The 57,671-nt window shown below is 28.3% G+C and carries 53 protein-coding genes and 1 other annotated feature (1 of these 54 running past the window's edge); of the genes, 2 read left to right on the top strand and 51 right to left on the bottom strand.

Going from position 1 to position 57,671, the window contains the following annotated elements; genetic code table 11:
• From KQI77_RS12525 to KQI77_RS12340, 38 genes are all read right to left on the bottom strand, one after another.
• Nucleotides 1–313, bottom strand: the 5' portion of a protein-coding gene (locus tag KQI77_RS12525; protein WP_216390774.1) for a glycerophosphodiester phosphodiesterase family protein. It extends 2,375 nt beyond the left edge of the window; the window shows 313 of its 2,688 coding nt (coding positions 1–313); the start codon lies at nucleotides 311–313; its stop codon lies beyond the left edge, outside the window.
• Between the two features lie 199 nt (nucleotides 314–512).
• Nucleotides 513–950, bottom strand: a complete 438-nt coding sequence (locus KQI77_RS12520; protein WP_216390773.1) for an Rrf2 family transcriptional regulator — start codon at nucleotides 948–950, stop codon at nucleotides 513–515.
• A gap of 276 nt (nucleotides 951–1,226) precedes the next feature.
• Nucleotides 1,227–2,843 (bottom strand): aryl-sulfate sulfotransferase, encoded by a 1,617-nt coding sequence (locus KQI77_RS12515; protein WP_253289461.1) that lies wholly within the window; start codon nucleotides 2,841–2,843, stop codon nucleotides 1,227–1,229.
• 96 nt (nucleotides 2,844–2,939) lie between these two features.
• Nucleotides 2,940–4,376, bottom strand: a complete 1,437-nt coding sequence (locus KQI77_RS12510; RefSeq protein WP_216390772.1) for a ribonuclease E/G — start codon at nucleotides 4,374–4,376, stop codon at nucleotides 2,940–2,942.
• Between the two features lie 12 nt (nucleotides 4,377–4,388).
• The gene (locus tag KQI77_RS12505; protein ID WP_216390801.1) at nucleotides 4,389–5,090 is read right to left on the bottom strand and encodes a TIGR03936 family radical SAM-associated protein; all 702 of its coding nucleotides are present in this window, start codon (nucleotides 5,088–5,090) and stop codon (nucleotides 4,389–4,391) included.
• Entirely contained in the window at nucleotides 5,065–6,933 is a 1,869-nt protein-coding gene (locus KQI77_RS12500) for a TIGR03960 family B12-binding radical SAM protein (protein WP_216390771.1), read from the bottom strand. The genes KQI77_RS12505 and KQI77_RS12500 overlap by 26 nt, the downstream gene beginning before the upstream one ends.
• 192 nt (nucleotides 6,934–7,125) lie before the next feature.
• Nucleotides 7,126–9,279, bottom strand: coding sequence for a peptidase domain-containing ABC transporter (locus KQI77_RS12495; protein WP_216390770.1), 2,154 nt, complete (start codon nucleotides 9,277–9,279; stop codon nucleotides 7,126–7,128).
• A 42-nt stretch (nucleotides 9,280–9,321) separates the two neighbouring features.
• On the bottom strand, nucleotides 9,322–11,088 hold the full coding sequence (locus KQI77_RS12490) for a radical SAM protein (RefSeq protein WP_216390769.1): 1,767 nt from the start codon (nucleotides 11,086–11,088) through the stop codon (nucleotides 9,322–9,324).
• 9 nt (nucleotides 11,089–11,097) lie between these two features.
• Complete coding sequence (locus KQI77_RS12485) at nucleotides 11,098–12,156, bottom strand: radical SAM protein (protein ID WP_216390768.1); 1,059 nt, start codon at nucleotides 12,154–12,156, stop codon at nucleotides 11,098–11,100.
• A gap of 32 nt (nucleotides 12,157–12,188) precedes the next feature.
• Nucleotides 12,189–13,265 carry a radical SAM protein gene (locus KQI77_RS12480; RefSeq protein ID WP_216390767.1) on the bottom strand — a complete coding sequence of 359 codons (1,077 nt, stop codon included), beginning with the start codon at nucleotides 13,263–13,265 and terminating at the stop codon, nucleotides 12,189–12,191.
• Nucleotides 13,258–14,475: a radical SAM protein gene (locus KQI77_RS12475; protein WP_216390766.1), complete on the bottom strand. Its 1,218-nt coding sequence runs from the start codon at nucleotides 14,473–14,475 to the stop codon at nucleotides 13,258–13,260. The genes KQI77_RS12480 and KQI77_RS12475 overlap by 8 nt, the downstream gene beginning before the upstream one ends.
• A 120-nt stretch (nucleotides 14,476–14,595) precedes the next feature.
• On the bottom strand, nucleotides 14,596–14,742 hold the full coding sequence (locus tag KQI77_RS12470) for a hypothetical protein (RefSeq protein WP_216390765.1): 147 nt from the start codon (nucleotides 14,740–14,742) through the stop codon (nucleotides 14,596–14,598).
• Between the two features lie 40 nt (nucleotides 14,743–14,782).
• Nucleotides 14,783–14,929 carry a hypothetical protein gene (locus KQI77_RS12465; protein ID WP_216390765.1) on the bottom strand — a complete coding sequence of 49 codons (147 nt, stop codon included), beginning with the start codon at nucleotides 14,927–14,929 and terminating at the stop codon, nucleotides 14,783–14,785.
• A 259-nt stretch (nucleotides 14,930–15,188) separates the two neighbouring features.
• Nucleotides 15,189–15,422, bottom strand: a complete 234-nt coding sequence (locus tag KQI77_RS12460) for a hypothetical protein (RefSeq protein ID WP_216390764.1) — start codon at nucleotides 15,420–15,422, stop codon at nucleotides 15,189–15,191.
• Nucleotides 15,423–15,461: 39 nt separating this feature from the next.
• Nucleotides 15,462–16,325, bottom strand: coding sequence for a site-2 protease family protein (locus tag KQI77_RS12455; protein ID WP_216390763.1), 864 nt, complete (start codon nucleotides 16,323–16,325; stop codon nucleotides 15,462–15,464).
• 3 nt (nucleotides 16,326–16,328) lie between these two features.
• Nucleotides 16,329–17,063 carry a M23 family metallopeptidase gene (locus KQI77_RS12450; RefSeq protein ID WP_216390762.1) on the bottom strand — a complete coding sequence of 245 codons (735 nt, stop codon included), beginning with the start codon at nucleotides 17,061–17,063 and terminating at the stop codon, nucleotides 16,329–16,331.
• A gap of 127 nt (nucleotides 17,064–17,190) precedes the next feature.
• Nucleotides 17,191–18,342 (bottom strand): FtsW/RodA/SpoVE family cell cycle protein, encoded by a 1,152-nt coding sequence (locus tag KQI77_RS12445; RefSeq protein WP_216390761.1) that lies wholly within the window; start codon nucleotides 18,340–18,342, stop codon nucleotides 17,191–17,193.
• Nucleotides 18,343–18,490: 148 nt separating this feature from the next.
• The gene (gene minE, locus KQI77_RS12440) at nucleotides 18,491–18,757 is read right to left on the bottom strand and encodes a cell division topological specificity factor MinE (protein WP_216390760.1); all 267 of its coding nucleotides are present in this window, start codon (nucleotides 18,755–18,757) and stop codon (nucleotides 18,491–18,493) included.
• A 14-nt stretch (nucleotides 18,758–18,771) separates the two neighbouring features.
• Nucleotides 18,772–19,569 carry a septum site-determining protein MinD gene (gene minD, locus KQI77_RS12435; protein ID WP_216390759.1) on the bottom strand — a complete coding sequence of 266 codons (798 nt, stop codon included), beginning with the start codon at nucleotides 19,567–19,569 and terminating at the stop codon, nucleotides 18,772–18,774.
• Between the two features lie 23 nt (nucleotides 19,570–19,592).
• Nucleotides 19,593–20,240, bottom strand: coding sequence for a septum site-determining protein MinC (gene minC / locus KQI77_RS12430; protein ID WP_216390758.1), 648 nt, complete (start codon nucleotides 20,238–20,240; stop codon nucleotides 19,593–19,595).
• Between the two features lie 163 nt (nucleotides 20,241–20,403).
• Nucleotides 20,404–23,238 carry a penicillin-binding transpeptidase domain-containing protein gene (locus tag KQI77_RS12425; protein ID WP_216390757.1) on the bottom strand — a complete coding sequence of 945 codons (2,835 nt, stop codon included), beginning with the start codon at nucleotides 23,236–23,238 and terminating at the stop codon, nucleotides 20,404–20,406.
• 29 nt (nucleotides 23,239–23,267) lie between these two features.
• A complete protein-coding gene (gene mreD, locus KQI77_RS12420; protein ID WP_216390756.1) occupies nucleotides 23,268–23,768 on the bottom strand; it encodes a rod shape-determining protein MreD in 501 nt (166 codons plus the stop codon).
• A 10-nt stretch (nucleotides 23,769–23,778) separates the two neighbouring features.
• On the bottom strand, nucleotides 23,779–24,624 hold the full coding sequence (gene mreC / locus KQI77_RS12415; protein WP_216390755.1) for a rod shape-determining protein MreC: 846 nt from the start codon (nucleotides 24,622–24,624) through the stop codon (nucleotides 23,779–23,781).
• Between the two features lie 2 nt (nucleotides 24,625–24,626).
• The gene (locus KQI77_RS12410; protein WP_216390754.1) at nucleotides 24,627–25,646 is read right to left on the bottom strand and encodes a rod shape-determining protein; all 1,020 of its coding nucleotides are present in this window, start codon (nucleotides 25,644–25,646) and stop codon (nucleotides 24,627–24,629) included.
• A gap of 45 nt (nucleotides 25,647–25,691) precedes the next feature.
• A complete protein-coding gene (locus KQI77_RS12405) occupies nucleotides 25,692–26,264 on the bottom strand; it encodes a Maf-like protein (protein ID WP_216390753.1) in 573 nt (190 codons plus the stop codon).
• 191 nt (nucleotides 26,265–26,455) lie between these two features.
• The gene (locus tag KQI77_RS12400) at nucleotides 26,456–27,067 is read right to left on the bottom strand and encodes a hypothetical protein (RefSeq protein ID WP_216390752.1); all 612 of its coding nucleotides are present in this window, start codon (nucleotides 27,065–27,067) and stop codon (nucleotides 26,456–26,458) included.
• Between the two features lie 214 nt (nucleotides 27,068–27,281).
• Nucleotides 27,282–28,031 (bottom strand): triose-phosphate isomerase, encoded by a 750-nt coding sequence (gene tpiA, locus KQI77_RS12395; RefSeq protein WP_216390751.1) that lies wholly within the window; start codon nucleotides 28,029–28,031, stop codon nucleotides 27,282–27,284.
• 20 nt (nucleotides 28,032–28,051) lie between these two features.
• Nucleotides 28,052–29,245 (bottom strand): phosphoglycerate kinase, encoded by a 1,194-nt coding sequence (gene pgk / locus KQI77_RS12390; RefSeq protein ID WP_216390750.1) that lies wholly within the window; start codon nucleotides 29,243–29,245, stop codon nucleotides 28,052–28,054.
• Nucleotides 29,246–29,386: 141 nt separating this feature from the next.
• Nucleotides 29,387–30,403 carry a type I glyceraldehyde-3-phosphate dehydrogenase gene (gene gap / locus KQI77_RS12385; RefSeq protein WP_216390749.1) on the bottom strand — a complete coding sequence of 339 codons (1,017 nt, stop codon included), beginning with the start codon at nucleotides 30,401–30,403 and terminating at the stop codon, nucleotides 29,387–29,389.
• 67 nt (nucleotides 30,404–30,470) lie between these two features.
• A complete protein-coding gene (locus tag KQI77_RS12380; RefSeq protein WP_253289459.1) occupies nucleotides 30,471–31,508 on the bottom strand; it encodes a sugar-binding transcriptional regulator in 1,038 nt (345 codons plus the stop codon).
• A 266-nt stretch (nucleotides 31,509–31,774) separates the two neighbouring features.
• Entirely contained in the window at nucleotides 31,775–32,617 is an 843-nt protein-coding gene (locus tag KQI77_RS12375; protein WP_216390748.1) for a DegV family protein, read from the bottom strand.
• 20 nt (nucleotides 32,618–32,637) lie between these two features.
• The gene (locus KQI77_RS12370; protein ID WP_216390747.1) at nucleotides 32,638–33,099 is read right to left on the bottom strand and encodes a tRNA (cytidine(34)-2'-O)-methyltransferase; all 462 of its coding nucleotides are present in this window, start codon (nucleotides 33,097–33,099) and stop codon (nucleotides 32,638–32,640) included.
• 99 nt (nucleotides 33,100–33,198) lie between these two features.
• Nucleotides 33,199–34,659, bottom strand: coding sequence for a VanW family protein (locus tag KQI77_RS12365; RefSeq protein ID WP_216390746.1), 1,461 nt, complete (start codon nucleotides 34,657–34,659; stop codon nucleotides 33,199–33,201).
• Nucleotides 34,660–34,824: 165 nt separating this feature from the next.
• Nucleotides 34,825–35,766: a glycoside hydrolase family 25 protein gene (locus KQI77_RS12360; RefSeq protein ID WP_216390745.1), complete on the bottom strand. Its 942-nt coding sequence runs from the start codon at nucleotides 35,764–35,766 to the stop codon at nucleotides 34,825–34,827.
• 69 nt (nucleotides 35,767–35,835) lie between these two features.
• On the bottom strand, nucleotides 35,836–37,326 hold the full coding sequence (locus tag KQI77_RS12355) for a cell wall metabolism sensor histidine kinase WalK (protein ID WP_253289458.1): 1,491 nt from the start codon (nucleotides 37,324–37,326) through the stop codon (nucleotides 35,836–35,838).
• Nucleotides 37,316–38,020, bottom strand: coding sequence for a response regulator transcription factor (locus tag KQI77_RS12350; RefSeq protein WP_216390744.1), 705 nt, complete (start codon nucleotides 38,018–38,020; stop codon nucleotides 37,316–37,318). The genes KQI77_RS12355 and KQI77_RS12350 overlap by 11 nt, the downstream gene beginning before the upstream one ends.
• 182 nt (nucleotides 38,021–38,202) lie before the next feature.
• On the bottom strand, nucleotides 38,203–40,497 hold the full coding sequence (gene gshAB, locus KQI77_RS12345; protein ID WP_216390743.1) for a bifunctional glutamate--cysteine ligase GshA/glutathione synthetase GshB: 2,295 nt from the start codon (nucleotides 40,495–40,497) through the stop codon (nucleotides 38,203–38,205).
• A gap of 116 nt (nucleotides 40,498–40,613) precedes the next feature.
• The gene (locus KQI77_RS12340; protein WP_216390742.1) at nucleotides 40,614–41,540 is read right to left on the bottom strand and encodes a D-alanine--D-alanine ligase; all 927 of its coding nucleotides are present in this window, start codon (nucleotides 41,538–41,540) and stop codon (nucleotides 40,614–40,616) included.
• A gap of 199 nt (nucleotides 41,541–41,739) precedes the next feature.
• Between KQI77_RS12340 and KQI77_RS12335 the strand changes: the two genes are divergently transcribed.
• The gene (locus KQI77_RS12335; RefSeq protein ID WP_216390741.1) at nucleotides 41,740–42,837 is read left to right on the top strand and encodes an SLC13 family permease; all 1,098 of its coding nucleotides are present in this window, start codon (nucleotides 41,740–41,742) and stop codon (nucleotides 42,835–42,837) included.
• Nucleotides 42,838–42,873: 36 nt separating this feature from the next.
• Here the strand turns inward: KQI77_RS12335 and KQI77_RS12330 are convergent, their stop codons facing one another.
• From KQI77_RS12330 to KQI77_RS12295, 8 genes are all read right to left on the bottom strand, one after another.
• Nucleotides 42,874–43,677: a type I phosphomannose isomerase catalytic subunit gene (locus tag KQI77_RS12330; RefSeq protein ID WP_216390740.1), complete on the bottom strand. Its 804-nt coding sequence runs from the start codon at nucleotides 43,675–43,677 to the stop codon at nucleotides 42,874–42,876.
• Between the two features lie 81 nt (nucleotides 43,678–43,758).
• Nucleotides 43,759–44,463: a GntR family transcriptional regulator gene (locus tag KQI77_RS12325; RefSeq protein ID WP_216390739.1), complete on the bottom strand. Its 705-nt coding sequence runs from the start codon at nucleotides 44,461–44,463 to the stop codon at nucleotides 43,759–43,761.
• Between the two features lie 231 nt (nucleotides 44,464–44,694).
• Nucleotides 44,695–45,315 carry an endonuclease III gene (gene nth, locus KQI77_RS12320; RefSeq protein ID WP_216390738.1) on the bottom strand — a complete coding sequence of 207 codons (621 nt, stop codon included), beginning with the start codon at nucleotides 45,313–45,315 and terminating at the stop codon, nucleotides 44,695–44,697.
• Nucleotides 45,316–45,317: 2 nt separating this feature from the next.
• Nucleotides 45,318–46,022, bottom strand: coding sequence for a 1-acyl-sn-glycerol-3-phosphate acyltransferase (locus KQI77_RS12315; RefSeq protein ID WP_216390737.1), 705 nt, complete (start codon nucleotides 46,020–46,022; stop codon nucleotides 45,318–45,320).
• A 182-nt stretch (nucleotides 46,023–46,204) separates the two neighbouring features.
• Entirely contained in the window at nucleotides 46,205–46,843 is a 639-nt protein-coding gene (locus tag KQI77_RS12310; protein WP_216390736.1) for a CatB-related O-acetyltransferase, read from the bottom strand.
• A 341-nt stretch (nucleotides 46,844–47,184) separates the two neighbouring features.
• A complete protein-coding gene (epsC, locus tag KQI77_RS12305) occupies nucleotides 47,185–47,778 on the bottom strand; it encodes a serine O-acetyltransferase EpsC (protein ID WP_216390735.1) in 594 nt (197 codons plus the stop codon).
• A gap of 18 nt (nucleotides 47,779–47,796) precedes the next feature.
• Complete coding sequence (cysK, locus tag KQI77_RS12300) at nucleotides 47,797–48,705, bottom strand: cysteine synthase A (RefSeq protein ID WP_216390734.1); 909 nt, start codon at nucleotides 48,703–48,705, stop codon at nucleotides 47,797–47,799.
• A gap of 138 nt (nucleotides 48,706–48,843) precedes the next feature.
• Nucleotides 48,844–49,096, bottom strand: a binding site (T-box leader).
• An 86-nt stretch (nucleotides 49,097–49,182) separates the two neighbouring features.
• Complete coding sequence (locus KQI77_RS12295) at nucleotides 49,183–50,433, bottom strand: CBS domain-containing protein (RefSeq protein WP_216390733.1); 1,251 nt, start codon at nucleotides 50,431–50,433, stop codon at nucleotides 49,183–49,185.
• Nucleotides 50,434–50,816: 383 nt separating this feature from the next.
• On the opposite strand from KQI77_RS12295, the gene KQI77_RS12290 reads away from it, so the two are divergent.
• The gene (locus tag KQI77_RS12290; RefSeq protein ID WP_216390732.1) at nucleotides 50,817–52,718 is read left to right on the top strand and encodes a YgiQ family radical SAM protein; all 1,902 of its coding nucleotides are present in this window, start codon (nucleotides 50,817–50,819) and stop codon (nucleotides 52,716–52,718) included.
• Nucleotides 52,719–52,803: 85 nt separating this feature from the next.
• Here the strand turns inward: KQI77_RS12290 and KQI77_RS12285 are convergent, their stop codons facing one another.
• The 5 genes from KQI77_RS12285 to KQI77_RS13230 are packed head-to-tail and all read right to left on the bottom strand — an operon-like array spanning nucleotide 52,804 to nucleotide 57,540.
• A complete protein-coding gene (locus KQI77_RS12285; protein ID WP_216390731.1) occupies nucleotides 52,804–53,502 on the bottom strand; it encodes a WbqC family protein in 699 nt (232 codons plus the stop codon).
• Nucleotides 53,503–53,509: 7 nt separating this feature from the next.
• Complete coding sequence (locus KQI77_RS12280; RefSeq protein WP_216390730.1) at nucleotides 53,510–54,439, bottom strand: glycosyltransferase; 930 nt, start codon at nucleotides 54,437–54,439, stop codon at nucleotides 53,510–53,512.
• 10 nt (nucleotides 54,440–54,449) lie between these two features.
• Entirely contained in the window at nucleotides 54,450–56,213 is a 1,764-nt protein-coding gene (locus KQI77_RS12275) for an ABC transporter ATP-binding protein (protein WP_216390729.1), read from the bottom strand.
• Between the two features lie 4 nt (nucleotides 56,214–56,217).
• Entirely contained in the window at nucleotides 56,218–57,330 is a 1,113-nt protein-coding gene (locus KQI77_RS12270) for a DegT/DnrJ/EryC1/StrS aminotransferase family protein (protein ID WP_216390728.1), read from the bottom strand.
• Nucleotides 57,331–57,342: 12 nt separating this feature from the next.
• Nucleotides 57,343–57,540 carry a GNAT family N-acetyltransferase gene (locus KQI77_RS13230; RefSeq protein ID WP_367397312.1) on the bottom strand — a complete coding sequence of 66 codons (198 nt, stop codon included), beginning with the start codon at nucleotides 57,538–57,540 and terminating at the stop codon, nucleotides 57,343–57,345.
• Between the last annotated feature and the right edge of the window lie 131 nt (nucleotides 57,541–57,671).

Genomic DNA, 57,671 nt, shown 5'->3' with positions numbered 1-57,671 from the left:
GTATGCCTTTCTTATTAATGCACAATTTATTATTATTTACAGTAATCCATCCATATGATTCAAAATCTATATCACAATCCTCTAAGGTAAATTCCTTTTCTTTTCCTTTTTGATCTTTCTCTATTATCTTAATAGATTTTAAAAATTTGTCTTTATTCATATATTCATCAACATTAACAGTAACACAATCATTTTTAGTCCTTAATGTAACTTTTTCATCATTATTTTGAAATATTTTAATACCAAAAAAAGCTCCAATAGTAAGTAATATTATAATTACTATAAATATAATTATTAATTTTAGTTTTTTCATCATTTCCACCTACTTATTCACATTATACTATACCACTGAAAGAATAAAATTAAAATAGAATGATACTAGGTAGTATGCTCTAACATTATTTATCTCTATATCTATCAACTACAAACAAAATATAATTTCCTAAAGAGTAAAAAAGTTACTAAGATAATGTTATCTTAGTAACTTCTACTTTAACATAATAATTATACAATTACTTTACTATTTTTAGTTTTTCTTTGTTCTTTTGAATACTAACCAAATCTTCAAGTGTATAGCTATCTATAACATTAGATATAGCTTCATCCATCTTTCTCCACACTTCTACTGTTGCACAAGTATCAAATCTACTACAATCATTGTCATCATACTTCAAACAATCAACAGGTGCTAAGCTTCCTTCTGTTAATCTTAAAATCATCCCAACTGTATAATCCTTAGGATCTTTGGCAAGTTTATATCCACCATTTGCCCCTCTAACGCTTCTAACATATCCCGCTCTACTTAGTACAGTTACAATTTGTTCCAAATATTTATCTGATATTCCTTGTCTCTTCGATATATCTTTTATTTTGATATATTCATCTGGATTTCCTTCTGCTAAATCTAGCATTAGTCTTAAAGCATATCTCCCCTTAGTTGATATCTTCATTCTACTCTCACCGCCTGTGTATATTATATAAAATGTATATATTAATTGGAATTTCAAGCAATATTATTATATTTTACTGTTTTCCTACTAAAATACTATGTTTAAGTTATACCTCAGTTCTTATATTATGTCAATATTTTTCTATTTTTATTAATATTTAAAATAAATGCTAGGTTTAAGCTACTTATCCACAGTTTTGAATTCTATAAACTTTCCTATACGTTAAAAAATATTTTATAATCTTTAAATTAAAGATTATAAAATATTTTTTCTAAACTAGCTAAACAGTATTCCTTTAAAATCATATTTATAAACTCTATATATAAAACGATCAGATAATTTCATACTATACTGTCTTAATAAATTACCATTATTATCATATTCTCCAAATATACCTTGCATTCCTGAATCAATTATTATATTACCTTCATATTCTTGTGCACTACTTACATATGGTGAAAATGGAACTGAAAATGACTCTACTAATGTATATGTTTTTTTATTTTCATCTACTAAATATTTATAATAATATGAATTAGAATCTTCAGTTATTGATGTAGCAATGCCCTCAATTTGAGTCCAATCATAACTTCTTGATTCACTAATTCCTAAATTATTATCAAACATATATAAATAATATTGATTTTCTGATAATTCATCAGATTCTTCATAAGTAACAGTATGTTGTCCACCTGTTCCCGAAAAATCTCCTTTACTTTCATCTTTTTTAAGAACTAGTTCTTCATATCCAGTTGTATTCCAGAAATTTTCTTCTCCAATTATATAATCAATCTTTGGCTCTGTAAATAAATTAGAGATTTTAATAATAGAGGATGTCTCTCTTGAACTTAATATTACTGTTTCATTTCCAATCCACTGTAATGTATTTATATGCATCCAATCTAAATCATCTGTATCTGAATCTGTAAATTTTTCTTTGTATTCTCCAAATACCTCAGCTAAATCAAAAACATCTATTATTTCTTCTGTATCCTTATCTATACGAATAATTCTATCTTCTACAGTATCGCTTTCAGTATCTGTTGCTAATACCACAATATTGCCATCATCATCAAATGAATAATCATGATGTAATTTATATTTTCCTGTATCATAGACTTTTTGTACCTTTCCTAGACCATCAACAGCTGCAATCTTTGTAGTGGAAATACTATAATACATCATGTTATCTTGAAACAGAATTCTATGACTACGATACCCTATAATAGGTATCTCACCTCTTAAGACACCATTATTGTCATAGTAGTACATAAAATCTAAATCATCACTGTCATTTCCCAAAATAACATATAATCCATCACTTAATTCTTCTTCACAATTTTTCTGAACCTCTGTCACCGAAAGTTTAGTTTCTTCATCACCAAGTGTTGACCCAGGATTATAATTATAAGTGCTAATTTTTTTGCTTCCGTCTTTGTACTTGATTGTAAATGTTACTTTATTGGTACAATTAGGTACAAGTCCAATAACTTGAAATTCATGTTCATTTGTAGCAGTATCTTCACCTGTTGGTATAGCTTCAAAATCTGCTATATCCTCATCCTCTACAGATACTTTATAAGATATCATTGCAGCTACATCTGTTTTGAAATACACATAAAGTGATAAAGTATTAGTTCCATATGGATTAGAAACAATGAACATATTTTCTTCATCGAAATCTCCTATACTTTTTTCTTTATCTAACTTGTTACTAACTGTTTGTTGATATTCTTCTGTATAAATTTCCTTTATTCTTGCACGTTCTTCTTTTATGTTAATTGTCTCTTCTAGCTTAGTATCCTTTTTTAATTTACTATAACAAATTGTTCCTAATATAGCTGTAATTAATCCTATAAATAATATTACTATAAGTACCCTTTTTCGTTTCAATTTATATCACATCCTCTATATTTCTATCACAATAATGTTTATTGTACATATAATATAAAACGAACCTTAAAGGTAGCTTAATAAATTAAAATAGAATTATAAAATTATTTTGTACTTTTCTATATTTTTCTGTTGGTTTTGAAATATAAGAGGCTCCACTCTATACCCATCTACACCTCTTATATAATTGATGTATATTTCTTTATCTAAAGCATCTATATTCTGAAGAAATAATACTATATCACCTTTAACTCTTTCCTCATAACACTCTTCTAGCTCTATAAGGAATTTATTAATACCATTTTGACTAGAATATTTTTTTATCTCATTACAAATAAGTTCTTCTATATAAGATAATTTAAGAAGTCTACTATTGCCTTTACATAATGGACATTCTTCTTCCATATACTCATATATACTCTTACCTCTTCTTTTTCTAGATATCTGAACTAAATTTAAATCAGTAAATGGAAATATCATTATATTCCCAATATCATCTTGTAATGATTCTTTTAATTCACGCATTATTTGCGCTTTATGTGCTTTTTCTCTTGGATCTATGAAATCTATAACAATTATTCCACTAAGATTACGCAATAATATCTGTTTTCCTATTTCTCTTGCTGCTTCTAAATTAGTTTCTAAAATAGTTTTTTCAAAATTACGTTCCTTTATATTTCTTCCACTATTTACATCTATTACATACATCGCTTCAGTTTTTTCAATTATAATTGACCCACCACAAGGAAGAACTACCTTATTATGTCTTAGTTTAATTAATTCTCTATCAATATCATAATTATCAAATATACCTATTTCTTCATCAAATAATACTATCTTTACATTATCTTGATTCTTAAGATATGCTCTTGCAAATTCATAATCCTCTTCAGTATCAACAATAACTCTTGTAGGCTCTAAATCTATCTTATCTCTTAAGACCTTACTTAATGCAAGATTATCTCCATATACCTTTCCTATCTTACCAGAATATTTTTCTTTTCTCTTAATTTCTAAATATTCCTCTTCAAGAATCTTTCTTTCATACAACAATTCATCTATACTTACATCTGATGCATTAGTTCTTACTATAAGCTTAGCACCATCTATTTCACCTAATTCTGCAGATATTATCTCTTTTTTTACTTCATCTTTGAATCTTTTAGAGAATTCTATTCCTTGCCCTTTGCTTTCTAATATTAAATTTTTTGATGGAAGAGCATAATTTGTAGTAGCCTTAGCACCTTTTTCTCCTAAGGGTTCTTTGACTATTTCTGCTATTACTTCATCGCCTTTTTTTATATTCTGTTTCTTTAGTTCATTGCTATAATATAGATATACATCTTTGTCTGAACCTATATCTACAAACACAGAATTAGTAGCTCCTACTATATTTCTTATTCTTCCTTTATATATCTCTCCAGCTATAGGGCCATTTTTTTCTTCTTCAACTATTATCTCTTGAAGCTTTCCTTTATGTCTAATTGCTATTCTAAGTATCTCTGAACTTCTCTCAACTATTATTTCCCTCATTTAAGAATACACCTACTTTATCTCATATAATGGTAATAATTTATCCTCTTTATAAAAATACATTTCTTCTCTTCTTATATCTACAAAAGCTTTATTATTTACATTAGTAGTTTTTTCTTTTATATATCTAACAACTACATCTGCTGATAAATGTTCCTTACTTCCAGATCTTAATTGAGTGTTAATTACCAAATTATTGTCTTTAATCCAATACTTAAAATCAAATATTAAAGGTCTAATATTTAATTCTCTTTCACCTTTCTTACTCTTCTTTATAGTAGTCCAATCAGGGTTATTTAATAATTCCTCCATCTGATCTTCTAGATTATCTACATTTTCATATTTTATCATAATTGTATATCTGCAAGCATCTATCAATGCCATAGATTGTGGTAATCTTCTCTCATTCTCTATTATATAGAATTTCTTTGCTAACAAGAATTTGATTCCTGATGCTGTCTTAGCATTTAACTTATCTATTACTTCTTGTTCATTAATATCCTCTTCTAAAATCAAATCCATATATTCTCCTGAAGAGTATACCCCTACTGATAGAGGTTGTGCTATAGACATTTCTATATGTGGATTAAATCCCTTTGAATATTCAACAGGAAGATCTGTTCTTCTTATTACTTTTTGTATTGTTCTCATCAAATCAAGATGTGCTATGAATTTGATATTACTTTCTTTAGTGAATTTGATTAAGTATCGCACCTTCAAAACATTTTGCCTCCTTAAAGTTAACGTTTATGCCGCATCCTGTACATCCCTTACGACAATTTTGTGTTAATTCTGCCCTTTTAGCTTTTTCATTTTCATTCTGAAGATACTTTCTATTAACTCCTATATCTATAAAGTCCCATGGAAGTATCTCATCATAATCTCTTTCTCTATATGCATAGAAATCTCCTGAAACATTACATTCTTCTAACGCTTCTCTCCATATATCAAAATCAAAATATTCTGACCATCCGTCAAATTTTGCGCCTTTTTCAAAAGCTTTTATTAACACATCACATAATTTTCTATCTCCTCTTGCAAAAACAGCTTCCATATATGAGGTTTTTTGTTCATGATAGTTATATATAATACTTCTTGAATGAATCGATTCTTTTACTGCATTTATCTTATCATCAACTTCATCTATTCTAGTCATCTTCGCCCATTGGAATGGTGTAAATGGTTTTGGAACTAATATAGAAGTACTAACTGTAATCTTTAATCCTTTTTTACGTATATTTTTAGGTGTTTCAAAATATTGATCTTGAATCTTATGTGCTAATTCACCTATAGCACTACAATCAGATAATTCTTCATATGGAAGTCCTATAATAAAGTATAATTTAATTGTACTCCATCCTGCTTCAAATGCACTTTTAGCTGCTTCTAATATTCTTTCTTCTGTTAATCCTTTATTAATTATATCTCTCATTCTTTGAGATCCTGCTTCTGGTGCAAATGTTAATCCAGTTTTCTTTACTTTCTGAATTTCCTTAATTAAATCTACTGAAAAAGCATCTACTCTTATTGATGGCAAAGCTACAGCTACTTTATTTGCACTATGCTCTTCCATAAGATCCTTAATAAGGCCTTGTATATCAGAATAATCACATGTACTTAATGATGATAATGATATTTCTTGATATCCTGAATTATTTATCATTTCTCTAGCTTGCTTAACAAGAGTTTCTCTTGACTTTTCTCTAACTGGTCTATATATCATTCCTGCTTGACAGAATCTACATCCATTAGTACATCCTCTAAATGTTTCTAATACAACTCTATCATGTACTATATCAGTATAAGGAACTATAATATCAGTTGGAAAATCAACTTGATCAAAATTCTCTATTATTCTCTTTCTTACCTTTTGAGGTACATCATCATATTTGGGTTTAAATTCCTTAATAGTACCATCATCATTATAAGAAACATCATATAATGATGGAACATATATACCTCTTATATGTGATATTTCTCTAAGGTATGCTTCTTTATTCCATTTGCCACTTTTTTTATGTTTAATATAAACATCGATGACATCATTCATCATCTCTTCTCCTTCACCTAATTGAAAGAAGTCTATAACTCCATATAAAGGTTCTGGATTATATGCACAAGGGCCTCCTGCCATAATTATAGGATCGTCATTTCCTCTATCCTTAGCTCTTATTTTGATTCCTGACATATCTAACATGTTCAATATATTTGTATAACTCATCTCATATTGTAATGTAAATCCTATCATATCAAACTCATTAAGGGGAGTCTTAGTTTCTAATGAATATAATGATATATTATTATCTCTAAGTTCTTTTTCCATATCAGGCCATGGTGCAAACACTCTCTCGCAATACGCATCATCTCTCTGATTAATCGTATGATATAAAATTCTAGTTCCTAAATGTGACATTCCTACTTCATATACATCTGGGAAACAAAAAGCATATCTAACGTCAACTGAACCCATGTCCTTGATTACTTCATTAAGCTCTCCACCTATATACCTAGAAGGTTTCTCTACTCTACACAAAATATCATCTGTTATTTTATTCATAAAAATCTGCTACCTAAACATAGATAAATTCACATTACATATAATAATGTGAAATGTCTACTATCTAAGTAATCTCCCTTCATAATTTTATTTCTAATATTTCATCATTACATTTTATCATATCAAATAAATTATGTCAGTAAAAAATACATTTAAAATAGAATGATATTATTTCTTTAAAACGTTATTATTTTATGAAAATTGCTTATTCCACATATAGCAATATTCACCTTTATTATTTAATAACTCTTCATGAGATCCTTCTTCTATAATTTGTCCATCTTCAATTACAAAGATTCTGTCACAATTTTTTATTGTACTTAATCTATGTGCTATTATTATTGTTGTTATACCATTAGTACATTCATTAATAGTTTTTTCTAAAGCCTTCTCTGTTATAGAATCTAAATTTGATGTAGCCTCATCCATAATCAATATATCAGGTTTTTTCAACAAAGCTCTTGCAATAGCTAGTCTTTGTCTTTGTCCCCCTGATAAGTTCATAGCTTTTTCTGATAAAACATTATCATATTTTTTTGGAAGACTCATAATATAATCATGAATAAATACCTTCTTGCATATATTTACCATATCTTCTTCACTAGCATCATTATTTCCTATTAATAAATTTTCTCTAATTGTTCCAGAGAAAAAATAAGATTCTTGAGATATATATGCAATTCGATTTCGTAATTGTCTTGGTGAAATATCCACTAAATCATTAGAATTTATTGTAATTTTACCTTTTTCAATTTCATAAAATTTCATAAGAATTTTTACTATGGTAGTTTTTCCAGAACCACTTTCCCCAACTAGTGCTATTCTTTCTTTATTCTTTATATGTAAATTGAAATCTTGTAAAATAATTCTTCTAAATCCATATCTAAATGTAATATTTTCAAAAATAATATCTCCTGCCAAAGACAAACTCTTCCTATCATTTTTATAACTTTCAATTTGTAAATCTAATATTTGCCCTAATCTATCAGCAGCTACCATTGCACTTTGTATCTGAGATTGCAAATTAATTACTCTTTCTATAGGCTCAATAAAATATGCCAATAAAGCATTAAAACTAATAAATGTTCCTACTGTTACCTGACCTTTAAGAGTTAAATATGCTCCTAACCATAGTATACAAATTCCAAATACAACTTTTGTTATTCCCTTTAAGGATTCTAGAATGTTTAGAATAAAACCATTTTTAAACAAAGACTCCATATAGTAATTAAATCTTTTTTTAAATTTTCTTACATTATATTCTTCTGAATTATAGGATTTAATAACTTCAACTCCTTCAATGGATTCCACTAAATAAGAAGTTACTTTTGAATTATTTTCCATAACATCTCTATTGCTTTCTTCTATTTTAGATTTGAATTTAACAACTAGGAACAAATAAATTACTATCGGTATAAAACAAACAAAGAACATTATTCCGCTCAACCTATATAATATTATTCCTCCTACAACAGCCATAAGAGTATCAAGAAATACAGTTACAGCAGTTGAACTTATTGCATCTCTTATTTTTACACCATCATTAAACCTTGAAATTATGCTTCCTACATCTCTTGATTCAAAGAATTCCATAGGTAATTTTAATATATGGCTATAATATCCTAATAATAATTGAACATCTATATTCTTGGAAATAAATAATAGTAGTATATTACGTAATAATTCAATAATTGTCTTTAGCGATACAATACATATCATAGTTATAGAAACAAATTTTAACTTATTATATAAATTATTAGGTATAACATTATCTATTAATATCTTATAATAAAAACTCCCTAAAATACCCAGTATAGCTATAAATAAAGATGCAAAAAAAATTGATATAATTAATTTCTTCTGCATACTTATCAGCTTTACAAATCTTATATACGGATTTTTATATTCATTCTCTTTAAATTCACTTGGAGGAATTAAAAATATTAGTTTACCACTCCATATTTTTAAGAATTCCTCTATGCTATAAGTAATAATACCTCTGCCAGTATCAGCAACTATAACTTTACTATCTGTTACTTCATACAAAACAACATAATGCCTTACTCCATCACCATATATAACATGTGCTATAGCGGGCTTTGGAAAATTACTTTTTAATGCTTTTATCCCTTTTCCATTAACCCCCTTTGCAGAAAAGCCTAACTTTTGCGCTGCTTTAATTAAGCCTAACATAGTTGTACCGTTAATATCTGTTTTGCATATTTCTCTTAGTCTTGTTATAGATATTTTATACTTATAATACTTCAAGACTGTTGCTAAACATGCTGGCCCACAATCATTATCATCCATTTGTTTAACATATGGATATTTTTTAGATAATTTCATTATTCTTCACCTTTAAATTAATTTGTATTTGTAGTAAAAAAACTAACTAAACATAATAATGTTAGAAATTTCCTCACAAAAATATTTAATTGGAACTTTTATTACATTATCATTTTTTATATCTATTAATTCTATATTTCCATCTCTCATATCATTTATAAATAAATACTGATAGTAATATTTATTTTTATTAACATATGCTATTGCTGGATATGTAATATTAGAATATTCATCTACATTATTAATTTTTATTACATGTAAATTTTCATCATATTTTTTCACATAGTCAACTAAGTCATTAGCTCTAAATCCATATGATGTTCTTTTGGCATTATTCATTAATTCCTTATAAGTAACATATATATTCCTGCTTTTTAAATACTTATGAATAACCCATAAGCTTGTGTCGTCTCTAGTGCTATCAACTTTAAACTTTCTCAAATAATTATACGCTTCAATATTATCATGCTTTAGTTTTTCAACAAAGTATACTGCAATTTCAATTAATCTTAACTTAAGTTCACATATTTTTTTATTAGGTTCATATATATTTTTATTACTTAAATATGCTTTTACTAAACATTCTCCTCCACAAATGTATGCTCCCCAACACTTTCTACAAGATACACTTTCATTAACATTTGCTTTTTTAAATTTTAATTGTTTTTCCTCATCAATTCCTTCTTGTATGCTACCTATTTTGAAATATTCATCACCATTTGCTACACTACATGAATATATATCTCCATTATCATCAACACATATTGTTCCTTTTCCTGCTCCACATCTCTGATTTCTTATAACTCCCCTATTTAAACATCTATAAATATATTTTCCAAATGTATCTGCACCTCTTAATAATTTCAATACATACTCATAATCAGAATTATTAATTTTCATAAACAATCTATCTACTAATTTTTCATAATGATATATTACGTTATCTATGTCTATCTTATAAAAAGATATGTTTGAATCTAGATCATAATTTCTAACAAATTGCATGCTTATAGAATCTGCTTTAGGAAATTCATTATACAAATGATCATACACTTCATCAACATCTTCATTTATGTGTGTTATTGTAACAGCAATACCAAAAGGTCTATTTAATAATTTTGCACCTTTTACTATACTACTATAAGCATCACGTCCATCTTGAAGAAGTCTATTAGCAGATTGTCTTGCATTACCATCTAAACTTATTCCTATTAGAATATTAGACTCATTATTAAAATAATTAACCATTTCATCATTTAATAATGTAGCATTAGTTGGAAATGTTATTTTTATTTCTTTTCCCGTTTCATTACTTTTCTCTTCACAATATTCTTCTAATTTCTTTATAAAATCAAATTTCAATAATGGTTCTCCTGAACCTGATATATCTACTTGATACTTTATACCTTTTCTTCCATAATCATCAACTAAAAAATCTATAGCTTTCTGGGCAGTTTTAATATCTATGCCTTCTTTAGGTAAATATTTTTCTCCTTCTTTTGCGAAACAATATTTACATGACAAATTACAATTTCTTGATGGATGCATACATAAAATATATACTGAATAATCCTTTGGAGGTGTATCCATTTTGATATTACTTTTAGAAATATAATTCATTATTATTTTATTAAATTTATCATATTCAGCACTAGCATTTCTTTTTATTATTTCTAATATTTCATCAACTGATAATTGATATATTCCTTCTTTTAATTTTTCATCTTTATTGATCAATATACTATTATTAATTTCTTTAATATATAAAATTTTATTATCTCTTCTCTCCAAAACATTAACAGTAAACATATTTTCCTCCTAATTTTTATTTCTTCTATAAAAAATTAAAGGACAAAATGGATCTGCTATTTTATAATCTTTATTAATTGCATAAGAAATACATTTTGCTCCTCCATTACAATTATTTCTAAATCTACATTGTTCGCATTCTTTGCATACTTCTTTTTTTCTTAAATCATTCATAATTTCACTATTAAAATAAACATCGCTTAAATTTTCTTTTAACACATTGCCACATTTTATTGGCATTCTTCTACATGGAAGAATATTACCATATTCATCTATTGTAAGTGCTGTATCACCTGCACTACAACCATATATATCTTTTTTAGTCACAATAAATTGTAAAGCCCTCTTTATAAATATTTCTGTATTAGAATTTTCAGCAAGAGCTTTGTCTTGTTCTTCCTTCATAATCTTAAATAATTCTAAACACTCTGGTGCACTTAGACATTGCTCTTTCAGCATACTTCCATTACCTATGGGTACAATCCTATCTGACCATAGCCTTGAGACATCATGTTCTTTACAAGCCTTAGCAACATCTGGGAACTTCTTGTAATTTAATTTACTAGCTGTAAATGAAACAGTAGTTCTTATATTGTTTTTTCTTAATTTATCTACAGCTTCAAATGTCTGATCATAGTTTCCTTGACCTCTTATATAATCATGAATTTCCTTGTCACCATCAATACTAACTTGAACATTACTAACACCTAACTCTTTTAACAATTTTGCATTTTCATCTGTTATATAACTTCCATTTGTTAATACTCCAAAAGAAAAGTATCTTCTATTTTCATAAAACATTTCTAAAATATCGAAAAAATCTTTTCTAACAAAAGGTTCTCCTCCAGTTACATTAATATGCCCCATACAATTAATATTCTTTACTTTATTATACTTATCTAGCAATTCTACATATTGATTTATTATATTTCTTATACTATCCAATGTTAAAGGCTCATCAACATATTCATTATGATAACAGTGCTTACACTTTTGATTACAGCGTCCTGTCACATGTAATTGCATCAATAACTGTGACTTTAAACTAGTTATTACAGTTTTATTCATATTTATCCTCCATAACTTTATATAGCTTATTCTTATTGTAAATTTCTAATATTATTATTTCTTTTATAATATATTAATGGACAAAACGGTTCTGCTTTGTTAAAATCATTATTTATTGCATAAGAAATGCACTTAGCACCACCATTACATGTCTTCTGAAATCTACACTTTGAACACTCGCTCGAAACTTTTCTTGTTCTTAATTCATTCATTATTTCACTATTGAAATATAAATTAGATAAATTATCTTTTAATACATTTCCACATTTTATTGGCATTCTTCTACATGGCAATAAGTTCCCAAATTCATCTATAGTTATTAAGGAATCCCCTGCTACGCATCTATGAGGGATTTGTTTTGTAACAATAAACTGAAGTGCCCTATCAATAGAGATGTATGTTAATGATTTTCTTTTTCTAAAATCATCTTGAACTTTTTTCATAATTTTAAAATATTCTAATGTTTCCGTTGGTGATAAACACTGATCATACATTTTCTTTCCGTTGCCTATAGGTACTAATCTATCTGACCACAATATATTAACTCTATGTTTTTCACAACATCTAGCCACTTCTTCAAATTCCATATAATTAAACTTATTAGCTGTAAATGAAACTATAGTAGGAATTTTATACTTAACTAAAATATCAATTGCTTTAAATGTTTGATTAAAATTTCCTTCTCCTCTAATAAAATCATGTGTTTTCATACTACCATCAATACTAACTTGAACATCATTAACTCCATATGATATTAATTTCTTAGCTACTTCTTCTGTAATAAAACTGCCATTTGTCAAAATTGAAAATTTAAAATATTCTCTATTGTCGCAAAATATTTTTAGTATATCCATAAAATCATTTCTAATAAAAGGTTCCCCACCTGTTACACTTATATGTCCTATTTCTTTAATTTTTTTATTGTCATTATACTTAGAAATTAATTCTTTATATTGTTCAATAATTAATCTAATATCTTCTAATTTCATAGGTTCATTTAAATATTCATTATGATAACAATGTTTGCATTTTTGATTACATCTTCCAGTTATGTGTAATTGTAACGCAATTCCAGATGTATTCTCATTACATGTAACTATTTTATTCATTTGGTGCCTCCATCTTTAATTTACTAACATAGCAAAATTCATTTCCCTTAAATAGTTTCTTGTATATTCTATAATTTACAGCAGCACACGGAGTGCATTTCTTATTATATTCACAACTTAAACACGGTTCTTTTGGATTTGCAAAACTTCTTCTTAACTTATATAAGAAACTTGAATTTTTCCAATAATCTTTTATACTATCAAACTCTTCCTCATGCTCAATATGCCTACATGCTGTAAATCTTCCATTTACAGATATAGAAAAATTAGTCTTTCCAGCTAAGCAGCTACTTCTAATTATCTTATCTCCATAAACATAAAACCTTAATGAACTATAACAATTTTCTATTGAAAGCTCTAAACTATCATCTTTAAACGTTTTTATATAATCTCCTAACGCTTTAAAATTATCAATTGTAGGTTTAGTTTTCATTTCGTCATTTGAATCAGGTTTGGCACTTAATATACATATCCCCTTAGCTCTATAATATTTAGCCAGTCTAACCATATTATGAAAATCCTTTATATTATCATTATGCGCAACCCAATTTATAAAATATCCATGAAAATTACTGTTTTTTAATATCTTTAATGCATTAATGGCATATCCATATCCATCTCTGCTCTTAGAATTTATTTCTTCTGTAGATCCATTAAGTGATACAAATATATATTCAATTCCATTATCAATCAATTCACTTAATAATTCTTTTGAAAAGTTCCACCCACTTATAGCAATTGAAGGTTTTACCTCATTTTCCTTACAACAAGCAATTATCTCTTTTAAATAGGGATATGCTAAAGTTTCTCCTCCACTTAAATTAACATAATTAATTCCCAATTTTCCTGCTTCAATAATATACTTTTTTGCAATTTCTAAGTCTATATTTTTACCACAATCAAGATAACAATAACATTGTGGACATCTTAAGGGACATTTAGTAGTTAATTCAATATTAAAAGTATTAGGTATTGGTAACGAATATTCTATACAATCAAGTGACAATTTCATTGCTTTAATTAACTTACTTTTATCTCTAAAAATTTCATCTTGTATATTTACATTTATTTTTTTTAACTCTTCTATATAAGGACTATAAAATCCCTTACTAATATAATTTAAAACATCCTTATAATTTTCTTTTTTAATAACAAATCTATTATTTTTTTTATCTGTATAATGTATGAAATTGTTATATACTTCAATCATAAAATACCTCTTTAACACTTCCTAAAAAAATACTATTACTAACTTAAATTAAAGGTTATTATAAAACTTATTTTCAATAAAATTTTATAATAACCCATTTTATTTATTTGGTATTACTTATTACCAACCATAACTACTCCAAGGAGTTGTAAAATTGCAATGACATGCAGAACATATTCCGCCTCCACATGATGCATCTGAAGCTAATTGAGTTTCTTCTGTTAATTCCTCAAATAGCTCGTCTATTATTTTTTCGTCCTTTTCCATATATTTTCACCTCTTTTCAATCCTTTCATCTATGTACCCTTTACCATCCATAGCTGCTCCAAGGAGTTGTAAAATTGCAATGACATGCAGAACATATTCCGCCTCCACATGATGCATCTGAAGCTAATTGAGTTTCTTCTGTTAATTCCTCAAATAACTCATCTATTATCTTTTCATCTTTTTCCATTATTCTCACCCCCTTTCGATAATACGCATTAATACAATTTTATCCATTATTCTCACTAACCTCATTTTAATCCAATAGACTACATATGTCAACAAAATATGTAAACGTAAATATTCCTTTAATTTATTATGTTAAGTCAGACTATTTTTTATAAAAAATAGTAAAGATTCCATCAAAAATGCTCTGCTATCTAAACTATAGCAAGTTTATAGCATTTATGGATCTTTACTTATTTTTATAACAATTAGAAGTACTTAATTTAGCTATTAAGTAATCTCATCATTTCTTCTACTGTTGATTTTACCTTAGGTGGAAGTCTATTAATAGCTTTCTGCCTTTTATTAGGATCCTCTATCTTTGCTATTCTCATAACTTCTTGTTGTAATCCAGGAATACTATTTAACTTTTGAATTAAGGAATTAAACTGAGATGCGAATACAGGATCTTGCATTCTTTGTTGAATCTTAGCAATTAATTCATAAGGATTTGCCATATATTAATCTCCCAATCTATTTTAGCTCTTCATTTTATTTTATTCTCTTTTTCTTAAAAGGTTCTCTTTTTGAAAATATTCATAAAAAGTAATATTTCCATATTGTCCAAGTATATCAATAAGTTCATTTTCATATACTACAGAAATAACTTTTAAGTTCTCATCTAAAACATAAAAAAAATTGAATCTATTCTTATCTAACAAACTCAAAGCTTTTACTAAAGATATTTTATAATATATAGAAATATTCCTATTTTCTATATATTCTCTATTCTGCAATCTTCTTTTCTTACTAAATATATTACTTATTATAATGTACATAATATTTTTCTTTTCCAAAAATGTAGAATAAAAAATAAGAATAGATGTGAATAATAAACTTATATTCAAATTATGTATATAAACTGTTATAATAAATAAAACTAATAGCACAATAGATACGCCATAACTAATATTTATCAATATATTTTTTGATTTTTTATATAGATATTTTTTATTCAATAAAATCTCATATATTTTTGCTCCATCCAAGGGATATGCTGGTATAAGATTACATATTCCTATTCCAAGATTAATGTAAATACTTTGTATTATATATATGTTTTGAGTCTTATTTGATATAAACCATAATATTATTGAAAGGACAAAATTAAGTGTTGGACCAATTATATATATTAAAATTTTTTGATTATCCGTGATCTCATCTATTCCATATATCTCTGCTTTTGTCCCAGTAACATACAATTTCATAGCATATATCTTAACTTTATATTTTTTACACATCAATATATGTGCAAATTCATGTAGTATAATCCACATAATTCCTATAAGTAAGTTTTTATGCCATGTACATATAACTACCATTATCATAAGTTCTAATATTATAATAATTTTCTTCTTCATAATCTAACAACTCATAAGGCTTATTGGATTTTTTTCTATTCCCATATATATAATTTTAAAAACAATTCCATAGCTATTATTTCCTATATCACTTGTTTTACCAATAATTTCTCCTTTATCAACTTTATCACCTTCATTTAAACTTACCTCTGACAATAATCCATAATATGTCTCAACACCATTATTATGTTTTAGTATTATGTGATAACCGTCATCAGACTTATCTACATCTGTTACTATTCCATTAAAACTAGCAATTACATCTGTCACTCCTGTAGTTCTTATAATTATGCCTTCTTTATTATCTGGCAAATTCGAATACTCTCCTCCAGATATAGGTAATATATATTCTTCTTTGATAATTTGTTTTAGAGTCTTTCCACCTATTACCTTTACTTTAGCTTTATCTATTGCATCTATTGTCTTCTCTTTTATACTTGTCACATTTCCATCATCTACTGAAGCCATTGTTTCTACAATTTCCAAATTACTCTCAACCATCTCTTTTGTCGCTACATATATGCCTTGTGCCCCTTCTATCTTTACTGTTCCTAATATCTTTAATGCACCAATTAAAACTATAGCCCCAACTAATTGCTTAGATATTTTGCCATTAGGCTTATGTGGTTCTTCTTTATATTTATTATTACTATTTTGTATAAGCTTATTTCTATTATATTGTGGATTTCTAGTTATATTATTATAGTATTTTTCATATTGTTCTCTATAACTTCCCATTATAATCGCTCCATTAATTATTACAATTAATTATATTAAATCATATATATTTTTATTCAAAAAAAGAATCAGTTTATCCAAATGCAATTTATTGCTTTTGGATAAACTGATTTTTAATATACATTCTCTAGAAAAATATCCTTTGCTTTCTCATTCCTATATTAACAACTAAAGCTACTGCCATAACTGTTGTTAGAAGAGAACTACCTCCATAACTTACTAGTGGTAATGTAATACCTGTAATAGGCATAAGACCTATAGTCATGCCAATATTTTGAGCAATTGCAAATATAAAGTATGCAATCATTCCTACACATATAAGAGACCCAAACCTATCTCTTGCTTTCTTTGCAATATTTATCATCTTCTTAATAAGTATTCCATATAAAACAAGAAGGAGTATAGATCCTATAAGTCCCCATTGCTCTGCTATAGCTGCAAATATGAAATCTGTTTGTACTTCTGGTACATGAGTTCCTGCATATCCAGGTGAAACACTTTCTTCAAGTGATACTCTTATTCCTGATAATCCACCAGAACCTATCCCTATAAGTGATTGATTCAATTGATAAGCATCTGTAGTATCAGTTTCATCTGGATTAAATATAGATATAATTCTTGCTTTCTGATAAGGTTGAATTATTCCTGTATTCCACGCTATAACAATTGCTACTGCAAGTGTTACAACACCACCTATTATTATTCTTCTATCAAGTCCTGCTATGTATAGAATTCCTAGTACTATGAAGAAACATACCATAGTCATTCCCATATCTGGTTGAATAACAATTAAAATCATAGGAATAGCTGCATAGAATAATAATTTACCTAAGTTTTTTATTGTATTAATATTTTCTTCTTCTTCCATTTCATTGATAATTTTGGCCAACATAAGAATTATCCCAAACTTTGCAAGTTCTGCCGGTTGGAAATACATAACTCTAAGATTAATCCATCCTCTTGCGCCATTTACCCTAACTCCAATTCCTGGAATCCATACTGTAATAAGCAATACAATAGAAAGCCAATATACTATAGGAACATATCTCATAATTGTATGATAATCTATTGCTATAAATATATAAAATACAATCATTGACAACACAAAAGCTCCTACTTGTTTTTTTACAAAGTAAAAACTACCATAATCACTAGCTCCACCTTTTGTTGCAATATATATATTTAAAATTCCATAAAAGATTATAAGAACCATAGTAACTATTAAACCACTGTCCATCTCTTTTAATAATTTATTTTCTATTTTAAGATTCTTAAGCAAAAAATCACCTCCTATACTCTCTTTATTATATATTATACAAAATTATTTCACCATATTATAAAACATATAATAAGAAATTCTTAATAACTATATTCCATAAAATAAGCTGCTTAAAATAAAATTTAATTTATCTTAAAACAGCTTATCGTTATCTTCCTTTTACACCTTTTATAGGTATGTTGCATGATATTGCAGAATTAGCATCTCCCTGCATTTCTTCACTTTTAGTAACTGATATCTCAACATCATCATCTGATATCTCTATATATTTAGATATTACCTGCAATATCTCCTCTCTAATCTTATCTACTGTCTCGGGTGGAATATCGCCTCTATCATTGATAAGTATTAATCTTAATCTATCTTTTGCTACATCCTTTGGTTTTGGTTTACCACCAAAATTAAAAAATCCCATAAATACTCTCCCCCTTATTTGCGGCCAAATAACTTCTTAATTGAATTTATAAATCCACCTGAATTTGTGCTTAAATCCATAAATGGAACTTCTTCTCCTGTAATTCTTTTTGCTATATTTCTAAATGCCTTTCCTGCATATGCATCCTCTTCTAAAACTATAGGTTCTCCTTTATTTGTACATACAGTTACATTATTATCTTGAGGTACAACCCCTATAAGTTTTACAGATAAAGTTTCTATTATATCATTTACATCTAACATATCTCCACTTTGAGTCATTTCATAATTTAATCTGTTAACTATTACTGCATGATCATCTAAACCTTTTGCATCAAGCTTACCTATAACTCTATCTGCATCTCTTACTGATGTTATTTCTGGATTTACCACAACAAGAGCTCTATCTGCACCTGCTACAGAATTCTCAAATCCTTGTTCAATACCAGCAGGACAATCTATTAATACGTAATCAAATTCTTCTTTTAATTCATTTACTATTTTCAACATATCCTCTGCACTTAAATCATCTTTATCCTTTGTTTGTGCAGTAGGTAATAAACATAGATTTTGGAATTTCTTGTCCTTTATTAAAGCTTGTTTAAGTCTACATCTACCTTCCACAACATCGAAAATAGTATATATAATTCTATTTTCTAATCCCATTAAAACATCTAAGTTTCTTAATCCTGTATCACCATCTATAACTACTACCTTATTTCCTAATGCTGCTAAAGCAGTTCCTATATTTGCTGTTGTAGTTGTTTTACCAACTCCACCTTTTCCTGACGTAATAACAATAGACACACCCATTTTTCTGAATACCTCCAATTTTTTTATATATATTTATTATTTAGATAAGGTTCTACAATTATAACATTATCCTTTACCTTTGCAACTTCTGGATACAAAGGTTTCTCTGCATCTGGTGACATAGTTATAATATCACCAATCTTAAGTATCTCTGGTTGCAAAGAAAATGCTGCTACAATAGCTTCCCTATTATTCTCAACTCCTGCAAATACGTTGCCTTTTATATTCCCTAATACAATAATATTACCACCTGCATACACTTCTGCGCCACTATTTATATCGCCTATTATTACTAGGTTACCTGAATATTGTATTTTTTGTCCACCCCTAATAGTTTTTCTTATAAATTTTGTTCTACCTTCATTAATTCCAGAAAAACCTGTATTTTCGCTGACTTCTTGTTCATCATTTGAATCAACATCTTCAAATATAATCTCTTTGACTTTTATGTCTTCAAACAATACTGTTCTTAATCGTTCAATATCTTCCTTTAAAAATTCAGATAATCTTGTAGTTATGTATATAGTTGATTCCTCATAGAATGTCTTACTTCTTGATAACTTCTGGATTAATATAATTAACATATCATCAAAACTGTTATATTTATCCATATCAATAAGAATATTTACCCCATCCTTATTGCCTTTTATAATTATACCTTTATCCTTCATTGGGATTCCCCCTCACCAACCCTTTATACTTTTTTTAAAAATTTATACATTAAATCAGACTTTTCTTTACAATTATACCATTAAACCTTACATTAAAAAAGTAAAAAGCAATATTTATCTATAAAGATTAACCTTTATAAATAATAATATTGCTTTTCATTAACTATTTATTATCTGCAGGAGTATTAAGTACATAATCATAAAATTGATATCCTGGATTAGCTTCTAATATCTGATCCTTGAAATAATACTCATATACTGCTTTTGCTACTGGAGCAGCACTTCCACCATGTCCTCCATCATAAACAACAGTTGCTACTGCTATCTTAGGATCATCTGCTGGTGCAAAACTTATAAATGTTGCATATGGTGCTCTTCCCAAATCATACTGTTCATCTTTAAAATCGGCTGTACCTGTTTTACCAGCTATTGTAATTGGAAAATTACTAAATGTAGTGAAGGCTGTACCTGAATCATCTTGTGTAACTCGTTTCATACCTTCTATTACAGCTTTTAGATTGTTTTCATCTAAATCAATTTTATCTAGTACTTCACTTCCATACTCTTGAATAACTTCTCCTTCAGGGTTTGTTATTTTATCAACTAAATGTGCTTTATATCTAGTTCCTCCATTAGCTAATGTAGAAACATATTGAGCTAATTGAAGTGGCGTAAAAGTATTTGTACCCTGTCCTATAGCAGCATAAACTTCTTGAGCTGCAGAAGTCATTTCTGAAGTTACATCATAAACCACATATAATGCAATAGCATTTGCTATCTTTGTAGCTTCATTGTCTAGATCTACTTTTGTATTATGTGAAGATTCATATTCAGATACATTTTGCTTATATAACTCTGAATTATCCATTATTTTTTTTATATCTGATATTAATTTTTTTGCAAATTCATCACTATTTCCTAATGCTGAAACATTATTAGGATCAACACTCTTTAATCTATTAATTATCTTATCCTTCAATGATACCTTAGCATCTTTTAATTCTTCTGAATCATCATCTCTAGCAGAAAAATCAAATGGAACAAATGAATATCCTCTTAATGAACCACTCTCTAAATATGAGTTTAAATTATACTTAACTAAACTTGCCATTGTATTCTTATAAGATGTATAGTTGTAAACTTGACCAAAGTTTTCTGATATTTCTATTCCTGTACTTGCCCTTTGATCTCCATTTGGATCAACTCCTAATCCAAATCTCCATGCAAAACTTGCAAGTGCATTTAATCCTTCTACTTTATCTGGTGCTTGTTGATACATTCTATATGCTACTTCGTAGAAGAAGAAGTTACAAGATACTTCTATTGCTCTAGCTACGTCAACATTTCCATATGCCACATGATACTTTGGTGCTGTTTCAGTTGTAAATAACTCTGGATGTATATCAAATACACCAGTATCATAAATAGTTTCACTAGGTGTAACAACACCACTCTCAAGTCCTGCTATTGCAGTTAATGGTTTAAATGTTGAACCTGGTGGAATCAAACCTTGTGTTGCATAATTATAAAATGGTCTTGGGTATATATCATATATATCTTCTCTGTTACCATTCTCATCTTTAGGGAATAAATCATCTATTGTTTTATTTAAGCCTCTAGATTGAATAAATTGTGTTCCAAATGTCTCTAAATCAGGAGAAAAATATGCTTTCTTCTCTTCATCTGATATTTTTCCTTCTACTGAAAAATTATTTGGATCATATTCTGGTAATGAAACTAACGCCAATATTCTTCCAGTATTAACTTCCATTACAACAACTGCACCTCTATTAGCATTTTTGTACTCTCCAGCTGATACAATATCATTCATTGTATTTTGAAGAGCTGTTGTGGCAACATATTGTAAATTTTTATCTATTGTTAAGTTAATATTATTGCCCGGATATGCTTCTAACTTAAACAATTCTTGAGTAACTCTACCAGATGAATTAACTTTTACAGTTGTACCACCTGTAACTCCTCTTAATTGTTCTTCAAAAGCGCTTTCTATTCCCGCTACACCAACAGTATCTGTAGATGCATCATATCCTCTAAGTTCATATTCCTCTTTATTAGTCTCACTAATTGATGATAAATATCCAATAACCGATGAAGCTAATGTTCCATATGGATATTTTCTTGTAGGTTCAAGTGTAACATCTATTCCTGGAAGGTTATTAAGCTTTTGAAGAATTATATCTGCTGCATCTTTATTTAAGTTTTTCTTTATAGTTACAGACTTATAACCTTGAAAGCTCTTCATTTTTAAGGCATCTTTTATAACTATATAATCTCTTAATTTCTGGTATGTATATCCTTTATCTAACAAAATTTGAGTTAATTTTTTTCCACTCATTTTTGCATACTGTTTAGCTTCCTTTTCCGAAGGTTTAATTACATCTATTATGTTATACGATTTTACTAAATAGTAGAACACTTCTTCTGGTGTAATTTCATATAATTTATCATTAACTTTATCAATTTGTTCATCTGTCAAATCTTCATTTTCAGTGTTATACTTAAGTTTTTTTTCAACTTGTTCGTTTAAACCTCTATCTCTCTTGAAACGTATATCTTCACTTTTAATTAAGTCAGCATCAGTATTATCATAATCAATATACCAATTATTATTTTCATCTATTTTTAATTTTAAATCATCTTCGACACTTTCTCCATTTTCATTTAAAATAGAAAATATTATATCCATAGTGTCATAAAAAGCTTTATCTGCTTCATCAGTTTTTGTATATGTCAATGCATATGTTTGCTCATTAGTTGCTAATACATTGCCATTTTGATCTAATATCTCTCCTCTTGGAGCTTTTTCAGAAACAAATTTTGTAGCTGTATTGTTAGCCTTTTGCTCATAATCATCGTGTTTATAAATCTGTATGTATATTAATTTTAATGATATTATTGTAAAAACAGCTACCATGATACCTAATAATATAGAATATCTTGATATCTTTTTCTTTTTTTTAGGCTTGTTAACTATCATTTTTTAATATCTCCCATCAATTGCACATATTAATTCTTGCCAAATTTCCATGAATACTTATCTTCTTTTTCATTACACAGTTGGTATATCTTATTATATATAAGCAATGTAATTACTGAATTATATATTGCATAAGGTATCGCTACTCCAAGATCATTATTATAATCAAATAAAGATCTCATAATTACATATACAAGTAAAACCTTAACAATGCTACTTACCAAAACCGAAATCAATGGAATTAGTTTCTTCTCTCTCAATATACCTTCCCCAATTACTCCAACGATGTAACATATTATAAGGTTAGTTAATATATTAATTCCAAAGCTTTGACTAAAAAATATATCTTGTAGCGCACCAGAAAATATTCCAATTCCAATTCCTTTTGTTGGTCCATTTATAACTGCATATGAAACAGCAAAAACAAATAGCAAACTAGGATAAGCACCCTTTATACTAATAAATGGGCATAAAGAAGTATCTAATATAAGAAGTATTATTGATATTATAACTATATATCTTTTTTTCATATTAACACCTCTAATTATATTCAATTTCTCTAGTATCTTTTGGTACAATTATCATTAAATCTTCTAATGTATCAAAATCAACATAAGGCTTTACAATTGCAGTCTTCATAAATTGAACTTTATCTTCTTCAACTGATACTACTTCGCCAACTCTTATCTCTTTTGGATATACTGCACCTAATCCAGATGTAAGAATTACATCTCCTTTTTTTATCTTCGAATCCATTGGTAAATAATTAATTTTAGTTAAGTTTTCATTAGTGTTACTATCTGTATATCCTTGTAATATACCTGTCTTTTCTCTTGTAGATTCAGGCATAACACTTACCGCAATATTTTCATTAATTATACATTCTACTACACACCAATTCTTAGCTACACTAGTTATCTTTCCTACTAATCCTTCAGCTGATACAACTACCATATCCTTCTTAACACCATCTTTAGAACCTTTATCTAATATATATCCCTCTAGTATACTGCCTCTAGTACCTATAATATTAGTCGATATATAATTATATTCTGATCTTTGTTCCTGAAAATCTAATAAAGCTTTTAACTTTTCATTTTCTTGTGCTAAATCTGAGTACTCAGAAAGTTTATCTTTTAATTCATTATTTTCTTCTTTTAAATCTTGATTTTCATCTCTTACACTAGAAAAATTCAAGAAGAAATCAACAAAATCTTTTACTCCTCTGTTAATTCCATAAGCCACCTTCTGAATAGGACTTAAAGCGTTGCCTGCACTTCCTTCTAGTCCTTTTATATTCCTGCTAGCAGAAATACCTATTAAAACTAAAAATGTAACTGACAGAACTATTACAGTTACTGTCAGTTTATTCTTAAAAAACTTCATTATTAAATCTCGTCATCCTTACTTCTTACTACTTGATCAAAATCTTCTAAGGCCTTTCCAGCACCTAAAACGACACAATCTAAAGGTGACTCTGCAATATGTACAGGCATATTAGTTTCACGTGTAATTAATACATCAAGTCCCTTTAATAATGCTCCACCTCCAGCTAACATTATTCCCTTTTCCATGATATCAGCTGCTAATTCAGGTGGTGTCTTCTCTAAAGTTGTTTTTATAGCTTCTATTATTGAGCTAATAGGTTCTCTTAGCGCTTCTCTTATTTGTGATTCTGATATTTCAACTATCTTAGGTAAACCTGAAACTAAATCTCTACCTTTTACTTCCATGTTTCTCTCGTCTTCTACTTTAAATGCCGAACCTATCTCCATCTTAATTTGTTCTGCAGTTCTCTCACCTATCATTAAGTTATATTCTTTCTTAATGTAAGCTATAATAGACTGATCTAATTCATCTCCTGCGATTCTTAATGATCTACTAGTTACAATACCACCAAGAGATATAATAGCAACTTCTGTAGTACCGCCTCCAATATCTACAATCATACTTCCTGTAGGTTCACTAACTGGAAGTCCTGCTCCTATAGCTGCTGCCATAGGTTCTTCTAATAATAATACTTCTCTTGCTCCTGCAAGCTTAGTTGCTTGTTCTATAGCTCTCTTTTCAACTTCTGTTACTCCTGATGGATAACATACTATTATCTTAGGACTCTTATATGATCCCTTACTAACACTCTTCTCTATTAATGATTTTATCATTGTTTGTGCAATATCAAAATCAGCTATTACACCATCCTTAAGTGGTCTTATCGCTACTATATTACCTGGTGTTCTACCTATCATTAATTTAGCTTCTGATCCTACTGCTAATGTCTTTTTATTTGTATTATTCATAGCTACAACTGAAGGTTCTCTTAAAACAATGCCTTTGCCTTTTACAAAAACTAGTGTATTAGCTGTACCTAAATCTATTCCCATGTACTTATTCGAACTAAATAATCCCATTAAAATAATTCCCCTTTCAATTATATGATTTACTTTTTAATAAAACTAATCTTCTACTATCTCTAATAACATTTTTCTTAATCTGTTTAATGGTAATCCAACAACATTATAGAAGCATCCTTCTATCTTTTCTACAAAAACGCCACCTTTACCTTGTATTCCGTATGCTGCCGCTTTGTCCATTGGTTCGCCTGTTTCTATATATCCTCTTATATCTTCTTCATTTAACTTGGAAAACTTAACTTTTGTTTTCTCTACCGATTTAAGCACTTTATTATTATACGTATTTATCACAACAATACCTGTATATACCTCATGAACATTGTCACTAAGTAATTGTAGCATTTTATATGCATCTAAATCGTCTTTAGGTTTACCCAATATCTTACCCTCTATAACTACTATAGTATCTGCTGCTATTATTATTGAATCTTCCGTTGCCTTACTTAATACATTTCTAGCCTTTCCATAAGCTAATTCTTCTACATATTCTTCAACAGATGAATCAAATCGAACTGACTTCTCATCAAAATCGCTTGTAACAACTTGAAATTCATCTATAATTCTCTTAAGCAATTCTTTTCTTCTAGGCGACGCTGAAGCTAAAATACAATTCAACACATCACATCCTACCTATAAGGTTTTATAAATTCATTAAATAATATTATATTAAAATCAAATAATAGCTGTCTAATAACATCATTTAATGATAAACTATATTTTTCATACCTAATATAGTTTATCATTAAATAATGTCTTAAACAAGTTGCTTTAAACAATTATATCTTTTTTTAATTAATTTTTAAGAATTAATTTTTTTTGAACTTTTGTAAACAATTATATATATTAGTCATTATTTGTGGTATATTATCCTTTTTTATCTTATCAGGTAATTCATCTGTAAACTTCTCCAACTTAACAATATCGACTTCATCTTCATATCCATTACAATTATCTTTTATCCATTTTTTTAATTCTGTTGAATCTATATCTTCTACATTATCCTGAGATATTTTTTCAATAATCTTCATATATGCTTTTACTACTTCATTTCTCTTCTTATCTGTTTCTTTTTTCATTGGTAATTCATATTCTATCTCATAATTGTCTATCTTATGTTCTTGAAGTTTTTTCTCTATATCACTATTTTCTTCATAAAATCCAACTATTATTTTATAATAATTATCTTCATGAATTATCATTGAATTTATACTTTGAGGAATAGCTTCTCTTGCAATTTTTGCACTATCCTCAGTAGAATATACTCCACATTGAAAAGATTTTATCATCAATGAAGATTTATCTATTTTTTGATTTTCATTAATATTGTTATTTACTAATATAGTACCTTCAATTTCACTTGAAAAAAATTTGAATAATACTACTCCAATAACTACTGCCATAATAAAAACCATTATCATTTGTAATACTCCTTTATTAAACTTTCTACTCTTATTATAATCATACCTGGTATATCTCAATCTAGCACCTCTTTTATATTTTTCTAAAACCTCTTTAAAATATATTATTTCGAAAGTTCAATAAGAACAAAATATAATTTGCTGAAGATAAAAAAAAGATGTATATCCATATACAATAATAGATATACACCTTTAATCTTAAATTATATTAATTCTAGTAATTTACTATTTTAGAGAAGTCATCAGCTACTAAACTAGCTCCTCCAACTAATGCTCCATCTATATCAGACATAGCCATTTGATCAGCTATTGTATTAGGTTTAACTGATCCACCATATTGGATTCTTACTTTATCAGCTACTTCTTGACCAAACATTTCAGCAACAACGCTTCTTATAGCAGCTATTGTTTCGTTTGCTTGTTCTTTAGTAGCAGTTTTTCCAGTTCCTATAGCCCAGATTGGTTCATAAGCTATAATAACTTTTTCTGCTTGTTCTTTAGTTAATCCGAATAAATCTGATTTTATTTGGTAACCAACTTTTTGATTAGTTGTTCCATTTTCTCTTTCTTCAAGAGTTTCTCCACAACATAATATAGGAATTAGGTTGTGTTCAAAAGCTTTCTTTACTTTTTTATTTAATGCTTCATCTGTTTCGTTGAAGTATTCTCTTCTTTCACTATGTCCTAATACAACATAATCTACTCCCATAGCTTCTAACATTCCTGGAGCAACTTCTCCTGTAAATGCTCCACTTTCTTCAAAGTGCATATTTTGAGCACCTATTTTTATGTTAGAACCAGCAGCAGCTTTTATAGCAGCATCTAAACATACAAATGTAGGACAAATAACTACTTCACAAGTAGCATCCTTTACTAATGGTTTTAATTCATTTATTACTTTAGCAGCTTCTTCTGGAGTTTTATTCATTTTCCAGTTTCCAGCAATAACAGCTCTTCTTGTCATTATTAATTCACCTCTATAAATTATTTATCATTTAATGCATCTATACCTGGTAATACTTTACCTTCTAAGAATTCAAGTGAAGCTCCACCACCAGTTGAGATGTGAGTCATCTTGTCTCCAAATCCTAATGTATTAACAGCAGCAGCTGAGTCTCCTCCACCGATAACTGTTGTAGCATCAGAATCAGCCATAGCTTTTGCTACTGCAATAGTTCCTTTGTTGAAGTTTTCGAATTCGAATACTCCCATTGGTCCATTCCAGATAACAGTCTTAGCTTCTTTAACAGCATCAGCATATAATTTTTCTGTCTTTGGTCCGATATCTAATCCCATGTTTCCAGCTGGAATATTTTCATCATCAGTAACTGTAGCAGCTACATCTTTGAATTCAGCAGCAACTCTGTGATCTACTGGTAATAAGAACTTAACTCCTTTTTCTTTAGCCTTTGCCATCATTTCTTTAGCATAATCCATCTTGTCATCTTCACATAATGAAGTTCCTATTTCATATCCTTGAGCCTTTAAGAATGTATAAGCCATTCCACCACCGATTATTAATGTATCAACTTTTTCTAATAAGTTGTTAATAACGTTGATCTTATCAGATACTTTTGATCCACCTAATATTGCAACGAAAGGTCTAACTGGATTGTTTACAGCTTCTCCTAAGAATTTTAATTCTTTTTGAATTAAGTATCCACATGCAGCTGTATCTAAGTAATTTGTAACACCTACTGTTGAACAGTGAGCTCTGTGAGCAGTACCAAATGCATCATTTACAAATACCTCAGCAAGTGAAGCTAATTCTTTAGAGAATTCTTCTCCATTCTTAGTTTCTTCTTTTCTGTATCTAGTATTTTCTAATAATACTACATCTCCATCTTTCATAGCAGCAACAGCTTTTTTAGCATTTTCTCCTACAACATTATCATCTGCAGCAAAAACTACTTCTTTTCCTAACATTTCGCTTAATTTCTTTGCAACTGGTGCTAAAGATAATTCTGGCTTTGGTTCACCCTTTGGTTTACCCATATGTGAACATAATATAACTTTTGCTCCATTCTTAATTAAATATTGAATAGTTGGTAGAGCACCGTTTAATCTGTTTATATCAGTTATAACTCCATCTTTTAATGGAACGTTAAAATCGCATCTAACTAAAACTCTTTTACCTTTAACATCTATATCTTCTATAGTCTTTTTATTATAGCCCATTCTTTTCACCTCAAAAATTTAATTATTTTACAAAAAAGAGCCCGGTCTTATAAGTATGCCTTAGAGACCAGACCCTTCTTCCTTTAGGATCTTATAAGACTGCTAAAATATATTAAAGCAATCAAAATCCAATTCACTAAATTAAGCTAATTCAGCGAAGTATTTTATAGTTCTAACCATTTGGCTAGTGTATGAATTTTCGTTGTCGTACCATGATACAACTTTAACTAAAGTTGTTCCATCTCCCATATCCATAACTTTTGTTTGAGTTGCATCGAATAATGAACCGTAAGTAATTCCTACGATATCTGAAGAAACTAATTCTTCTTCAGTGTATCCGAATGAATCAGAAGCAGCAGCTTTCATAGCAGCGTTAACTTGTTCTTCTGTAACTTTTCCATCAACAACAGCTACTAATTGAGTTAATGAACCAGTTGGAACTGGAACTCTTTGAGCACATCCGTCTAATACACCTTTTAATTCAGGGATAACTAATCCGATAGCTTTTGCAGCACCAGTTGAGTTTGGTACTATGTTAACAGCTGCAGCTCTAGCTCTTCTTAAATCACCTTTTCTTTGAGGTCCATCAAGAGTCATTTGATCTCCAGTGTAAGCATGGATAGTAGTCATGTATCCTTTCTTGATCTTAGCTAAGTTGTTTAATGTGTTAGCCATTGGAGCTAAACAGTTAGTTGTACATGATGCAGCTGAGATAACTGTATCAGTTGCTTTTAATGTATTTTCATTTACGCTGTAAACAATTGTTGGAAGGTCATTTCCAGCTGGAGCTGAAATAACAACTTTCTTAGCACCTGCAGCTATATGAGCTTCAGCTTTTGCTTTTGAAGTGTAGAATCCAGTACATTCTAATACTACGTCTACTCCGATTTCTCCCCATGGAAGTTCCTTAGCGTCAGCTTTTGCATAAATCTTGATTTCTTTTCCATCAACTGTGATTGAATCTTCACCAGCTGTTACTTTGTCAGCTAAAGCATATTTACCTTGAGCTGAATCATATTTTAATAAGTGAGCTAACATCTTAGGGCTTGTTAAGTCGTTGATTGCAACTACTTCATAACCTTCTGCTCCGAACATTTGTCTGAATGCTAGACGTCCTATACGTCCAAAACCATTAATTGCTACTTTTACATTTGCCATTAATAATTACCTCCTAAAAAGATAGTTGTTTTTTATTTTATAAAAATAAATTTTATAACGAAATTAATTAATTAGTGTCTTTAGATAATCTAGAAATTATTTCTCTACCTATAGCTTCATCTGTTACTAAGACACCATGTGTATTATTAAGTTGAGTAGAAATAACTGCATCTGCCTTGCTCATTCCTCCTGCTACAGCTACTTGTCTTCTTATATTTTTTGCTTCTAAGAAGTTTATACCTATAGCTGCATTCTGTGAAACCACTTCTGAATCCTTATTGAAATAACATCCAAAAGCTTCTCCAACAGCATGTAATTCAACAAGTCTCTCTACTTCTTCTCTTGATGCTCCCCTCTTCTCTGCCATCTTAAGAGCATTACCTATTCCATAAATTAATATATCAGATTTATGAATATAGTCAATAACCTCTTTTATATCTTTTTGTTTAATCAAAGTATCTATTAAATCCAAAGATAAATTATCTGGTATATGAAGCATCTTATAGTTACCTTTTAACTTCTTTGCAAAAGAAGCTGCTAAAGTATTAGCTTGTGTTTCTACTTTTCTCCCCATACCACCTCTTGCTGGTACTACAAGGATATCTTGATAACTATTATTAGGTTTAAAAGCTTCTACAACTTCCTTAAGTGTACTTCCACCTGTTATAGCTATTATATCTTTATCTCTAATAACATCTTTAAGGTAATTCGCACAAGCCTTGCCTAAGTCTTTTAATATTGTGGGATTCTCGTCTGCATCTCCCGGTACTATTATTACTTTTTCAATGTTAAGTAATTCTTTAACCTTGTGTTCCATATCTGAAAGGCCTTTTATTTCATATATAAAGCCCCTTAGACTATTAACTAATTCTTCTCCACTCTCAGTTACTGTCATACCTGGCGTATTAATCTGTATAAGACCTTGAGACTTAAGAAAGTTAATCTCTGTTCTAACTATTCTCTCACCTAAATTAAGATCAGTAGCTAATACACGTCTTCCTATAGGTTGCTTATAATAAATAGTCCTTAGAATGTTATACCTCTTATCTAATAACTCTATAAGTTCAGGAACTATCTTCATTTCTAGTTTTAATATTTCCTGCAAGTTTAAACACCCCTTTGGTCTAACAATGTCCCACTAAATCTCTAAATGTCCCACATCTATTATTATAAAACAGATTTTATAACTTTTAAAGTGTTTCTATAATTTTTTTTTATTTTTTATTCAAATACACAAATATTGTTCCTACTTTCTGTTATTTTTATTCATGTACTTATTTTATATTATACCTTTTAAATTAAGAATTGAGAATTAAAAATTTAAAATTATACCTTCTAAATTCTCAATTCTCAATTTTAAATTCTCAATTTTCACATATTTTTAGCAAAGAAAAATACTCCTGTAGCATTATTTCCAGAATGAATCCCGACAGTGCATCCAACCTTCGTTTCTATAGTAAAAATATTGTTGTCTTGTAGATATTTTCTTAATTCGTTGCATACTTCATCATAATTAACATTTATTAATACAACAGGCATATCCTCAATAGGAACTAAATCTTCTATATCTTTTATTATCCTCTTAACTGCTTTCTTATTTCCTCTTACTTTATCTTTTACAGCCATTAAACCATCTTTTACATATAATATGAGTTTTATCCCAAGCATTCCTGTAACTACACCTACAGTCTTAGATATTCTTCCACCTTTTATAAGATTATCTAATGATTCAAAACATAATGATTCAGATATTTTTCCTTTCATCTCTTCTAAATCACTAACTATCTCTTCTATACTCATGCCTTTATCTCTTAATTTAGCTGCTCTATAAGCTAGAAGTGCTAACCCTGCTGTTACTGTTTGTGAATCTATAACATATATATCATCACTTTCTAGAAGTTCTTTTGCCATACATGCTGATTGATATGTTCCACTCATATTTGATGATAAATGTATAGATATAATCTTATATCCTTCATCTAAATATTTTTTGAATGCCTCTTGAAATCTAACTGGTGTTACTTGTGAAGTATTGGGGAATACATCTCCTTCATCTATTCTCTTAAATAATTCATCTATAGTTATATCTACTCCATCTAGATAGCTCTTCTCGCCAAAATTTATCAAAAGTGGTAATACCTCTATATCCAGTTCTCTAAATATTTCTTTAGGCATATCTGCTGAACTATCTGTTATTATCTTGATCTTTTCCATATTCACCATCCTATTCCTGATTACTTCATATTAGGAAATCCTATTTGCTTTAATGCTTCATAAGCTATAATTGCTACCGTATTAGATAAATTAAGACTTCTATCACTGCTCTTAATCATAGGAACTCTCATGTTTTCACAAGCATTATGTACATCTTCTGGAACACCACATGTTTCTCTACCAAACATTATAAAGTCGCCTTGTTTAAATTCTATCTCATCATAGAACTCACTGCCATGAGTAGATGCTAGATATATCTTATTGTTTCCGTATTTTTTCATAAAATCTTCATAGCTTTCATGAACTTCAAGATCAAGATATTTCCAATAATCTAACCCTGCTCTTTTTAAATGTTTTTCATCTAATTCAAATCCTAATGGTTTTATAAGATGCAATTTGCAATCAGTTAATACACAAGTTCTAGCTATATTGCCAGTATTCTGTGGTATCTCTGGTTGATATAAAACTATATTAAAATTCATTTTTCCAGCCTCCATTGTATATAGACATAAATTCATTACTAAAAATAATACTACATTTCAGATAAAAAATAAATATCTATAAAAAATGCTTTGTTACATTTATTGCTCATTTTCTGATTCTTCTTGCGGCTTCTGTTCATTTGAATCATTATTTTCTTCTGTTTTCTCTGAAGTATTGTCTTCCGGTACTGCTTGCTCTTCTTTAGTAGTTACTTCTGGTTTTCTAGTTCCTCTCTTAACTATTTGATTAGTAACAGCATATGTATCATTTGCTATAAGCTCTTTTGATACTTCCTTTCCATCTTTATACCCTATTATATAAGATTCAACTTTATATCCTACTTGTCCACCTTGTTCTACTACCTCTACTCCTTCATTTAAATTTGCATCATCTTCATATACTGTTTCTGGCTGTATTGTTTCTAATACATTACTAGTTAAATCATATGTTATTCCTTTTAATGCTGAAATATCTCCATAAACATTTATTGTTAAAGCTCCACCTGATGCAATTGCTTCTAAATATACAGGAAAATCATATGGATTTTTAAATTTATAATCTAAATATCCCCATGAAACAGTAGCATCTAAGCCTTTAGGCACATAAGAAACTGGAAGTGAGTGATTAGTTCTTTGAGTAGACCTTATGTTAGCTCTCATAACAGCATTATATAAGGTTGAAGATACTTGACATATTCCTCCTGCTTCTGCTTGTTCAACTTTATTATTAACATATACTGCAGCATTTTTATACTGTCCTCTTCCTCTTTGTGAAACTTCACTATAACTAAATTCTTCATTAGGCATAAGTACTGTTCCATTTACTAATGATGCAGCTATTTGTACATTTTCAGCTCTATCAGCTGTAGAAGCACCATAATATGTTGTATATGTTGACATAGGTGTAGATTTTATCTTCTTTAAATCTGCTTCTTTAACTGTAGGGTTAGTCTTCTTTAAACTTATTTTCATTACTGAACTATTCATATGTTTTGTTAATTTAGTAATTAATTCGTCATGCAGTTTTTTTGCACTTATTTTATATCCTACTTGTTCTGGAGTAATTGTGATATTTCCATTATTAATTGTTATTTTAGCATTAGTAGCCTCTATATTGACATCTTCCATAATCTTAGCTTCTAATTCTTTTAATTTTGCGCCATTATATGTTATTGAAACATCAATCTCTTTCTTACATCCTTTTGATATCATAGAACTTCTTTTAAATATGTTTTTTTCTTTTCCATATCTAATAGCTTTATTTACAGCTTTGTTTAAATCACAAGATAATTCTATATCATTATAATCATAAGTATTAACTTTATCACCAACAGCTATCTTCAAGGGTTTTTTCGCTTCATCTAAATGAAGTTCTTTATTAAGTGCTTTAATGGCTTCTTTTTGGGTCATACCACTTACATCTACCCCTTCAATAGTTATACCTTTATAAATCTTATTCTTATACTTACTTACTTGCACATTAATACAAATAAGATATGTAATACCTATAATTAGAACAATTCCAATTAAACTCGTTAATAACAATCTCTTCCTTTTCAATTCCAAGACTCTCCTTTAATAAATATTAAACTCTTTAACTATTATATATTATCTTATGTAAAATGATAAGATAAATAATACAATTTAATTATTTTATTTAATCTAAATAGAGAAGTATATTTAAGATAAAAATTCCATCTTAAATTACTTCTCTATTATTAGCATTTATACCTCAATTCTTGCTCTTTTCTTAGATGTCTCTCCATCATAATCAAAAGCTTCAATTGATATTTTTATTCCTTTTCTAAATGGTACTGGAAGTTCATTTTTATTCACTATAAACTCTGTATCCTTTGCATCAACAGTACCTATCCAATAATTATTTTCAAATAAATTATATCCTAATAAATCAACATCATTTACTCTATCCCATGTTATTTTTAGTTGACTTCCTTGGTCTATAACCCTTAAATTCTGGATTATACTAGGTTGCATAAGAAGTTCTATATTATCAGGACCCCAATTAGCATCTACAGTATTTCCAACCCCTTTTACCGTTAGATTTTCCCTAAATTGCCATATCCTCCATCTAGTCCATCCTCCCTGATTTTCAGGATAAGGGGGATTATTAGGTATATCTGTATACATAGCTATCCATAGCGGCATATTTTTTAGTGGATAACCTCTTCCTGGTATATAGAAATTATTATATATCTCTATAAAAAATGATCCTGTATATAGCATAAGTCTTCTTCTAGTCTTCTTCTCAAATCTTTTTCTAAATCTATCTATCCAATTTATAAGTGCTTCTGTACTTATTTTATTCTCAACAGGTGTTTCCACATCTACAACTGGAAATAAATCCCCATAATCTTTGTAGCCAAAACCTTGTTGAAGCACATTAATAAAATCATCGCATTGACTATCTGCTGTATTTAAATCATATGATGGAACAGCATAATGATATGCACCAACAGGTATATTATACTCTCTAGCTTTTATTACATATTCTAAAAACTTTTTATCAACTCTAAATCTGCCACTTCCAGATCCAGAAGAACGTAAGTATAAAAAATCAATAGTTGTAGCTAATACTTCAAACTGGACATCTTGGCTATACTCATTAATGTCTATTCCAAATAGACTTTTATTATTTTTATTTTGCATATTTTTCTCCTGAATAATAACTTACTTTATTATTTTATTTATTATCTCAAAAAAGTTTCCACAAAATAACTATATACCTCTAAGTTTAACAAAAAAACTAATTTCTGCTCCAAAACATTCAGCCCATATGTTTCCACCATGTAATTCAACTATATTCTTTGATATAGCTAATCCTAGTCCAGTTCCTCCTGTTTGTGTATTTCTTGATTCTTCAACTCTATAAAATCTATCAAATAATTTTTCTATCTTTTCTTTAGGAATATTTTCTCCTCTATTTCTTATTACTACAGTCACATATCCTTGGTCTTTCACAACATCTACAGAAATAACTCCAGGTTTATATGAATACTTTATAGCATTGGTAAATAAATTATCAAATACCCTAACCATTTTATCTGGATCAATATCTACTTGAATACCTTCTTCTTTGCCATAATAACTTACAAGCTCTAGATTATTTTGTTCAAATAAAGGCATTAATTCTTCTGATAATTGTGATAAAAATTCTATTAGATTAACTCTAACTTTATTAATTTTAATTCCTTCACTACTTAGCTTTGTATATTCAAACAAATCATTAATAAGGACTTTTAACTTCTCTGCCTTACTAAATGCTATATTCAGATATTCTTTCATCTCATCTTCGTCATCATACTTGCCTTCTTTAACTAGACCTATATAACCCATAATAGAAGTTAGAGGGGTTCTTAAATCATGTGAAACATTAGTAATAAGATCTGATTTAGCTTGTTCTGATTGCCTTTCTGCGATAATTTTTCTATTTATCTCATCTGCCATATAATTAATATTAGATGCTAAATTACGTATCTCATCTCTACCATCTTCTCTTATTCTGTAATGTAAGTCATCATTTGCAATTTTCTTAAGTCCATCAGCTATTTCATCTAAATATTTCATCTTGGCATTAGTAATACTTATAAATAATATTGCAAATACTACTAATGATAATAAGATAGCTAATATAGAATTTTCTTTTGTATAATAATTATATTTTATAGATGCAGTAGGTACATCTGAATATATAAAATAATATCTATTTTCTCCAATTGTTAATGGAAATATATATCTTTTCTCTTGCCCATTATTTACATCTACATTAGCATTATTAGCTAATAATAAAAATATATCTACAGTATCCTCTTCAACATTTTCTGACTTGTATAATATTTTTCCATCAAGATCAGTAATAAAAGCTTTTGCATTATAATAATCATAAGCCTCATTACATTTTGATTGTAAAAAATCCGAACCACCTGTTACATCTTGATTTATTTCACTTATTATGTCCTTTGCTTCACTTTCAATTGATTCATAATCATAAGTAACATCCGCTACTTCTTCTCTTTTAGAAAAACTATCATTAGCAATTATATAAAATAAAGCAGAACACGCAAAACATACAGCAATTACAGCCATCAATTCAAATCTAATACTTTTTTCTATTTTCTCCCACAGCTTATCTATATATTTTCTTATAGGATTGAATATCTTAAAATTATATATTTTTTTTAATATTTTGTGTAATTTATCATTTATCAATTTTATATCCAACTCCCCATACAGTTTTGATGTATTTAGGTTTACGTGAATTTTCTTCTATTTTCTCTCTTATTCTTCTTATATGAACCATTACAGTATTATCTGATTCCATAAATTCTTGATTCCATACACTTTCATAAATATTTTCTATTGAGAATATTTTGCCTCTATTTTGTGCTAATAAAACCAATATATCAAATTCTGTTGGTGTTAATTTTATCTCTCTATCCTCTACATATACTGAATGAGTATTCAAGTCTATTAATAAATCATCTATTATTATCTTGTCTTTATCTTCTTCTATATCGCTATTCTTACTAGAATTAAACTTGTGATATCTTCTAAGCTGAGATTTAACCCTAGCAACTAATTCTAATGGATTGAATGGTTTAGTTAAATAATCATCTGCTCCCATATTAAGTCCTAATATCTTATCAACATCTTCAGACTTCGCAGACAACATTATTATGGGCATATCTCTCTGCTCTCTTATCTTCAAACACGCTTCTATTCCATTTAACTTCGGCATCATTAAATCTAATATTATAAGGTCTACATCTTCTTCCTCTTCTAATATCTTCAATGCTTCTTCTCCATCTCCAGCTTTAACTGTTTTAAATCCTTCGCCTTTTAGGTATATTTCAACTAAATCTCTTATTTCTTTTTCATCATCTACAATTAGTATTTTTTCCACAATTAAACACCTCTATACACATTTTCTAATTAATCACTATATATACAAGTTACTATATTGTTATTTTACTTTTTACTTCTTAATAAGGAAACATATATAATCTTAATATTTTCTTAAAAACAAAACTTATCCAATAAGAATATTCTATTCATATCCCTATTGAATAAGTTTCATTTTTTATATTATAAAAATCCTAAAACCTTCAAAATCTCTATAGCAATATTTCTCTCAGTTCCCTTGTATGGAAAAGAATGTATATGTATCGCTGGATTAAAGTTTAATTCTATTATTGCATAACTAGAATTTTCATCTCTATAATCTTCTATCATCATATCTACCCCACATATAGTTGCTCCTACAGATTTTGCCCCTTCTAGTGCTATATTTTTGTATCTTTCAGGCATTTCATCTGTATAATCTATGCTATCTCCTCCAGTACTTATATTAGAGTTTTCACGCAAATATACTATTTCACCTTTTTTAGGTTTATAATTAAAATTCTTATTCTGTTGCTTTAAAAATAATTCCTCATTTTCTCCTAATTTAATCTTCTCTAATGGAGTCCTATAATGATACCCTCTAAGAGGATCTTGATTTTTTTCTTCTACTAACTCTCTAATTGTTTTTTGTCCATCTCCAATTACATTAGCTGGTACTCTATGTAATATACCTGCCACTTTATCACCTATAACTAAGAATCTATATTCCTTTCCAGATACAAATTCTTCCACTAACACAGTATTATCGTTCTTAAATGCAATATTTAATGCTTTTATTAAGTCCTCTTCTGTTGTTCCTTTTGGAAATATACTTATACCAAGTCCAAAATTAGTTGACTTAGGTTTTATAACTATAGGTTTATTAGTAAATAGTGAAAGATTATTAATGGCATCTTCAAACGAAGTAAATTCATAACCTCTAGGAACTCTTATATTACTTTTTCTTAAAATCTTCTTGGTAACAAGTTTATTCTCCATAATAAGTACTGTACTATAACTATCTACTGATGTCTTTGTAGCTTGTTTAACATATTCTATCTTGTTTCCTTTACTCAAAGATATAAAGTTTTCACTTCTATCTAATACTTCTACCTTAATACCTCTCTTTATAGCTTCTTTCATGAGTATCTGTGTAGATAATTCAAGTTCTTCATACCCTTCTAGTTTAAACCTATTATTATATGCCTGTTTTTTATATTTCTGTGCTAATTCTAAATGTGCATCTATATAACCTTTTTCATTAATTAATTCTGATATTCTATGTGCATAAGTTAATTTACTATCTTTTATTTTATTTGAAATATGATCTATTACATTATCTAATTTAAGTTTTAAATTAACATTTATATCTCTTATCTCATTAATAATCTCTATAGACCAATCAATTCTACTTATATCTTCTCCGTCTCTCTTAAGTATTATGTCATTTTGCCCATGTGAAGCTATTATGAATTGATTATGAGTAGCTTCTTCTTGCCATAGCTTATAAGAATTTTCTTCTTTAATTAGTAAGTACAAGTTAAATATTTGCATAAACTTTAAATCCTCAAGACTTATTCCACCTTTTTCAAAAGGATTAATATCTATAGTTCTATACTCAAGATAATTAATTCCCTCTCTAGATAAGGATTCGAAATAATTCTTATTATCTTGTGCCTTTAATCTTACTTGACTATATAATTCTTTATGACTCAAAATAACTCCATCATTAATAAATGATTGTATACTTGCAATATATTTATCAACTGAACTATAAGATGGAAATAGTTCTGTCTTATTCCTATAACCACAACATCCATTTCTATAAGACAAAGCTCCATCATTAGAATAGCTCTCATCTGCTACTTTAGTTAATCTATCTACACATTCCTTCACATAACTCTCATGCATAGCTGTAGTACTTCCAAATAGGTATACCATAAGCCATCTATATCTAAGATAGTTTCTAGCCATCTTCAAATATATATTATTTTTAAATTCTTTAAAACTCTTGTCAACATTATATTCTCTATAAAGTTTCATAAGAAAATTATCTGAAAAAGAGAAATTGAAATGTATCCCTGATATAAGTTGCTTCTTTCCACCATACTTGTTAAGCAATCTCTCTCTATATTCTCTCTCACTAGAATTATCATTATATAATGCAACTGGAATATTATCATCATCCGGAGTATTACATGGCATAGATTGTGGCCATATATATTCATCTCCTATCTCTAATGCTACTATATCATATAATGCATTAACATAATTATACACTTGCTCCACATTGTCACATATAGGAGTAATAAGTTCCAACTGGCTCTCTGAAAAATCTGTAGTTATATATGGATTCTTAGATTGCTCTCCAAAAACTTCAGGATGTTTTCTATCTGATAGATTACATTTACTATCTACTCGTAATCCTTCTCTCTCTAATCCAAACTTTCCCTTAAGCAATTCACTTGCACTAAATATATTTTTAAATTTTTCTAACATATGTTTTTCCTTCCTAATAACTGCATCAAAATACTTTATCATAGCTTTAAATTATTATCTACATTTTCATATCATATTATACAAAAGGAATAAACATTAATCAAAAAATATAATTATTATTTTTTCATATGATCTCTAGATACTTTAAGCGATTCCTTAATTATAAGATCTAATAATTCTGTAAAACTAATATTCTTACCTGCTGCACTCTTAGGGAATAAACTAGCCTTTGTCATTCCTGGTAATGTATTAACCTCTAATATATATGGTATACCTTCTTCTGTTACTATCATATCTACTCTTGCATAAACCTCACATTTTAATGCTTTATAAGTAGCTAAGGCTAACTTTTCTACTTCTTTATGAAGTTTTTCTTCTAGATTTACTACTACTTCTTGAGCTCCTCCATCAGCATATTTTGCTGTATAATCGAAAAATTCAAATTCTGCACTTGGTTTTATTGCTACAACTGGATACATCTCATCTGCAAGTATTGGACAAGTTATTTCGTCTCCTTTTATGAATTTTTCTATCATAACTTCATCATCCCAGTTATATCCTTCTTCAACTGCAGCCTTTATGTCTTTTTCTTCCTTTATCATAAATGTAGCTACACTAGAACCTCCATGTGTTGGCTTAACAAATACCGGATATCCCATTTCTTTTATTGCATCATAATCTATCTCTTCACCTTTTTTTACATTTATCCAAGGTGCTGTTCTTATACCTGCTGCCTTTAATAAACTCTTAGTCATATCTTTATCCATACAAGCTGCACTACTTAATGGACCACAACCAGAATAAGGTATTCCCATTGTTTGTAATACTGATTGTACTGTTCCATCTTCTCCATATTGACCATGTAATGCTAATAAAGCGAAATCTAACCCTTTTGCTTTCTCTAATATATCTTCTTTTTTATCTATAACAACTGGTACAACATCATATTTTGTCTTATCTATATTTTCTATTATTGATTCTCCACTTTGTAATGATATTTCTCTTTCTGAAGAAATACCTCCCATTATAACGCCTATTTTCATATAAAAAACCTCCGTCAATCATATCTACTAATTCTTATTTATCTTAATTGTATTATATTCTATAAAAAAAATATTATTAAGTACCACACAAATTGAATATTAAATACACAGTGGTTAAAATATTTTTTCTATAGACTAATATAACTTTTTAGTATACAATTTCCTGTAGATATTTGTATATTAAGGAAGGTTTATAATTATGAAAAATTTTATCAAAAAAGAAATAGTTTTGTTTGTAGCATCTATATTGGCAATAATAAGTTCATTTATATCTATTCCAAAAATAAGTTATATAAACTTCAAAGTTCTTATATTATTGTTTAATCTCATGATAATAATAGCTGCTTTTAAGGAACTAAAGGTACTTGATTATATTGCTACTAGTTTATTATCTAAGTGTAAAACAGAAAAAAGTCTTACATATACCTTAGTGCTTATAACTTTTTTTTCAGCAATGCTTGTTACAAATGACGTATCACTTCTTACTTTTGTTCCACTTACAATAATAATTTGTAAAAAAAGTAATATAAACAACATGAAAATAATAATACTTGAAACATTAGCTGCTAATCTAGGTAGTACCCTTACTCCTATGGGCAATCCCCAAAATCTCTATATCTATTCACATTTTAATATGAAGCTATCTGAATTCTTCAGTATAACCTTCCCTCTTATGTTAGTTTCTCTTATATTCATACTAATTATTATGAGCAAAGAAAATACTAAAAAAATATCAGTTTCTTTAGCTAAGCCTATACTAACTGATAAAAAAAGATGTGTATTATACTCAATAGTATTGTTAATAATATTGCTATCAGTTTTCAATATTATAAATTATATTTATGCCTTTTTAATAACTATAACAGTAATTATTGCCTGTGATAGAAGACTACTTCTTAAAGTTGATTATTCATTATTATTAACATTTATAGCATTCTTCATATTCATAGGCAATATTTCCTCTATAAAACCTATTGTAAGCTTTATGTCTTCTATGTTAAACGATAGTATTCATACTTATCTAATATCCATAATGTCTAGTCAAGTAATAAGCAACGTTCCAGCAACTATATTATTATCAAGCTTTACCACTCATTCTAAAGAATTACTTCTTGGTGTAAATATAGGTGGTTTAGGTACACTTATAGCTTCTCTTGCAAGCTTAATATCTTATAAATTATACATAAAAGAAAATAAATCTATTCCATCTAACTATATAAAAAAATTCACCCTATATAATGGTATAGGATTGTTAGTTTTAACTCCAATAATGTACCTTATTATTTTATTTAAGTAAATTATCTAACAATAAATCTTTAAATAACTTTTTTGTTTATAATATTGTTACTAATATTAATTCTCCCTTTCCTTCAACAATATATTTACTAGGCTGCATAACATATATTAAATCATTAGGAAATAATAACATTCTTTCACTTAAAGACTTAATCTCTAAATTTCCACTTACAACAAAAATAGCTGCATCACTTACTATATCTAATACAATATTAGTATTTACTGAATATCTCTTTAATTTAAAATAATCAGTCTCTAACTCATCTCCATAAACTTTACCACTATTATAATTAGTATAATTAATTACATCTAATGCCTTCTCTATGTCTAACTTTCTACCTCTATTATAATCATATAATCTATATGTAATATCACTATTTTGTTGTATTTCTAGCACTTTTATACCACCACTTAACGAATGCACTGTACCTGCAGGTATATTGATTATATCTGATTTATTTATAGGAATTATCAAAAGATTTTCTACTAATTTATTTTCTTTTATACATTGATTAATTTTATTTCTATTTAATCCTTCTTTAACTCCACATACTATACTTGAATTCTCCTGTGCATCTAGAATATACCAACACTCATTCTTTCCTGATTCATTTTCATGTTTTCTTGCATAATCATTGTCTGGATGAATTTGAACAGATAAGTTATCATTTGCCTTAATTATCTTTATGAGTATATTTAACTTTTTTCCTATATATTTTTCTAATTCTTCATCATTATGTGCAACTTTAGAATTTTTATTATCATAAGTTGATAAACACCACTTTTCATACCCCCATATTTTTTTCTCATAGTATGGATTTAATTTTATAATTTTTCTCAAAATAAAATATCATATCCTTATGTTTTTTTACAATATAAGGATATGATATATTTCTTTATAATATTATAAATTTATATAATTTCAACAATTGACTGTCTTCAAAAATCTTGCTTCTTTATAATTATAAACATCTATAGACCATTCAAAAATTGTACCATTACTTAATGAAACTATACTTTCAATAATTAATGAAGGATCATCTTTTTTTAGCTTTAACACCTTTGCCTGTTCATAATTTAATTTATCTGCATAAATTACCCTATCTAAATATCCAATGTTTTGTTTTAAATCATTTAATATATAGTTTTTTATAGAAGCTTCCACTATATCATTATTAAGATAAGGTACTATATCTTTGTTAAAATATGAATACTGAATACTCATAGGAATATTATTAACATAATTAACTCTTTCTACATAATAAAGATCAGCACCTTGTTCACATTGAAGCTTCTGTGCAACATTTTCTGAAGCTTTTTCAATTTCTATTTTAATAGATTTACTATCAATACAGTCATCAGTATCCTTTATAATTCCACCATAAGTATTTTCTAGGTTTATGTAATTTTTTAATGCTGATTCCTTTAAAAAAATTCCACTACCTTGAATCTGATATATGTATCCTTTTTGAACCAATATGTTTATTGCTTTTCTTACCGTTGTCCTACTCACATTAAACCTTTTCACAAATGAATCTTCAGTAGGCAACTTTTTATTATCATTATATATACCACTAGTAATATCTTTTTCTATTTCTGACACTATCTTTTTATACTTAGGGCACATGATGCTCACCTCCAGTTAGTACTAATCTAGTAATTTTTCTATATTATAATTATACCAACTGTCTATTATATGATACAGAAACTTACTGTGTCTTTTTTGTTAATAATTCAATAATATTGAATATTGTCTATTATATTGATTTGATGTAACTTCCTAGATGTAAAAAACTCAGTTATATCCTAGTAATATTATAGTTACTAAAATATAACTGAGTTAATATATTCATATAAATCAAGCATTATAATGACATAAACTTTTTAGTGAACATTCAGAGCACTTCGGTTTTCTTGCTATACAACATCTTCTACCATGAAATATAAGTAAATGGTGAGTATGAGACCATTCTTTTTTTGGTAATTCTTTTTTTAGTTGTTCTTCCACTTCATTAACATTATCTGAACTAGCAAGCTCTAGTCTATTAGCTACTCTAAAAACATGAGTATCAACTGCTATAGATGGAACTCCAAATGCATTAGATAATACTACATTAGCTGTTTTTCTTCCTACACCAGCAAGTGTAATCAAATCTTCCATATTATCTGGAACTGTATCATTGAAACATTGATGTAGTCTATTGCATAGCATTATTATATTTTTAGATTTATTTTTGTATAATCCTAATTCCTTAATTATATCTTCTAATTGCTCATTGTCTAATGTTAAAAACGCCTCTAAATCAGGGTATTTATCGAATAATACTTCTGTAACCTTGTTTACTTTTTTATCTGTTGTTTGAGCAGATAAAACAGTTGCTATTAGTAACTGAAAAGGTGTCTTATAATTAAGTTCGCACTTTGCATCTGGATATGTTTCTTTTAAAATATCTAGAATCTTCTTAGTTCTCTGCTTCATTATTACTTATAAACTCCTCTATATGATTCTGGTAGCAAGTTCGCTATAGATCTCATAATAGTATCTAAACATCTATCTGAATATTCATGTTTAGTTTCTTCTTTATCTTTTTTAGGCATTTCTACAGGATCTCCAAACTTAATATGTACATCTGCATGATGCCATGTTTCTCCTCCCATATCTCCGTCTTTTGCTACAGGAAGTAATATATCTGTTCCTGATAATCCTATTGGTACAATTGTAGCCTTAGTTAATCTTGCTATTAATATTATTCCCTTTTTTCCTTCAATCATTCCACCAGTTCTGCTTCTTGTTCCTTCGGGAAAAATAAATAAGTTTTCACCGCCCTTTACTAACTTAACTATCTGATTTATTGCATCTTTATCTGCACTATCTGGCTTTATCGGTACTGTTTTTAATGTATCCATTCCAACTCTAGTTATAGGATCTGTACCCAATTTAACTCCTGCAACAAATACTGGATCATATTTTTCTTTTAGTATATTAGATAATATAACTCCATCAGAATTACTTAAGTGATTACATACAAATATAATTGGCTTATTAGCTTGTTCAATTTTTTCAAAGCCTTCTATTGTTATATTAGCATTCTTCTTTAAATAATTATTAAGTATCCTTTTTCCTAGTACCAATACAAGTTTATATGGTAAAATATCAATTAGTTTTACTGCAAATGGTGATAACATTTCTACCTATTCACCTTCCCTTTCTCTTTTAACATAATAATTATATCGTTGTTAACACTAAATGTCTATTCTCAAATTTTGAAACAAAACCTCTTTGAACTTAGAACTAAAATAAAAATAGAATAGAACAACTTGTACATACTCTGCACAAGTTGTTCCTCATAATTAAAATTTATTATAGGTTACACTTGAATATCATCTAGATTGCCACTTTGTATTGCATTAATATTCCTACGAATATCTTCTTTGCTCCAATCCCACCAACGTAATTCTATAAGCTTATCAATCGTTCTTTCATCAAATCGTTTTTTTATTATCTTTGCTGGAACTCCACCTACAATTGTGTATGGTGGTACATCTTTTGTTACAACTGCACGGCTTGCAATAATTGCACCATCTCCAATTGTAACTCCTGCAAGAATAACTGCTTCGTATCCAATCCACACGTCATTACCTATTATAATATCTCCTTTATTATCCCAAGCTTTTGCAATTGAAGTTGTATCTGTATCAAGATTCCACTCCTCAAAAAAGATAGGAAATGGATATGTTGATAAACTGTTTATAGTATGGTTTGCAGCATTAAATAAGAACTTTGCCCCACATGCAATTGAGCAAAACTTACCTATTTTTAATTTATCATTATTACACTCTGGATAATGATAGAGAACATTATTTCGTTCAAAATCCCTTGGATCATTTACAAAATCATCATAAATTGTATATTCACCAACTTCAATCATTGGTGAAGTAATAATATTTTTTAAATAAACTGTACTATGCCCTTGAGAACGGGGATAGATTTTCCAACTTGGAATCATATTTTTATACCTCCGAATGGTTATTTTTTTATTTTATTTGTGCCATTCGGATTACTACAATGCAAAGCTTCACCACCATCATCTCCTTATAAATTTATTGTAATACATAAAATTTAAAATTAAAATAGCATAATTTTCTTAGCTGTTATCAATATCAAATTATTGATTTAAGTAAATTATCTATAATAGAATTTAGTATTTCTTATAATAAAAAAGTAAAGATACCGTTAAAAATGCTATACTATCTGAACTTTAGTGAGTTTATAACATCTAGGGATCTTTACTCTTTTATTATATTAGTAAATACTTAATGAAACTATGAACATATAATATTTAATTTTCTATATAACCATATCATTAAATATCTTCTTCTTGTTACCTGTTAAATCTTTTATTTCTATAATTTTTGCCTTACTTCTAACAATTATTTTTGCTGGTATACCTACTGCAGTAGCTCCTTCAGGAACTTCTTTTAATACAACAGCATTAGCTCCAATCTTAGAATTATCACCTATCTTTATAGGTCCTAATATTTTAGCTCCTGATCCTATAACTACATTATTACCAACAGTAGGATGTCTCTTACCTTTATCCTTTCCTGTTCCCCCTAATGTAACACCATGATATATAAGAACATTATCTCCTACTTCTGCTGTTTCTCCTATAACAACACCCATACCATGATCAATAACTAATCCTCTACCTATTTTAGCTCCTGGATGTATCTCTATTCCTGTAAAAAATCTTGATAATTGAGATATCAACCTTGCTATAAAGAAAAATTTATGCTTATAGAAAAAATGTGCTATTCTATAAGCAATAAGTGCATGAACACATGGATATAATAATAATACCTCTAACTTATTTCTAGCCGCTGGGTCGTTCTCTACAACTTTACCCAAATCATATCTTAATTTATTAAACAAAGATTTCACTCCTTCATAAACAATACCTTAGTCATAAATTCCCATTGATATATATTTTTCTCCACCATCTGGAGCTACAGCTACTACCTTCTTGCCCTTACCTAATTTCTTTGCAATTTGAATTGCTGCATATACAGCTGCGCCTGAAGATATTCCTACTAGAACGCCCTCTTCTTGAGCTATTTTTCTAGCATACTCAATTGCATCATCATCTGATACCTCGAAAATTTCATCAACAACGTCTTTATTATAGTTTCCTGGTACAAATCCAGCTCCAATTCCTTGTATCTTATGAGCTCCTGGATTACCACCACTTAAAACTGGTGAAGAAGCTGGTTCTACTGCAACTACCTTTACATCTTCTTTATTTTCCTTTAATTTTTTACCAACTCCTGATAGAGTTCCGCCACTTCCAACTCCAGCTATAAAATAATCTACATCTGGTACATCTTTTAAAATTTCTTCTGCTGTAGTTTCATAATGTTTTTGTGAATTTGCTAAATTTTCAAATTGTTGTGGTATGAAATATTCGTCTGAATTAGCATATTCATTTGCCTTCTCTATAGCACCTTTCATTCCTTTTGATCCTTCTGTTAATATAAGTTCTGCACCATATGCCTTTATCAAATCTCTTCTTTCTTTACTCATAGTTTCTGGCATAACAATCCTTACCTTGTAACCTTTATATTTACCAATCATAGCAAGTCCTATACCAGTATTTCCACTAGTTGGTTCTATTATAGTCATTCCTTTTCTTAACTTACCTTCTTTTTCAGCTCTTTCTATCATTCCTAAAGCAGCTCTATCCTTTATACTTCCCCCTGGATTTCCTTTTTCTAATTTCATATATACATCAGCACTATTTTCATCTACTAATCTATTAAGCTTTAATAATGGTGTATTTCCTATCATTTCTATAACATTGTTGTATATCATATTTACATCCTCCTAATAATTACATTTATATTTATAAACCTTGTACTTATATAAATTAATACAGATAAAAACTCGCACCTTTTTAGATATTAAATTTATTATATTTTCCTATAAGATAAAAAAACTCCATCTCTATATAATAGAGACGAAGTTAATATCCGTGATTCCACTCTAATTGGATTTAATAATAAATCCCACTCTTCTATCAGACACACATATGTCATATATCACTATAACGGGTGAACCCGATACCCCTACTATTATAAATAAAATTATAATTTCAGGTTCTAACTCCAAAGGGCACTTCATATTAGTTCCGATAAAGAGTTCTCAGCATCCTCTTCTCTCTGAAATCTTCCTTAATATTACTTTCCTTCTTCACCGTTTTAATTCCTACTGTTTTACTAAGGTTTATACTATTATTATATTCCCTTAGTATATTTTGTCAACATGTTATTTTATCAAATAAATGTATTTTTAATTCTTTTTCTTCCATAAAGGATATAAATATTCATCTATAATATCATGAATAAGTACCACTCCTACTAACTTTTCTTCATCATCAACAACTGGTGTTAATAACAAATCATACTTAGCTATCTGTTCTATAGCTTCTGCTATAGCTTCTGAATGGTTAACTGCTATTACTTTATCATCCATTACATCCTTTAATAATAATTTTTTATCTTTAAGTAATAAATCTTGTATTTTAACTGTTCCTTTTACTTTCTCTACTTCATCTACTACAAATATGCAATATAATGCTTCTTCATCTACATCCATTTCTTTTATTATATCTATTGTATCTTCTATTGAAACATCTACATTAAAAGATACAAATTCCTTAGACATAATACTACCAACAGTTTCATCTTCATATTTCATTAATTCTTGAACTTCTTCTGCATCATCTTTTTCTAGGTTAACAAGAATTTTTTCTTTTTCTTCTTCTTCTAATCCATCTAAAAGGTCTGCAATTTCATCATTATCCATATTCTCTAATAATTCTGCTGTTTTGCTTTCTGATAGTTCCTTTATAATACTACTCTTATATTCATCATCGATTTCTTCAAATGTATCTGCTGCTAAATCTTCATCTAATGATTCAAATACTTTCTTTCTTTCACCCTCATCTAGATCCTCTAATATATCCGCAATATCAGCTGGATGCAATGATGAAATCTTTTTATATGAATTAGATAATTGAAGATTATTATTTTTAAGATCTAATGATTCTACGTCTTCCCACGGTATTATCTTGTCTTCATATTCCTTACCTAATGCCTTATATAACATCTTACTAATTTGAGATAACCTACGTGATTTAAACCTTCCAAGATTACCAGCTTCTACTGCAACGACCTTGTATTCTCCTGCAATTTCTACAACTTTTAAGTCTTTTACCTTGACAACCTGTTTACCATTAATATCTACTATCTTCTTATTCATCAAATTCTCAGATAATAAATAAGAATATCTTCTCGTAAGTATCTCTCTGCTGCCTTTTGTCTTAATAATAATCTTGCCATTATCATCAAAAAAATTAATTATTCTAAATTCATAATTATATATTGAGCTACCTCTCTTTACCTTATATCCTATCGCTCTTGGATATCCATCATCTGTTGTAACATATATGTCTCTTAAATCTCCTAATACATCACCAAATTCATCATATACTTTCTTGCCTAATATATCTGTATATAGGAATACTGATAGCTTCTTCATTTTTATGCATCCTCCTTACGCTTCTAAGAAGGATTATTTATATATTAATAAGATAATAAAAGAATCCCTCTTAGAAGATTATTCAGTTTTGTTTTATCAGTACTACTATGAGGTCCATCCTCCATTATCTTTGCACCACCTTTATTATTTTTTTACACATCTAAAAGTGAATAATAAGCGTAGAATTCCTACATTTATCATCCACTTCTATACTATCATTATATTATACTATATTAAAAAGTAAACATTTTTTTATTGGCAATATTCCTTAATAAAATTGTTAATTTATTCTTTAAACTAAAACATATATATTCTTAATATAGTAATGTTATAATTACTATGTTAAGATAGATTATATTTTATAATGAATGGAGTATATGTAGATGAATTTAGCAAAAGATTTTATGCCTATTTGCAAAGCTGATTTAGATAAAAGAAATATTAAACAACTAGACTTTATAATTGTTACTGGTGATGCTTATGTTGATCACCCTTCGTTTGGTACTGCAATTATTGGTAGAACACTTGAATCACAAGGATTTACTGTTGGAATAATAGCTCAACCTAATTGGAATAATACTAAAGATTTCATGAAATTAGGTGCTCCTAAATATGCTTTTCTTGTTAACTCAGGAAATATAGATTCCATGGTTAATCATTATACTGCTGCTAAAAAAAGACGTCATGATGACTTGTATTCTCCTGGAGGAAAATCAGGATATAGACCAGATAGAGCTGTAATAGTATATTGTAACAAAATAAGAGAAGCTTATAAGGATATCCCTATAGCCATAGGTGGTATAGAAGCTAGTTTAAGAAGATTTGCTCACTATGATTATTGGTCTAATAAAGTTAGACGTAGTATTTTATTTGATTCAAAAGCAGACTTACTTATGTACGGAATGGGAGAAAAAACTATAATTCAACTTGCAGAATTATTTAGATATGGTTCATCTATAGATAAGATGACTACTCTACGTGGAACTTGTTACATTACTAAAGATATAAGTAATTTAACTGATTATATAGAAGTCCCTTCATATGAAGAAGTTGCTAGTGATACTAAAGCTTATGGAGAAGCTTATAAGAATGAATATTACGAACAAGATCCTATAGTAGGTAAAGGCATAATTCAAAAACATGGCGATAGATATTTAGTGCAAAATCCTCAACAATTACCATTAAGCAATGAAGAGATGGATTTTACATACAATTTACCTTTTATGAGAACATATCATCCTATATATGAAGCTGATGGTGGTATTCCTGCAATAAAAGAAGTAAGATTTTCTATTACTAGTCATAGAGGATGTTATGGATCATGTTCTTTCTGTGCTCTTACATTTCATCAAGGAAGAACTATTCAAACTAGGAACGCAGATTCGATTGTTGATGAAGCAAAACTACTTACAACTTTTCCTGACTTCAAGGGATATATCCATGATATAGGAGGGCCTACTGCTAATTTCAGGCATAGAGCATGTAAGAAACAAATTGAGTTTGGTACATGTAAAAATAAACAATGCATGTTCCCTAAACCTTGTAAAAATCTTATTATTGATCATACTGAATATAATAATGTTCTTAAGAGAGTTAGAAATATTAAAGGTATAAAAAAGGTATTTATTCGTTCAGGAATAAGGTATGATTATTTGATACATGATAAAAATGAATCATTTTTCTATGATTTATGTAAACACCATATAAGTGGACAATTAAAAGTAGCTCCAGAACATGTATCTCCTAAAGTACTAGCACAAATGGGAAAACCAACTCGTGAAGTTTATGATAAGTTTGTAAATAAATATTTTGCAATAAACAAAAAACTTGGGATGAATCAATACTTAGTACCTTACCTTATGTCATCTCATCCTGGATCAGATTTAAATGCTGCTATAGAATTAGCTCAATATGTAAAAAAGATGGGATATACACCTGAACAAGTGCAAGATTTCTATCCTACACCAGGTAGCTTATCTACTACTATATATTATACTGGTTTCAACCCATTAACAGGAGAGAAGATATATACACCTAAAACTCAAGAAGAAAAAAATATGCAACGTGCACTTATTCAATTTGCTGTACCAAAAAATTATGAAATTGTAAAAAAGGCATTACTAAAGGCTGGAAGACAAGACCTAATTGGAACTTCTAAGGAATGCTTAATTCCGCCTTATCCGCCTAGAAATAATAAACACAATAAGCATAATAACTCTAATAATTCATATAATAAAAAATTATCTAAGAATAAATCACATTCTAATTACAAGAACAAAAATTAAAATGTAATTTATTAAATGAAAAATCCAATGTTATTTGACAAAACAAAAAACATTGGATTTTTATTCTTAATAAAAACTAAAATAATTACACTAAATCATACATATTCAAATATTCTTTTATCTGCTTAGGTGAATTAAACATCATCACATCTAGTATAGATAGATTATTTATAAATTCATCTTTATACTGTTTATAGATAATCTCCTTAGTCTTAATAAATTTTAATTCTATACCATTTTTTAAGAACTCATCTTCATTGTATAACTTTCTTCCCCCTATTGCATTATAATACTTATCTGCATCTAATCTTTTACATATGTCTATAATCTTTTCTTGTGCTCTTAAACTATTATCCTTATCTAAATCTGAAGATAATATTATTTTTGTTTTTATTCCTAAATATTCGCATACTCTTTTTATAGAATATACATTTATTTCGGCTAAATTGCTATATTCTCTATTTATAATATCGCAAAACATTTTATAAACTATTTTATAATAAGGAGCTTTTTTATAGCTCCTTTCAATAGTTTTAATTAACTTCTTCTTATGTTTAATATTATTAGTTATTTCTATTTCATTTATATGTTTATTCTGACTAGCTTTTTTTAACTCCACATTAATATATGCTGGTTTATTTTCTACCAATATACTATTTCTATTTACATAACCACCTTTTATATAATTTACATCATCATATATAACATATACATCTACTGCATTTATTAATTGAAAGTATCCTATATATGGCATAAAATATGGTTGCATAATTCCAACTATCATCTATAATTTACAACCTCCTTCTTCTATCCCTTGCGGCTCTTAAAAGTTTTATTCTATGTTTTTCTAAAACAAACATTGCCAAGCACATAAGTATTGCTTTCTCTGAATGATACTTCTTTATTGCATCATAGGCCATATTATAATATTTAACCTTTTCATCTAAAAAATTAAGTGAATATCCTAATATTCTTCCACATCTTTCAACATCTTTAATTATTAAAAAGAAAAATATAAAATTATTTGTTCTATTTAAATCATTATTTGATGACCAACTTGTTCCATTCTCTTCAACAAAATGTCTATATGCACTTAAAATTTCTTTCATTACATACATTTTTCCCTTTGATAATAATAATAATGGTAATACTGTATCTAATGGACAAAATCTGCACTTCTTAACTTTATTAACTGCTTCTTTTATATCTGCTTTATAATTCTTCATAACCATAGTAGACATCTGCCCTGGTAATTGTAGTTTCTCAAGATTACTTATCTTATATTCATTTTCATCTATAGTAAATCTCCATGCCTTTTCATCTGTAACTTCATCATACTGATTAACAACCGTACTTTCAGCTGATATTGAAACATACTCTCTATTATTATCTAAAAAATCAATCTGTTTCTGTAGCTTATTCTCACCAATCCAATAATCATCACCTTCTAAAAAAGCTATGTATTCTCCTGTTGCATGCTCTATTGCATCTAGAACATTTAGAGAAATACCTATATTCTTTTTTCTAAGAATAGGAACAATATTATCATTACTTTTCATATATTCTCTTATAATATCTTGAGTATTATCTGGAGAACAATCATCTGCTATTATAAGTTCATATGAAAAATTCACCTTTTGCATAAGCACACTATCAATAGCTTTTTTTATAAATCTTTCATGATTATATGTAATCATAATTACACTAACTTTTTTTTTCATAATAATCTCCTTAGAATTCCTCTATAAGTTCAGATACCTCTTCATCATCTATTACTTTTATCTTCTTATTAGATATCTTGTACACTCTATCACATAATGATAATACAGTAGGTCTATGAGTTGTTAATATACATATATGCTTTTCATCATGAACCATTATGTTATTTATTATCTTACGCTCAGTAGCTACATCTAATGCTGATGTTGCTTCATCTAACAAAAGTATTGGTGCATCACTAAGCAATGCTCTAGCTATTGATAATCTTTGGTTTTGTCCTTCAGAGAAACCTATACCTGATTCTCCTATTTTATGGTTGATATTATCTGGTAATGATGAAACAAAATCATAAGCACAAGCCTTCTTTAAAGCTTCTATTATCTCTTCGTCTGTAGCATATTTATTAATTATTCGCATATTGTCAGCTATAGTACCTGCCATCATAGTATTTCCTTGGGGTACATATGCTATAAGCTTTCTTGTGCTAGGGCTTATATTAACTTTATTGAAGTTACCCTTTCTAGATGTTATATATGCTTCTCCATTTGTAACCTTAATTAATCCTAGTAGTATCCTTAACATAGTTGTCTTTCCTTCCCCAGAAGGACCGACTAATGCTATTATTTCGCCTGACTTAGCTTCTATAGAAACATCTTCAAATACATTTATTCCATTCTTATAGGTAAAACTCATATTTTCAACTTTTATTATTGCTCCTTCTTGATTTACTTCTCTACGAAGTTCTTTAATATCAATTGTGTCATTTTCTTCATTTGTAAGATTAATAAGTTTTCTTAATCTGCCACTAGAAGCAATAGTTGAAATAACCTTAGGCACTAAATCACTAAGTGATTGAAATGCTTCTGATGCATATTTTGCTAGCATTATGAACAATGCCATGGTACCTATAGATATTCTTCCTATATGTACGTGATATATTACAAAACCTAAACATATCATAGCTGAAAGCTGTCCTGAAACATACATTATACCTGAAGAAAGAATAGAATACTTATTGTATTCCAAGTTAATATTAATATACTTCTTTTGAAGCTCTCTCATCTTATAACAAAATTCTTTAACTACTCCAAAGGATTTTATAGATTGTATATTATGAAAAGCCTCCTTATCAAATGACATAACTTCACTATCAATTTCTCGCATCATTTTATTCTTATCATACATTTTAGGTAAGAATATCCTTGATCCAATCAAAACAATAGGTATACATATTAATATTACTAAAACTAAGGAATAATCATAATATACTATCATAGCTAAAGTAACTACTAATTGGCATCCCTTTATGATAAAAGTTGGAATCCACCCAATAATACTTTCAGATACATTATTTACATCATCATTAATTCGAGATAATAAATCTCCAGAATGATAGTTCTTAAGTTCTTCCCAATCTGCAATCATAATCTTATCAAAAACTTCTATCCTTATTTCTGTTTTTACATTAAGGTTAATAGTACATGATACTCTTTGTATTATCATATTAATAATGACATTAATAAGCCCAAATATAACATACAAACTTCCAGCTCTAATAATAGATCTTAAATTACTAGAAACTAAAGAATCCACTATATCACCTATTTTTACAGTTACAAACATTGTTATTGCTAGAGATATCAAACTTAGAACTGTATACATAACTACCTTCATTGAATATCTCTTGATTAATTGATATATCCATATTGTTTCATTAAATATATCCTTTAAGAAACCTTCTTTTACTTTATTTATTACTTTAATAAATGTTTTCATATACTTACTCCTTATTAACGCCTAATATAATATCACATATTCTATAAACATCCTCTTCAGTAAGCGAATCATATATAGGTAAAGCTAATATTCTCTTAGAAATATGTAGTGCTACCGGAGTATCACTTGAATCATATTCATCTTTATAACAATCATAATCAGTAATTAGAGGATAAAAGTATTTCCTAGTATATATTCCTTCTTCCCTCAATCTATCATATAACTCATTTCTAGTATATCCGTATTCTTTTTCATTAACCATAATAGGAAAATAAGCATAATTATACAAAATGTCATTTTTTTCTTTTTGAATTTTTATACCAGGAACATTTTTTAATTTTTCTCTATATAATTCAGAAATTTTTTTCCTACCTTCTCTTATTTGTTCATAATATTTAAGATTACACAACCCCATAGCTGCTTGAAATTCATTTAACTTCGCATTTGCTCCTACCGCATCTACAGTTTCTTCATCTACAATTCCAAAGTTTTTAAGTTTATATAATTTATCATATAAACTCTTTTCTTTGAATACAGCAGTCCCTCCTTCTATAGAGTTAAATGGTTTTGTTGCATGAAAACTAAATATTGATCCATCTCCAAAGTTTCCTATACCTTTGCCATTAACCTTTACTCCAAAGGCATGTGCAGCATCATATACAACTTTAAGCCCATATTTATCTGCTATTTTTTGTATTTCATCAACATTACAAGGGTTACCAAAAACATGAACTGCAAGAATAGCAGATGTTCTGTCTGTAATTAATTCCTCTATCTTATTAACATCTATATTACAATCCTCTTCACTAATATCACAGAAAACAGGTTTTGCCCCATTTCTCACTATAGCATGGGTAGTTGCAGCAAAAGTAAAAGGAGTAGTAATAATTTCACCTTTTAAATTCATTGCTTGTATCAACATCTCTAAAGACATATACCCATTTAAAGCAAGACTTGCATAAGAAACTTCTAAAAAATCTCTTATTTTATTTTCAAATTCACTATATAACCTACCCATATTAGTCATAATATGACTATCCCATATTGGTTTTATCATATCTATATATTCTTCTAATGGTGGTAAAAATGCTTGTGTAACAAATATATTCTTTTCCATATCAATCACCTATTATGCCATAAAATCAGAAAAATCCATTGTCATATATACTGAACTCTCACTTGCTTTTGAGCTAATCTTCAATCCTACCTTTTTATATAATTCAATTGCATGAGTATTATCATTTCTCACTTCTATTCTGACTTTTTTAATACCTCGTTTTATGCCTTCTTCTTTTGCATATTGAAATAATTTTGGTTCTTCCTCAATTATCCGTATTTATGATATAATAAATATATAAATAAAAATTATGCGAGGTATTATATGTCAAAATCATCAATAGATTTACAAAATTTCTTTCCTAAGAATCAATTAAAAGTTGTTGATATATTAGAAGATAA

The organism is Clostridium sp. MSJ-8, from assembly GCF_018918325.1.
Taxonomy (GTDB): Bacteria; Bacillota; Clostridia; order Clostridiales; family Clostridiaceae; genus Clostridium.
This window is presented reverse-complemented; position numbering and strand designations above follow the sequence as displayed.

Bases quoted from the DNA above. Each gene is read 5' to 3' on its own strand.
- KQI77_RS12280 (WP_216390730.1), bottom strand. From the start codon at position 54,439: ATGAAAAAAAAAGTTAGTGTAATTATGATTACATATAATCATGAAAGA.
- KQI77_RS12290 (WP_216390732.1), top strand. From the start codon at position 50,817: ATGAATTTAGCAAAAGATTTTATGCCTATTTGCAAAGCTGATTTAGAT.
- KQI77_RS12465 (WP_216390765.1), bottom strand. From the start codon at position 14,929: ATGGAAAAAGATGAAAAGATAATAGATGAGTTATTTGAGGAATTAACA.
- KQI77_RS12335 (WP_216390741.1), top strand. From the start codon at position 41,740: ATGAAAAATTTTATCAAAAAAGAAATAGTTTTGTTTGTAGCATCTATA.
- KQI77_RS12495 (WP_216390770.1), bottom strand. From the start codon at position 9,279: ATGAAATTATCTAAAAAATATCCATATGTTAAACAAATGGATGATAAT.
- KQI77_RS12470 (WP_216390765.1), bottom strand. From the start codon at position 14,742: ATGGAAAAGGACGAAAAAATAATAGACGAGCTATTTGAGGAATTAACA.
- KQI77_RS12375 (WP_216390748.1), bottom strand. From the start codon at position 32,617: ATGGAAAAGATCAAGATAATAACAGATAGTTCAGCAGATATGCCTAAA.
- KQI77_RS12455 (WP_216390763.1), bottom strand. From the start codon at position 16,325: ATGAAGAAGAAAATTATTATAATATTAGAACTTATGATAATGGTAGTT.
- KQI77_RS12370 (WP_216390747.1), bottom strand. From the start codon at position 33,099: ATGAATTTTAATATAGTTTTATATCAACCAGAGATACCACAGAATACT.
- KQI77_RS12460 (WP_216390764.1), bottom strand. From the start codon at position 15,422: ATGGCAAATCCTTATGAATTAATTGCTAAGATTCAACAAAGAATGCAA.
- cysK (WP_216390734.1), bottom strand. From the start codon at position 48,705: ATGATATACAACAATGTTATAGAAATGATAGGAAATACACCATTATTA.
- KQI77_RS12275 (WP_216390729.1), bottom strand. From the start codon at position 56,213: ATGAAAACATTTATTAAAGTAATAAATAAAGTAAAAGAAGGTTTCTTA.
- KQI77_RS12410 (WP_216390754.1), bottom strand. From the start codon at position 25,646: ATGGGATTATTTAGTTCGAATAAGTACATGGGAATAGATTTAGGTACA.
- minC (WP_216390758.1), bottom strand. From the start codon at position 20,240: ATGAAGGATAAAGGTATAATTATAAAAGGCAATAAGGATGGGGTAAAT.
- KQI77_RS12450 (WP_216390762.1), bottom strand. From the start codon at position 17,063: ATGGGAAGTTATAGAGAACAATATGAAAAATACTATAATAATATAACT.
- mreD (WP_216390756.1), bottom strand. From the start codon at position 23,768: ATGAAAAAAAGATATATAGTTATAATATCAATAATACTTCTTATATTA.
- KQI77_RS12490 (WP_216390769.1), bottom strand. From the start codon at position 11,088: ATGTTTACTGTTAATGTTTTGGAGAGAAGAGATAATAAAATTTTATAT.
- KQI77_RS12475 (WP_216390766.1), bottom strand. From the start codon at position 14,475: ATGATTGAAGTATATAACAATTTCATACATTATACAGATAAAAAAAAT.
- KQI77_RS12270 (WP_216390728.1), bottom strand. From the start codon at position 57,330: ATGGAAAAGAATATATTTGTTACACAAGCATTTTTACCACCATTAGAA.
- minD (WP_216390759.1), bottom strand. From the start codon at position 19,569: ATGGGTGTGTCTATTGTTATTACGTCAGGAAAAGGTGGAGTTGGTAAA.
- KQI77_RS12325 (WP_216390739.1), bottom strand. From the start codon at position 44,463: ATGTGCCCTAAGTATAAAAAGATAGTGTCAGAAATAGAAAAAGATATT.
- KQI77_RS12360 (WP_216390745.1), bottom strand. From the start codon at position 35,766: ATGCAAAATAAAAATAATAAAAGTCTATTTGGAATAGACATTAATGAG.
- minE (WP_216390760.1), bottom strand. From the start codon at position 18,757: ATGGGATTTTTTAATTTTGGTGGTAAACCAAAACCAAAGGATGTAGCA.
- gshAB (WP_216390743.1), bottom strand. From the start codon at position 40,497: ATGTTAGAAAAATTTAAAAATATATTTAGTGCAAGTGAATTGCTTAAG.
- KQI77_RS12315 (WP_216390737.1), bottom strand. From the start codon at position 46,022: ATGTTATCACCATTTGCAGTAAAACTAATTGATATTTTACCATATAAA.
- KQI77_RS12295 (WP_216390733.1), bottom strand. From the start codon at position 50,433: ATGAAGAAGCTATCAGTATTCCTATATACAGATATATTAGGCAAGAAA.
- KQI77_RS12480 (WP_216390767.1), bottom strand. From the start codon at position 13,265: ATGAATAAAATAGTTACATGTAATGAGAATACATCTGGAATTGCGTTA.
- KQI77_RS12485 (WP_216390768.1), bottom strand. From the start codon at position 12,156: ATGAATAAAACTGTAATAACTAGTTTAAAGTCACAGTTATTGATGCAA.
- tpiA (WP_216390751.1), bottom strand. From the start codon at position 28,031: ATGACAAGAAGAGCTGTTATTGCTGGAAACTGGAAAATGAATAAAACT.
- KQI77_RS12310 (WP_216390736.1), bottom strand. From the start codon at position 46,843: ATGATTCCAAGTTGGAAAATCTATCCCCGTTCTCAAGGGCATAGTACA.
- KQI77_RS12425 (WP_216390757.1), bottom strand. From the start codon at position 23,238: ATGATAGTTAACAAGCCTAAAAAAAAGAAAAAGATATCAAGATATTCT.
- gap (WP_216390749.1), bottom strand. From the start codon at position 30,403: ATGGCAAATGTAAAAGTAGCAATTAATGGTTTTGGACGTATAGGACGT.
- KQI77_RS12510 (WP_216390772.1), bottom strand. From the start codon at position 4,376: ATGAGGGAAATAATAGTTGAGAGAAGTTCAGAGATACTTAGAATAGCA.
- KQI77_RS12400 (WP_216390752.1), bottom strand. From the start codon at position 27,067: ATGATAATGGTTTTTATTATGGCAGTAGTTATTGGAGTAGTATTATTC.
- nth (WP_216390738.1), bottom strand. From the start codon at position 45,315: ATGAAGCAGAGAACTAAGAAGATTCTAGATATTTTAAAAGAAACATAT.
- KQI77_RS12500 (WP_216390771.1), bottom strand. From the start codon at position 6,933: ATGAATAAAATAACAGATGATATTTTGTGTAGAGTAGAGAAACCTTCT.
- KQI77_RS12340 (WP_216390742.1), bottom strand. From the start codon at position 41,540: ATGAAAATAGGCGTTATAATGGGAGGTATTTCTTCAGAAAGAGAAATA.
- KQI77_RS12520 (WP_216390773.1), bottom strand. From the start codon at position 950: ATGAAGATATCAACTAAGGGGAGATATGCTTTAAGACTAATGCTAGAT.
- mreC (WP_216390755.1), bottom strand. From the start codon at position 24,624: ATGAAGTTTTTTAAGAATAAACTGACAGTAACTGTAATAGTTCTGTCA.
- pgk (WP_216390750.1), bottom strand. From the start codon at position 29,245: ATGGGCTATAATAAAAAGACTATAGAAGATATAGATGTTAAAGGTAAA.
- KQI77_RS12285 (WP_216390731.1), bottom strand. From the start codon at position 53,502: ATGATAGTTGGAATTATGCAACCATATTTTATGCCATATATAGGATAC.